Source organism: Desulfovibrio desulfuricans DSM 642 (assembly GCF_000420465.1).
Lineage (GTDB): Bacteria > Desulfobacterota > Desulfovibrionia > Desulfovibrionales > Desulfovibrionaceae > Desulfovibrio > Desulfovibrio desulfuricans.
The window spans coordinates 461,374-519,044 of sequence record NZ_ATUZ01000013.1 but is presented as its reverse complement, the minus strand read 5'-3'; the positions used below and the strand labels follow the sequence as shown (position 1 = coordinate 519,044).

At 57.2% G+C, this 57,671-nt stretch carries 52 protein-coding genes and 1 pseudogene (2 of these 53 only partly in view); 15 read left to right on the top strand and 38 right to left on the bottom strand.

Going from position 1 to position 57,671, the window contains the following annotated elements:
* The 21 genes and pseudogenes from G449_RS0107880 to nikA form a co-directional block, all read right to left on the bottom strand.
* Positions 1 to 18: the beginning of a monovalent cation/H+ antiporter subunit D family protein gene (locus G449_RS0107880; protein WP_022658765.1), read on the bottom strand. The gene continues 1,476 nt to the left of window position 1, outside the view; 18 of the gene's 1,494 nt are visible here — the first part of the coding sequence; the start codon lies at positions 16 to 18; the stop codon falls past the left edge of the window.
* A gap of 11 nt (positions 19 to 29) precedes the next feature.
* Positions 30 to 356: an NADH-quinone oxidoreductase subunit NuoK gene (gene nuoK / locus G449_RS0107875; protein WP_022658764.1), complete on the bottom strand. Its 327-nt coding sequence runs from the start codon at positions 354 to 356 to the stop codon at positions 30 to 32.
* A complete protein-coding gene (locus tag G449_RS0107870; RefSeq protein ID WP_022658763.1) occupies positions 356 to 880 on the bottom strand; it encodes an NADH-quinone oxidoreductase subunit J family protein in 525 nt (174 codons plus the stop codon). Before G449_RS0107870 ends, nuoK begins: the two co-directional genes overlap by 1 nt.
* A complete protein-coding gene (locus tag G449_RS0107865; protein WP_022658762.1) occupies positions 880 to 1,320 on the bottom strand; it encodes a NuoI/complex I 23 kDa subunit family protein in 441 nt (146 codons plus the stop codon). Before G449_RS0107865 ends, G449_RS0107870 begins: the two co-directional genes overlap by 1 nt.
* A 1-nt stretch (position 1,321) precedes the next feature.
* Positions 1,322 to 2,314 carry an NADH-quinone oxidoreductase subunit NuoH gene (gene nuoH / locus G449_RS0107860; RefSeq protein ID WP_022658761.1) on the bottom strand — a complete coding sequence of 331 codons (993 nt, stop codon included), beginning with the start codon at positions 2,312 to 2,314 and terminating at the stop codon, positions 1,322 to 1,324.
* Positions 2,315 to 2,325: 11 nt separating this feature from the next.
* Positions 2,326 to 3,444 carry an NADH-quinone oxidoreductase subunit D gene (locus G449_RS0107855; protein WP_022658760.1) on the bottom strand — a complete coding sequence of 373 codons (1,119 nt, stop codon included), beginning with the start codon at positions 3,442 to 3,444 and terminating at the stop codon, positions 2,326 to 2,328.
* Entirely contained in the window at positions 3,441 to 4,019 is a 579-nt protein-coding gene (locus G449_RS0107850; protein WP_022658759.1) for an NADH-quinone oxidoreductase subunit C, read from the bottom strand. The genes G449_RS0107855 and G449_RS0107850 overlap by 4 nt, the downstream gene beginning before the upstream one ends.
* 158 nt (positions 4,020 to 4,177) lie before the next feature.
* Positions 4,178 to 4,645 (bottom strand): annotated as a pseudogene (locus G449_RS18545) (NADH-quinone oxidoreductase subunit B); the annotation flags it as partial.
* Positions 4,630 to 5,040, bottom strand: a complete 411-nt coding sequence (locus G449_RS0107840; protein WP_022658757.1) for an NADH-quinone oxidoreductase subunit A — start codon at positions 5,038 to 5,040, stop codon at positions 4,630 to 4,632. The gene G449_RS0107840 and the pseudogene G449_RS18545, both read right to left, overlap by 16 nt.
* A gap of 610 nt (positions 5,041 to 5,650) precedes the next feature.
* Complete coding sequence (gene hydG / locus G449_RS0107835) at positions 5,651 to 7,069, bottom strand: [FeFe] hydrogenase H-cluster radical SAM maturase HydG (RefSeq protein WP_022658756.1); 1,419 nt, start codon at positions 7,067 to 7,069, stop codon at positions 5,651 to 5,653.
* 389 nt (positions 7,070 to 7,458) lie between these two features.
* Positions 7,459 to 7,833, bottom strand: coding sequence for an iron hydrogenase small subunit (locus G449_RS0107830; RefSeq protein WP_022658755.1), 375 nt, complete (start codon positions 7,831 to 7,833; stop codon positions 7,459 to 7,461).
* 12 nt (positions 7,834 to 7,845) lie between these two features.
* Positions 7,846 to 9,102, bottom strand: coding sequence for a [FeFe] hydrogenase, group A (locus tag G449_RS0107825; protein WP_022658754.1), 1,257 nt, complete (start codon positions 9,100 to 9,102; stop codon positions 7,846 to 7,848).
* Positions 9,103 to 9,186: 84 nt separating this feature from the next.
* Entirely contained in the window at positions 9,187 to 10,215 is a 1,029-nt protein-coding gene (gene hydE, locus G449_RS16500) for a [FeFe] hydrogenase H-cluster radical SAM maturase HydE (RefSeq protein ID WP_022658753.1), read from the bottom strand.
* Between the two features lie 376 nt (positions 10,216 to 10,591).
* The gene (gene hydF / locus G449_RS0107815; RefSeq protein WP_022658752.1) at positions 10,592 to 11,824 is read right to left on the bottom strand and encodes a [FeFe] hydrogenase H-cluster maturation GTPase HydF; all 1,233 of its coding nucleotides are present in this window, start codon (positions 11,822 to 11,824) and stop codon (positions 10,592 to 10,594) included.
* A gap of 39 nt (positions 11,825 to 11,863) precedes the next feature.
* Complete coding sequence (locus G449_RS0107810; protein WP_022658751.1) at positions 11,864 to 13,321, bottom strand: aspartate ammonia-lyase; 1,458 nt, start codon at positions 13,319 to 13,321, stop codon at positions 11,864 to 11,866.
* A gap of 67 nt (positions 13,322 to 13,388) precedes the next feature.
* Positions 13,389 to 14,153: a class I SAM-dependent methyltransferase gene (locus G449_RS0107805; protein WP_022658750.1), complete on the bottom strand. Its 765-nt coding sequence runs from the start codon at positions 14,151 to 14,153 to the stop codon at positions 13,389 to 13,391.
* Positions 14,154 to 14,188: 35 nt separating this feature from the next.
* Entirely contained in the window at positions 14,189 to 14,947 is a 759-nt protein-coding gene (locus G449_RS0107800) for an ABC transporter ATP-binding protein (RefSeq protein ID WP_022658749.1), read from the bottom strand.
* Positions 14,940 to 15,815 carry an ABC transporter ATP-binding protein gene (locus tag G449_RS0107795; protein ID WP_022658748.1) on the bottom strand — a complete coding sequence of 292 codons (876 nt, stop codon included), beginning with the start codon at positions 15,813 to 15,815 and terminating at the stop codon, positions 14,940 to 14,942. Before G449_RS0107795 ends, G449_RS0107800 begins: the two co-directional genes overlap by 8 nt.
* The gene (gene opp1C, locus G449_RS0107790) at positions 15,812 to 16,657 is read right to left on the bottom strand and encodes a nickel/cobalt ABC transporter permease (protein ID WP_022658747.1); all 846 of its coding nucleotides are present in this window, start codon (positions 16,655 to 16,657) and stop codon (positions 15,812 to 15,814) included. Before opp1C ends, G449_RS0107795 begins: the two co-directional genes overlap by 4 nt.
* Positions 16,654 to 17,589: a nickel/cobalt ABC transporter permease gene (gene opp1B, locus G449_RS0107785; RefSeq protein WP_022658746.1), complete on the bottom strand. Its 936-nt coding sequence runs from the start codon at positions 17,587 to 17,589 to the stop codon at positions 16,654 to 16,656. The genes opp1C and opp1B overlap by 4 nt, the downstream gene beginning before the upstream one ends.
* 66 nt (positions 17,590 to 17,655) lie before the next feature.
* Complete coding sequence (nikA, locus tag G449_RS0107780) at positions 17,656 to 19,251, bottom strand: nickel ABC transporter substrate-binding protein (RefSeq protein ID WP_022658745.1); 1,596 nt, start codon at positions 19,249 to 19,251, stop codon at positions 17,656 to 17,658.
* 147 nt (positions 19,252 to 19,398) lie between these two features.
* Between nikA and G449_RS0107775 the strand changes: the two genes are divergently transcribed.
* The 6 genes from G449_RS0107775 to G449_RS0107750 all read left to right on the top strand — a co-directional run bounded on the left by G449_RS0107775 (position 19,399) and on the right by G449_RS0107750 (position 26,601).
* Entirely contained in the window at positions 19,399 to 20,988 is a 1,590-nt protein-coding gene (locus G449_RS0107775; RefSeq protein ID WP_022658744.1) for an outer membrane homotrimeric porin, read from the top strand.
* A gap of 356 nt (positions 20,989 to 21,344) precedes the next feature.
* Positions 21,345 to 23,441 carry a TonB-dependent receptor gene (locus G449_RS0107770; protein ID WP_022658743.1) on the top strand — a complete coding sequence of 699 codons (2,097 nt, stop codon included), beginning with the start codon at positions 21,345 to 21,347 and terminating at the stop codon, positions 23,439 to 23,441.
* A gap of 50 nt (positions 23,442 to 23,491) precedes the next feature.
* Positions 23,492 to 24,100: a class I SAM-dependent methyltransferase gene (locus G449_RS0107765; protein WP_022658742.1), complete on the top strand. Its 609-nt coding sequence runs from the start codon at positions 23,492 to 23,494 to the stop codon at positions 24,098 to 24,100.
* A 12-nt stretch (positions 24,101 to 24,112) separates the two neighbouring features.
* A complete protein-coding gene (locus G449_RS0107760) occupies positions 24,113 to 24,934 on the top strand; it encodes a metal ABC transporter solute-binding protein, Zn/Mn family (protein WP_022658741.1) in 822 nt (273 codons plus the stop codon).
* Positions 24,931 to 25,707 (top strand): ABC transporter ATP-binding protein, encoded by a 777-nt coding sequence (locus tag G449_RS16495; RefSeq protein WP_022658740.1) that lies wholly within the window; start codon positions 24,931 to 24,933, stop codon positions 25,705 to 25,707. The genes G449_RS0107760 and G449_RS16495 overlap by 4 nt, the downstream gene beginning before the upstream one ends.
* Positions 25,708 to 25,746: 39 nt before the next feature.
* A complete protein-coding gene (locus G449_RS0107750) occupies positions 25,747 to 26,601 on the top strand; it encodes a metal ABC transporter permease (RefSeq protein ID WP_022658739.1) in 855 nt (284 codons plus the stop codon).
* Here G449_RS0107750 and G449_RS0107745 read toward each other — a convergent pair.
* Positions 26,598 to 27,209: an energy transducer TonB gene (locus G449_RS0107745; RefSeq protein WP_159060451.1), complete on the bottom strand. Its 612-nt coding sequence runs from the start codon at positions 27,207 to 27,209 to the stop codon at positions 26,598 to 26,600. The two genes, G449_RS0107750 and G449_RS0107745, sit on opposite strands and share 4 nt — an antisense overlap.
* An 821-nt stretch (positions 27,210 to 28,030) precedes the next feature.
* Here G449_RS0107745 and G449_RS17780 point away from each other — a divergent pair.
* The 6 genes from G449_RS17780 to G449_RS0107715 all read left to right on the top strand — a co-directional run bounded on the left by G449_RS17780 (position 28,031) and on the right by G449_RS0107715 (position 35,276).
* A complete protein-coding gene (locus G449_RS17780) occupies positions 28,031 to 30,148 on the top strand; it encodes a methyl-accepting chemotaxis protein (protein WP_022658737.1) in 2,118 nt (705 codons plus the stop codon).
* A 129-nt stretch (positions 30,149 to 30,277) separates the two neighbouring features.
* Entirely contained in the window at positions 30,278 to 31,378 is a 1,101-nt protein-coding gene (locus G449_RS0107735) for a hydrogenase small subunit (protein ID WP_022658736.1), read from the top strand.
* An 11-nt stretch (positions 31,379 to 31,389) separates the two neighbouring features.
* Complete coding sequence (locus tag G449_RS0107730; protein WP_022658735.1) at positions 31,390 to 33,204, top strand: nickel-dependent hydrogenase large subunit; 1,815 nt, start codon at positions 31,390 to 31,392, stop codon at positions 33,202 to 33,204.
* Positions 33,205 to 33,255: 51 nt separating this feature from the next.
* Positions 33,256 to 33,960 carry a Ni/Fe-hydrogenase, b-type cytochrome subunit gene (gene cybH, locus G449_RS0107725; RefSeq protein WP_022658734.1) on the top strand — a complete coding sequence of 235 codons (705 nt, stop codon included), beginning with the start codon at positions 33,256 to 33,258 and terminating at the stop codon, positions 33,958 to 33,960.
* A gap of 124 nt (positions 33,961 to 34,084) precedes the next feature.
* Positions 34,085 to 34,618 (top strand): HyaD/HybD family hydrogenase maturation endopeptidase, encoded by a 534-nt coding sequence (gene hybD / locus G449_RS16485; protein ID WP_022658733.1) that lies wholly within the window; start codon positions 34,085 to 34,087, stop codon positions 34,616 to 34,618.
* Positions 34,619 to 34,823: 205 nt separating this feature from the next.
* A complete protein-coding gene (locus G449_RS0107715) occupies positions 34,824 to 35,276 on the top strand; it encodes an acyl-CoA thioesterase (RefSeq protein ID WP_022658732.1) in 453 nt (150 codons plus the stop codon).
* A gap of 73 nt (positions 35,277 to 35,349) precedes the next feature.
* On the opposite strand, the gene lolA is transcribed toward G449_RS0107715, so the two are convergent.
* The 3 genes from lolA to efp form a co-directional block, all read right to left on the bottom strand.
* On the bottom strand, positions 35,350 to 36,021 hold the full coding sequence (gene lolA, locus G449_RS0107710; RefSeq protein WP_022658731.1) for an outer membrane lipoprotein periplasmic chaperone LolA: 672 nt from the start codon (positions 36,019 to 36,021) through the stop codon (positions 35,350 to 35,352).
* Between the two features lie 40 nt (positions 36,022 to 36,061).
* Entirely contained in the window at positions 36,062 to 38,509 is a 2,448-nt protein-coding gene (locus G449_RS0107705; RefSeq protein ID WP_022658730.1) for a DNA translocase FtsK, read from the bottom strand.
* An 84-nt stretch (positions 38,510 to 38,593) separates the two neighbouring features.
* Entirely contained in the window at positions 38,594 to 39,151 is a 558-nt protein-coding gene (gene efp, locus G449_RS0107700; protein WP_022658729.1) for an elongation factor P, read from the bottom strand.
* 186 nt (positions 39,152 to 39,337) lie between these two features.
* Between efp and yihA the strand changes: the two genes are divergently transcribed.
* Positions 39,338 to 40,018, top strand: a complete 681-nt coding sequence (gene yihA / locus G449_RS16480; protein WP_022658728.1) for a ribosome biogenesis GTP-binding protein YihA/YsxC — start codon at positions 39,338 to 39,340, stop codon at positions 40,016 to 40,018.
* A 194-nt stretch (positions 40,019 to 40,212) separates the two neighbouring features.
* On the opposite strand, the gene G449_RS0107685 is transcribed toward yihA, so the two are convergent.
* From G449_RS0107685 to G449_RS0107620, 13 genes are all read right to left on the bottom strand, one after another.
* Entirely contained in the window at positions 40,213 to 41,670 is a 1,458-nt protein-coding gene (locus G449_RS0107685; protein WP_022658726.1) for a cation diffusion facilitator family transporter, read from the bottom strand.
* 179 nt (positions 41,671 to 41,849) lie between these two features.
* Positions 41,850 to 42,581, bottom strand: coding sequence for an outer membrane protein assembly factor BamD (locus G449_RS16475; RefSeq protein ID WP_022658725.1), 732 nt, complete (start codon positions 42,579 to 42,581; stop codon positions 41,850 to 41,852).
* Positions 42,574 to 43,500 (bottom strand): thioredoxin-disulfide reductase, encoded by a 927-nt coding sequence (gene trxB, locus G449_RS0107670; protein WP_022658724.1) that lies wholly within the window; start codon positions 43,498 to 43,500, stop codon positions 42,574 to 42,576. Before trxB ends, G449_RS16475 begins: the two co-directional genes overlap by 8 nt.
* Positions 43,497 to 43,820 (bottom strand): thioredoxin, encoded by a 324-nt coding sequence (gene trxA / locus G449_RS0107665; protein ID WP_022658723.1) that lies wholly within the window; start codon positions 43,818 to 43,820, stop codon positions 43,497 to 43,499. Before trxA ends, trxB begins: the two co-directional genes overlap by 4 nt.
* Positions 43,821 to 43,981: 161 nt before the next feature.
* The gene (gene tsaD, locus G449_RS0107660) at positions 43,982 to 45,043 is read right to left on the bottom strand and encodes a tRNA (adenosine(37)-N6)-threonylcarbamoyltransferase complex transferase subunit TsaD (protein ID WP_022658722.1); all 1,062 of its coding nucleotides are present in this window, start codon (positions 45,041 to 45,043) and stop codon (positions 43,982 to 43,984) included.
* Between the two features lie 74 nt (positions 45,044 to 45,117).
* Positions 45,118 to 46,125 carry a class 1 fructose-bisphosphatase gene (gene fbp, locus G449_RS0107655; RefSeq protein WP_022658721.1) on the bottom strand — a complete coding sequence of 336 codons (1,008 nt, stop codon included), beginning with the start codon at positions 46,123 to 46,125 and terminating at the stop codon, positions 45,118 to 45,120.
* 215 nt (positions 46,126 to 46,340) lie between these two features.
* On the bottom strand, positions 46,341 to 47,717 hold the full coding sequence (locus tag G449_RS0107650; RefSeq protein WP_027180805.1) for a hypothetical protein: 1,377 nt from the start codon (positions 47,715 to 47,717) through the stop codon (positions 46,341 to 46,343).
* 14 nt (positions 47,718 to 47,731) lie between these two features.
* Positions 47,732 to 48,856 carry a tetratricopeptide repeat protein gene (locus tag G449_RS0107645; protein ID WP_022658719.1) on the bottom strand — a complete coding sequence of 375 codons (1,125 nt, stop codon included), beginning with the start codon at positions 48,854 to 48,856 and terminating at the stop codon, positions 47,732 to 47,734.
* Positions 48,853 to 49,161, bottom strand: coding sequence for an FtsB family cell division protein (locus G449_RS16470; RefSeq protein ID WP_022658718.1), 309 nt, complete (start codon positions 49,159 to 49,161; stop codon positions 48,853 to 48,855). The genes G449_RS0107645 and G449_RS16470 overlap by 4 nt, the downstream gene beginning before the upstream one ends.
* Entirely contained in the window at positions 49,161 to 49,415 is a 255-nt protein-coding gene (locus tag G449_RS0107635; protein ID WP_022658717.1) for a hypothetical protein, read from the bottom strand. The genes G449_RS16470 and G449_RS0107635 overlap by 1 nt, the downstream gene beginning before the upstream one ends.
* A 12-nt stretch (positions 49,416 to 49,427) precedes the next feature.
* On the bottom strand, positions 49,428 to 49,976 hold the full coding sequence (pgsA, locus tag G449_RS0107630; protein WP_022658716.1) for a CDP-diacylglycerol--glycerol-3-phosphate 3-phosphatidyltransferase: 549 nt from the start codon (positions 49,974 to 49,976) through the stop codon (positions 49,428 to 49,430).
* Between the two features lie 147 nt (positions 49,977 to 50,123).
* Positions 50,124 to 51,038: an Mrp/NBP35 family ATP-binding protein gene (locus G449_RS0107625; RefSeq protein WP_022658715.1), complete on the bottom strand. Its 915-nt coding sequence runs from the start codon at positions 51,036 to 51,038 to the stop codon at positions 50,124 to 50,126.
* Between the two features lie 41 nt (positions 51,039 to 51,079).
* Complete coding sequence (locus G449_RS0107620; protein WP_027180804.1) at positions 51,080 to 51,691, bottom strand: protein-L-isoaspartate(D-aspartate) O-methyltransferase; 612 nt, start codon at positions 51,689 to 51,691, stop codon at positions 51,080 to 51,082.
* A gap of 229 nt (positions 51,692 to 51,920) precedes the next feature.
* On the opposite strand from G449_RS0107620, the gene G449_RS0107615 reads away from it, so the two are divergent.
* Positions 51,921 to 53,249, top strand: coding sequence for a M23 family metallopeptidase (locus G449_RS0107615; protein WP_022658713.1), 1,329 nt, complete (start codon positions 51,921 to 51,923; stop codon positions 53,247 to 53,249).
* Positions 53,250 to 53,511: 262 nt separating this feature from the next.
* Positions 53,512 to 57,671, top strand: partial view of an acyl-CoA dehydratase activase gene (locus tag G449_RS16465; protein ID WP_022658712.1) — the 5' portion only. It continues 187 nt past the right edge of the window; the window shows 4,160 of its 4,347 coding nt (coding positions 1-4,160); the start codon lies at positions 53,512 to 53,514; its stop codon lies off the right edge, out of view.

The following is a 57,671-nucleotide window of genomic DNA, read 5'->3' as shown; positions in this document are numbered from 1 at the left end:
GGATTCAACAATATCCATATGTGTTCCCCTTAACCTTTGAGGTCTGACGGAGCGTCCGTTTCAACAGATCTGTACAGCCGGTACACCGCAATGATGATGGAAAGCACAATTACCGCTTCCGCCGCTGCGATGGCCATGACAAACAGCGCCGCGATCTGCCCGGTTGCCGTGTCTGGCGCGCAAAACCGCCCAAAGGCCATAAAGTTGACCGATGCCCCGCAGAGGATAAGCTCGGACGCAATGAGCATGCCTATGAATGTGCGGCGCATGGCCATGCCGAACAGCCCCAGACCGAACAGAACCGCGCCGATGACCAGATAGGTTTCAAGAGACTGACTCAAGCTTGCGTAGTGCATCACTTGTCCCTCCCGTGGCGGGCCAGTGCGAGCGCCCCCACCATGGCTACCACCAGAACCACGGAAATAAGTTCAAAGCTCATGGAATACGTGCTCAGCAAGGCTTGCCCGATGCGCTCGATGGTTCCCTCAATCTGGGCCGGGGGCGTCTCCGGCCAGGGAGCCACGATGGATTGCACCACAAGCGCCGCCGTGATGGCGCAGCTGGCCGCAGCACCCAGAAAAAGGCTCAGCTTGTTGCGGCGCGGGGCGCGGTTTGCGTCCGATGTTTCGGCCAGCATGATGGCGAATGTAATGGTGACGCACAGCGCGCCCACGTACACAAGCATCTGCATAAAGGCCACAAAGGGGCTGGAAAGGTAGTAATAAATCCCCGCCACGCCAGTGAAGCACAAGGCAAGCCCTGCCACGCGGCGTATGAGAGTGCGCGCCGAGACAGCCAGCACCGCGCCGCTAAACGTCACCAGCACAAAGAACCAGAAAATGCCCTCAGCCAGCGTTTGCATAGTTTCATGACTGGACATCAGGGACGCTCCTTGAGCCGCCGTACAAGGTCAAAGTGATACTCCGCCTCGTCAAACCCGGCCAGATTGTAGTCATGAGAAAACGTCAGCGCGTCTGTGGGGCACGATTCCACGCACATACCGCACAGGCTGCACTTGGTAAAATTCAGTTTGTAGCTCGTGAGGGTCTTCTTCTTGGCCCCATCCAGTTTTTCGCCCGCAAGCTCTATGCAGCCCGAGGGGCAGGCTTTCTGGCACGATCCGCACACAATGCACCTGTCCGTGCCGGTTTCCGGGTCGTATACAAGGTCGATATGGCCTCTGTAGCGCGGTGTTATGGGCAGCACCTCACGCGGGTAGGATGATGTAACCACCGGCTTGAAAAAATAGCGCAGCGTTATGCCCATGCCCACAAAGAGGCTCCACCCGCCTGAAAAGATATTTTTAAAGTATGCGTTCATGCTACAGCACCTTGAGCAACGCGCTGGTAATGATGAGGTTGACGAGCGCAATGGGGATAAGCACCTTCCATGAGAGGTTCAGCAGGCCGTAGAAGGTTGTGCGCGGAAATGTCCAGCGCACCCAGATTACGGTAAAAATGACCGCGTAGAGCTTAATGGCAAACCAGTGCGCTCCCGGCCAAAGCCCCAGCGGGCAATCCCACCCGCCAAGAAACAGCAGGGTCAGCAGACTGGCCCCCACCACAACGTTGGCGTACTCGCCCATAAAATACACGCCAAAACCCATGCCCGAATATTCCGTAAAAGCGCCTGCGATCAGCTCACTTTCGGCCTCGGCCATGTCAAAGGGGGCGCGGTTTGTCTCCGCCAGCATGCAGATGAAAAAGATGATGCACGAAACAGGCATGAGCGGGCTTGCCGAAAGGCGAAACACATTCCAGTGCCAGAATCCGCCCGATTGCGTGCCCACAATTTCGTTGAGGTTGAGCGTGCCCATAACCATAACAAGGCTCACTACAACCAGCAGCATGGGGATTTCGTAGGCCACGTTTTGCGAAACCACACGCGCGGCAGAGATAACGGCGTATTTGTTGCGCGAGCCCCACGCGCCAAGCAGCAGGCCCAGCACGTTTACCGAAGCAAAGGCGTAAATGGCCAGCAGCCCCAGATTAAGGTTACGCGCCACCAGCCCTTCGGTGTAGGGAATGGTCACAAAGCTCATGAAGGCCGGGGTCATGACCAGCACGGGGCCAAGGCAGAACAGTACGCCGTCGGCATCCGTGGGAATAAATACCTGCTTGGTCATGAGCTTGAAGCCGTCCGCCAGCGGCTGCAACAGGCCGTAGGGGCCAACTTCCTTGGGCCCTATGCGCCGCTGTATATGCCCTGCCACCTTGCGCTCAACCCACACCAGATAGGCCGCGTTAAGCGCCACAAAGACAAGGAATCCTACAAGATACCCCAGAAGACGCAGCATTTCGGAATAAAACGTCATAGCTGTGTTCCTTAGCGGTCAATATCCGGAATCACCAGGTCAAGGCTGCCGAGCAGCGCCAGGGCATCGGGCAGCAGCATTCCCTTGCCCGCCTCGCCAAAAACAAGCAGATTTGAAAAACAGGGGGTGCGCCACTTGAGCCGCCAGGGGGTGCCGCTGCCGTCGCTGACGGCGCGAATACCCAGAAGACCGCGCGCCGTTTCAACAGCATGGTAATAGTCGCCCTTGGGCGGTTTGATGGTTTTGGGAACCTTGGCCGCCATAACCGGGCCTTGCGGCAACTGGTCGAGGGCCTGCTCGATGATGCGCAAGCTCTGTTCAATTTCGTCCATGCGCACCTTGTAGCGGGCCATGGAATCGCCCTCGGCATACACAGGCACGTCAAAGGCAAAGCGGTCATAAACGCCGTAGGGCTCGTGCTTGCGCACGTCGTAGGCAATGCCCGCACCACGCGCAACCGGGCCGGTGGCGCCGTATTTGCGGCACATCTCGGCAGACACAACCCCCACATCCACAAGGCGTTGCTGGATAATGAGGTTTTTGGAAACAAGAGAATCATACATGGGCAGACGCTTGCGCATACGCGTAATAAATGCCCGCGTACCTGTTACAAAAGCATCGTCAATATCGTTGTACACGCCGCCAAAGCGAAAGTAACAGTACGTGAGGCGCGACCCGGTAACGGATTCCAGCAGATCCAGAATCTGTTCGCGGTCGTCAAAGGCGTACAAAAGCGGCGAGAACCCGCCAAGATCAAGCACAAAAGCTCCAAACCAGAGCAAATGGCTTGAAACCCGGTTCAGCTCGTTGGTGATGACGCGGATGTACTCGGCGCGTTCCGGCACTTCAATGGAAGCGGCGCGCTCGACCAGGCAGGCATAGCCGTGGTTGTAGGCAAGGGCATGCAGGTAATCCATGCGACCCGTATTGGGCATAAACTGCGCCCAGGTGCGGTTTTCGGCCATTTTTTCGTGCATGCGGTGGATGTAGCCAAGCACAGGCTCGGCCTCCACTATATACTCGCCGTCCATGACCATCTTGACGCGCAAAACGCCGTGCGTAGCCGGGTGCTGCGGGCCAAGGTTCAGAACAAACCGCTCGTCTGTGGGACTTTGGGCAAGATAGTTCATGCGCTGTAGTCCTTGAGCAAGGGGTGGTATTCCGCGTCTTCGGGCAACAACAGGGGGATGAGGTAGGGATGCCCGATAAAGACGATGCCAAAGAACTCGTGAATCTCGCGCTCGTGCCAGTGGGCTATGGGATAAATTTCGGCGATGGTGTGGATCTGCGGGTTGGAGCGCGGCGTGCGCACTCGCAAGCATACCCTGTGGCGGGCGGCATAGAGGTTGAAGTCGTACACAACTTCAAGCTCGTCTTCCTGCGGTATGGATTCCTGCACAGGGGCTTCAGGTGGGGCGGCCTGGCTGGTATCCGGGGCGTCCGCTGCACTGGCAGCGGCGGTTTCGGCAGCCTTTTTTGCTATGGCTTCGGCCTCCTTGCGCAGGGTCTCGCATTCGCCAAGCCAGTCTACCCCTGTCATTCCTTCAAGAAAGTACCCCGCACCGTCCATGATGCCCACGGCGGCAAGCAGGGAGCTTTCCGGCAGCGCCACATCAAGATCATAGCCCACAGCGGCATGATCTGCGGCGCGAACCCTGGCTCCGGGCAGGGCCGCCAACTGTGCGTCAAGGGTGTCTGCTTTCATGACGTATGCCCTCCTGCTTCGTTGCCCGCCTTGGCATCCCCGGAGGCTCCCACAGGGACACCCGCAGCATCCTCGGCAGGGGCCGGGGGCGCTTGCGCCTCCGCCTGCATTCTGGCCGCCTGCGCCGCCGCAGGGCCGGGAAGCCCGGGAGGCGTAACCACGGGCCAGCGCCGGGTGCCTGTGAGCTTTTCTTCCAGCTTCAAGATGCCTTCAATCAGGGCTTCCGGCCTTGGCGGGCACCCAGGAATGAACACATCAACAGGAAAAAGCTTGCCCACCCCTTCCACCACGGCGTACTGCCCTTCATACACAAAAGGCCCGCCGGAAATGGCGCAATTGCCCATGGCGATGACCCACTTTGGCTCGGGCATCTGGTCGTAAAGGATCTGCACAGCCGGGGCCATCTTTTTATTGATGGTTCCGGAAACGATCATCACATCGCTCTGCCGGGGCGATGGCCTGAACACCTCGGCCCCAAAGCGCGCCAGATCAAAGCGGGACGCGCCGGTCGCCATCATTTCAATGGCGCAGCAGGCAAGGCCGAATGTCATGGGCCAGAGCGAATTGGCCCGGCACATGTCCAGCAGCGAATCCAGCCGCGAAAAGTGGACTACCGATCCGAATATATTTTCCGTTGCCACTGGAACACTCCCTTTTTCCACGCGTACAGAATGACGAGGGACAAAATGCCCACGAACAGAAAAACTTCCGCGAACGTCAGGAAATCGCTGATGGGAGAAGCCTTGTTGTAGATAACCGCAACAGGGAAGAGAAAGAGAATATCAACAGCAAATGCGAGGAACAGCAGCGAATACATATAATATACCGCGCCGAATTTGATCCAGGCATCGCCAATGGGGTCAATGCCGCACTCAACAATCTGGCGGGTTTTGCCCACAGTGTTGCGAGTGATGCGAGGGGCAAGAAAAAAAACTATTACAAAAGGCCCCAGAGCAAAGCTCATACCGCCAAGGCAGAATGCCATTATGTAGACAATGTCAACAAGTTCGCTGCTAGACATAAATTTTTCCTTGTAATAGGAATAAAATTTACGAAAAGATATACTTGATCAATCCACAAACAATTAAAACAACAGTTGCTTGTGAATTTATAAATTAATGTAAATACTACTCCGCCAGAAAGTTTGTGTCAATAATTGTTAAAAAAAATACATGCTTCTGTTCAAAAATGTACAATTAAAGGAATTTTTTATTCAATCATATTAGCACATTAATCACTTATCTGAAATTGCGTGCAATCACAAAAAGTGAAAAAAACAATTTTATTTTCATTGCTGGCGGTAAGCAGATCTAATAACTCCCATAAACAAGCTGAAATTATTTACTATTTTTGTTTTGTGCTATTTTATTAATAAAAATAGCACAAAAAATCATAAAAATTGCAGCTTGTCGCACACGGCTGAATGGTGGTCAGGGCGTTGCCGCAGCGAAAAAAGAACTCTGTGGGGGCAGTGGCTTGCGACTGCGGGCAACTGAGAGACCAAGGCTCCAGTGCAAATAAAAAATATCCCCCAGCCCTAGCGGGGCCTACATACAAAAAAGGCGCATTGGGGTAACTCCAATGCGCCGCAGTCCGTTTAGCCTCCTGCAAAACCTTCAGAAAAACTTACCTCAAAATCGAAAGTCCCGCTGACCGCTTTCAATGGCGGCAAGGTATTCCACAGCCTTTTTGCGCACCTTGTCGCTGGGAATTTTGTTCAGTTCCTGCTCTATCATGGCAAGGCCCATCTGCCGGGTTTGCGGCGAGGCGTAGTCCTGCAAATATTCCTTGAGGGTCAGCAGGGCGTTGGGGTGACAGCAGTTCAAAATCTGCTGGCTCTTGCACAGGCTCATAAAACGGTCGCCAGTACGGCCCTCGCGGTAACAGGCCGTGCAAAAACTCGGCACATGCCCCTGCTCCATGAGCCAGCGCACCACCTCGTCCAGCGTGCGGCGATCGCTCACATCAAACTGCGCGGAATTGTCTTCTTCCGGCTCCGGCTCATAGTACCCGCCAACGCTGGTGCGTGAACCGCCGCTGATCTGCGAAATGCCCAGAGGCAACACCTTTTCACGCACGGCCTTGCTCTCACGCGTGGAAACAATCATGCCCGTGTACGGCACAGATACGCGAATACAGGCGCAGATGCGGGCAAACGTATCGTCGCTGATGCCGTTGTCGAACACGTCAGGGTTGATGTCGTCTGCGCGCCGAATGCGCGGCACGCTGATGGTGTGCGGGCCAACGCCCTGCACGGCTTCGAGGTGCTCGGCGTGCATGAGCAGAGCCGCAAATTCATAACGGTAGCCCTCAAGACCGAAAAGCACCCCCAGGCCCACATCGTCAATGCCGCCCTGCATGGCGCGATCCATGGCCTCAGTGTGCCAGGCGTAGTCGTGCTTGGGCCCTGCCGGATGCAGCTTTTCGTAACTCTGCTTGTGGTAGGTTTCCTGAAACAGAATGTACGTGCCGATGCCAGCATCCTTGAGCATTGCGTATTCTTCCACCGTGGTCGCCGCGATGTTCACATTTACCCGGCGGATGGCCCCGTTCTTGCGCTTGATGCTGTAAATGGTCTTGATGCACTCAAGTATGTACTCAATGGGGTTCATGGTGGGGTGTTCGCCCGCCTCAAGCGCAAGACGCTTGTGCCCCATGTCCTGCAAGGCAATGACCTCGCGGGCTACTTCTTCCTGACTGAGTTTTTTGCGGGCGATGTTTTTATTCTGCGAATGATACGGGCAATACACGCAACTGTTGATGCAGTGGTTTGAGAGATACAGCGGCGCAAACATGACAATGCGGTTGCCGTAAAAGTCGTGCTTGATCTGATTGGCAAGCCTGTACACCTGCTCCACTTTCTCCGGCAGCTCGCAGGCAAGCAGCACCGAGGCCTCGCGGTGGGTCAGGCCTTTTTTTTGCGCAGCCTTGGCAATGATGGAGTCAATAAGTTCTGCATCGCGCGCGTGCTCGGTTGCATAGCTCAAGGTATCGAGCACTTCACTGTGGTCAATAAATTCATCTGCGCGCAACGACTGGGGATTGTACATAAAAAACCTCCGGCAAGACCCATATTCTCAGGCGGTGCGGGCGGGTGACCAGCCATATTGGCATAGAGAACTCGACAGGCAGACTGTGAAAAAACATCCCGTGGGAATTGCTTTTTCGCAAAAAGAGAAAATACAGGCTGCAAACTTGACGTTTTTGCTGGCGGCAGGCTCCGCCACTGGATATCTCACCGAAATCAAAAAATTATTTATAGGGCTGTGCACTACGTATGTGAACAGCCCGTGTGCGCTGTTGCGGGCTACCTGATTACCTGAATAAATGGCCAGGGGCAGCCCAGCATTCAAACTGGCCGACACGGGGGGCAAACCGTGTCGGCCGTGGGTCTGGCCTGAGGGGTCTTGGGGTCCCTCAGGTGGAAAAGGCCGTGGCTTTATTCGTACGGATAGGCGGTACCCTCAAACTCCTTGTGGCGAGGGTTGGGGTATTCGCCTGAAGCCGTAAGAGCCTTGAGGCCTTTTGATTTATCAAACCACTTGGTGTGGAGGTTTTCTTCTGATTTATGGCTCAGGGGCTTGCCGAGCCAGGAATCGTAAAGTGCCTTTACCTGCGTATTGTCCTGGCTGGCGCGCTTGGGAAAGGCCGAGTCGGCACTGTACACGGCGGCAGAGCGGTCGCTCATGTAATCTTTGAAATCCTTGGCGGCGGCGTAGGCCTTGTTGGCCATGCGAACCCCAAGCAGCAACCCGCCGGAAAGAATACACGCGCCTTTCAGAAATCCGCGTCTGGTGGTGGCAATGATAGACATGGGCGGCCTCCTCTAGGCTTTGGGCTGGGTGTTGGCAAGACGCTGCTTCAATCCGGCAAACAGGCTTGTGGCCTTGCGTTCCGCGCTTTGCAGCATGTTGGGCATGATGGGCTGCCCGCCGCCGCACACGCACCCGCCGGGGCAGGCCATAAATTCAATGAAATGATACGGCGATTTGCCCGCCCGCACTTCATCGCACACCTGGGCAAAGCGTTTTGCGCCATGCACAACCGCCAGATGCAGTTCAATGCCGTTGACGGTTACCGTATATTCCTTCAGGCCCTTGAGCCCGCGCACCTGCTTGAAATCCCACGATTCCGGCCGCTTGCCGGTTACAGCCTGATAGGCGTAGCGCAAGGCCGCTTCCATAACGCCGCCGGACACGCCGAATATGGTCGCGCCGCCGGTGGATTCGCCCATGAGGCTGTCGCGCTGGCCGTCGGGCAGCTTGTTAAAGTCAATGCCCGCCTGACGGATCATGTAGGCCAGTTCACGCGTGGTCAGGGTGGCGTCGATGTCGCGCAGGTCATTCTGTGCATATTCCTGACGCAGACCTTCGTACTTTTTGGCTACGCAGGGCATGATGGAAACAGTATACAGGCTCTTGGGGTCGTACTTGGCCTTTTCTGCGCCATAGGTTTTGGCAAGGCGGCCATTCATGGCCACAGGCGATTTACAGGATGAAAAATGCGGCAACAGGTCGGGATAGAAGGTTTCCGCATACTTTTGCCAGCCGGGACAGCAGGAGGTAAATTGCGGCAGATCGCGCTTTGCACCGAGGCGCTCCACAAATTCCGAGGCTTCTTCCCAGATGGTCACGTCAGCGGCAAATTCCGTATCCCAGCAGTTGGAGAAACCAAGCTGCTTGAGGGCTGCCAGCATTTTGCCCGTGGTAACGCTGCCGGGGGCGAGGCCAAAGGCTTCGCCAAGAGCGTAGCGCACAGAAGGCGCAGGCATGGCAATGCATTTGACGCTTTTGTCCTGCAATTTCTTTTGCAGCTCCGGCACCCAGGTCTGCACCTCATAGATGGCCATTTCCGGGCAGTGGGTCAGGCACTGGGCGCAGTTGATACATGGTTCTGGGTGGGCAATCTTGTGCGTGAGGCCGGTTTCGCCATAAATGGCGCCGCTGGGGCAGTATTCCTGACAGGAATCGCAGCCGATGCATTTTTCGGGATCAATCTGCACAAAAAACATCTTGTCGCCGTCCGCGCCCTGGGGGGGCACATTGAGCTCGTACGCGATGTGTTCCATTTCAATGCGCGGCATTACAGCCTCCTGGCGGGTAACAGGTTGATTTGTTCACAGCGGCGCGTTTGCGTCCGCCCGGTGATTCTGCAAGTAAATTCGGGCCTAGGCCGATGCGTGAGGCGCGCCAGAAACGGCACAGGACACAAGGCCTGAAACAACATCCTGTGCCGCTGGCTCCTGCCAGCGGGCAAGGGTGTGGCTGCGCCCAGCCCCTTCAATGGCCTTGCGCGCGCCAAGCATGTCCACACGGTTCTTATTGTCGTAAATGCAGTACTGACTGCCGTAAGCTGACGGCGTAAACGAGGGCATGAGCACATTGCCGCCCGCCAGCAGGCCGTTGCGTTGCCCGCCCTGTGCGTCCACCGTTGCCAGTGCCGTAGTGGCGGGAATGTTGGCCCAGGGCATGACAATGCGCATGACGGCCATCACACGCAGGGCGAGCTGCGCGCTGCCCGCAGGATACGCGCCAAGCGGCGTGTCGTGCTGCGGAATGAACGGCCCGGCCCCGCACATGGAAACCCCAAGCCTGCGGGCCAGAATAATGTCGTCTGCCAGCGAGTTCAGGCTCTGACCGGGCAGGCCCACCATAAAACCGGAGCCGATCTCGTAGCCAAGCCGCTGCAAAACACGCAGGCTGGCAATGCGCTCCGCCAGCACATGCCCAGGATGCAGGGCCTCGTAGAGCAATGGATCGGCGGTTTCGTGCTTGAGCAGAAAGCGCACTGCGCCAGCCTCTTTCCACAAGGCATATGCGGCGCGCGGATGCTCGCCCACGCTCAGGGTCACGGGCACGTTGAGCCCGCCGCGCAGGCAGTCAATCACATCGGCCAGCCACATGGGATCAATGGCGTATTCACCCGATTGCAGCACAATGGTGTCTGCACCAAGGGCAACGGCGCGCGTGGCGGCTGCCATGATCTCCGCCTTGGCAAGCGTGTACCGCCGCAGATTGGCGTTCTCGCAGCGCAAACCGCAGTAGCGGCAGTTGCGCCTGCACGAATTTGAAAATTCTATGAGGCCGCGAACATGCACATGCGCGCCTTTTTCTTCTTCCAGCACACGGGCGGCACGTTCGCAAACCGCCTCAAAGGGCTGTGCAAACAGGAGATCAAGTATTTCTTCGCGGCGCATGCTTTACCATCCAATCCTGTGCCATGAACCGCCACTGCCAGCCAAACCAGCACGTGTGCAGCCCGATATGCCCAACGTCCTAAGAAAATGTGTTACAAAATTTAAAAAAGTAACACTAAACAAGCAAGAAACTCCCAAAAAGATCGACCACCACCCGTGTTCGCCCACGCAGGCGTTGTCGCTGTGGGCATGACAGAGCACGGCATGTGCGCACAGTGTTTTGAGCAGATTGCCCCTTGGTAACACTTTTGTCAATTACGTAACAACATTTTATTTAGCAAAAAGGACTCACCTTGCTTTGCCTACAATTTAACATTTGTTAATTAAGATAGTTAGCTTGTTTTGCCCACAACCGGATTTCGGACGCACTGCCCGCTCAGACCTGTGAAACGGCGTCAAAAGCCGTCAGAGCAGCGGGAAAAGGCTCAAGAACCCTGCGCAGCACGCCCTGCACATGCGAGATAGCCAGCCCGTAGTTGGTCATGGGAATCCCCTGCTCATGGGCGCGCCCCAGGCGCGCAAGCATACTTTGCCGATTGAAGGTGCAGGCTCCGCAGTGGATTATGAGCCTGTAGGGGCTGAGATCGTCAGGAAAATCCCGCCCCGCCAGATTATCCACGCGGATGTCGCCCCCGGCGTATTGCCTGAGCCAGCGCGGTATCTTGACCCGCCCGATGTCATCCGCCGAAGGATGATGCCCGCAGGCCTCGGACACCAGCACGGCATCGCCGGGTTGCAACTGGTCGATGGCAGCCGCGCCCCTGGCAAAAGCCGCCAGATCGCCCTTGAAACGGGCCATGAGGATGGAAAACGTGGTCAGCGGGATATCTGGCGGCGTGTCGGCCACAGCCTTGAGCACAATCTGCGAATCGCAGACCACGAGAGCGGGTTTTTTGTTCAGCCGGGCCAGCGCAGGGGCCAGTTCCCGCTCTTTCACCACCATGCAGGAGGCGTCGCTGTCGAGAATATCGCGTATGGCCTGCACCTGCGGCAGTATGAGCCGCCCCTTGGGCGCGCCAAGGTCAATGGGAACCACCAGCACTGCCAGTTCGCCCGCTGGCAGCAGGTCGCCCAGCAGGCGCGGCTCCGCAAACCAGTGTTCCGGCGCAAGGGCCGCCAGAGCTTCACGCACCTGCCCCATGCCCTTGCCTGTCATGGCGGATACGCTCATCCAGCGGATGCCGTCCTTATCCAGCCCGCCAAGCTGCCCGGCAGAAGGGGCTGCCAGATCGCACTTGCCAAAAACCACACCAAAAGGAATTTTGCGCTCACGCAACTGGCCCACAAAAAAATCTTCATACTCGCCCCACTGCCCCGGCTCCACGGCCAGCAGGGCAACATCCGTACGCTCAAGGGCCTTGAGCGTGCGCTCCTTGCGCAGCTCGCCCAGCGCGCCCACATCGTCAATGCCCGCAGTATCAATAAATACCACAGGCCCGAGGGGCGCCAGTTCCAGCGTTTTTTCAACCGGGTCGGTGGTTGTGCCGGGCGTGTCGGAAACAATGGAAACCTGCTGCCCCGCCAGTGCGTTGAGCAGGGACGACTTGCCAACATTGCGCCGACCATAGATGCCTATGTGCAGGCGCAGACTTTTGGGTGTTTCATTCATGCCAGAAGCTCCGGTTGCGTAACTTACCCGCCTGTTGCCCTACCTGTGCCCAAGGGCCGTTGCGGCCTCTGCGCTGAGCAGCTTGTCCACATCCTCCGCCTTAATCAGGCCCCGCTCCAGCACCACCGCGCGCACGCTCTGCCCGTTTTTGTGCGCCTGGGCGGCTATTTCGCCCGCAAGCGCATAGCCAAGCACTGGCACAAGCGCAGTAACCGTGGCAAATGACCTGCCAAGATGCCGGGCGCAGGCGGCTTCGTCAGCCTCAAGGCCCTGCACGCAATTTTCGGCCAGCATGGTATTGGCCTGCGCCAACAGATGCATGCTGCCAAGCAGGCAATCCGCCAGCAGCGGCATGAATGCGTTAAGCTCCAGTTGCCCCATAAATGCGGCCTGGGTCACGGCGCTGTCATCGGCCACGACCCGCAGAGCGGCCTGTGATGCGGCCTCGCAGATTACGGGGTTGACCTTGCCCGGCATGATGCTTGACCCCGCCTGCCTTGCTGGCAGTTTAAGCTCGCCTATTCCCGCCGAGGGGCCGGATGAAAGCAATCGCAAGTCAGCGCAAATTTTGAATAAATTTACTGCATGGGCTTTAAGGATGCCGGAAACTTCAACCAGTGGATCAACATTCTGCGTGGCGTCCACCAGATTTTCTGCCCGCGAGAGGCCCAGCCCCGTGACCTCGCGCAGCTTTTCGATCACCAGAAAAATGTATTTGCGGGGGGCGGTTATGCCCGTGCCCACCGCCGTGCCGCCAAGGTTGACCACGCGCAGCCGCTCCGCGCACTTGAACACGCGCCAGCGGTCGCGCGAGAGGCATTCCGCCCAAGCGGAACACTCCATGCCAAGAGTCACGGGCACGGCATCCTGCAACTGGGTGCGGCCCACCTTGAGAATATGGCGAAAGGCCAGTTCTTTTTCCTGAAAGGCAGATTGCAGGGCTGCAATGGCCAGTTCCAGATCCTTGAGCAGAAACAGGGCGGCAACCCGCACCGCAGTTGGGTACACATCGTTGGTGGACTGGTGAAGGTTCACATGCCGCAGGGGAGCTATGCGGGCGTAAGAGCCAAAGCTGCCCCCAAGCAGTTCTTCGGCCCGGTTGGCAAGTACCTCGTTCATATTCATATTGGTGGAGGTTCCCGCGCCGCCTTGCAGGGCATCCACCACAAAGGCATGAGCCAGACCGCCATGGGCAACCTCGCGGCAGGCATCGGCAATGGCCTGCGCCTCGGGCTGGGGCAGATAGCCAAGCTCCTCGTTGGCGCGGCAGCAGGCCAGCTTGACGAGCGCCATTGCCCGCACAAGCTCCGGCCTCACGGCACGGCCCGAAAGTGGGAAATTTGCCAGCGCACGGGCCGTATGCACGCCCCAGTATGCCGACAGTGGGACATCCACTGCGCCCAGTGCGTCCGATTCCTGCCTGTACGGCTGCGCACTAGGCTGTGCAACGCCCGGCTGCACGCCGGAGTTGACGGAGTGTGCCTTGCCACTACTCATCAGTCACCCCTCCCTGCAACGGGCATTTCCCCCGCCGCAGCTTCAAACAAAGCCCGCCGGCTGGCTGCTACTTGATCGCCCGCAGGGCAAACATGGGCACAGGATTGTAGGTTTCATCGCGGTGGGCGTAGATGCGCGCGCTCAGGCCGTGGTCGCACCAGCAGTCTGAAAAACCGGAGTTGCGCAGGGTCTGCACGTCCCATACCGGGCGGGATTCGGAACTGAGCGGCAACTGGCGGCGAATGTTTTCGCATTCACGCATCATGTCGTCATTTATGCCCACATGCTGATCCGCCAGATCCAGAAAAGAAACCGAGCCGTAGTCAGCGTCAAAATTCAAGAGCACCCCGCCGGGCCGCAGCACGCGGTTCCACTCCCGGTACGCGGCGGCGGCATCCTGAAGCGTCCAGGTGAGGTTGCGCGAAATCACAGCGTCAAAACTTGCGGATTCAAACTCAAGGCAACAGGCATCCATGCGCTGAAAGGCCACATCGCACCCGGCTTGCCGGGCAAGGGCCGAGCCTTCGTCCAGCATGGCCTGGGTCATGTCCACGCCGCAGACGCAATGGCCCTGTTCTGCCAGCAGAATGGCAAAAAATCCGGCCCCGGTGCCCACATCAAGGATGCGCAATGGCCTTGCCTCTGGCAGATGGGGCATGATTTCCGCCAGCCACAGGGATTTTTTCTCACAGGCAAGCTCATGACGCCGTATTTCGCCGTAGCTTTCGGCCCGGCGCGACCAGTAGTTTTCTATGCGGCCCGTGAGCGTCGGGCCGGGGACGGACATGGCATCCGGAGTGGCGCAGGCTGTATCTGTAGCGTATTGGCTCATAAAGACTCCTTGAATTTTTGCCGGATCAATACCGCTCAGCCATTCCAGGCCGAACGAAACAGGATTGCCGAACTCACCAGTTTTTGCGCATAGGGGTGCGAAACGCCAGCCAGCCCTGTGCCCGAGGCCTGTTCCACAATGCGGCCCTGATGCATAAAAAGAATATCATCGCACAGATAGGTCACGGCCTGGAGGTCGTGCGCTATGAAAAAATAGGTCATGTTGCCCTTGAGCTCGCGCAGCAGGTCAAGAATGCGGGTCTGCACCGAAACATCCAGCGAGCTGATGGCCTCGTCAAAGACCACAAAGCGGGGATCCGTGGCGATGGCGCGGGCAATGCACACCCGCTGCAACTGACCGCCGCTGACCTCATGGGGCAAGCGGTCTGCAAGGTTTGCGGCAAGGGCCACGCGGTCCATGAGCGCAAGCACTGCCCTGTCCGACCCAGCACCTCTGCCGCAGGCCAGCAAAGGCTCACGGATGATGCCGCGGATGGTGTAGGCCGGATTGACCGAGGTTGTGTAATCCTGAAAAACCACGCTCATGCGGCCAGGATTGCGCCGCAGCCACTGGCCCACACTCTGCCCTTCTAGCAATACCGTGCCGCTGCTTGGGCGCTCCAGCCCGAGAACAATGCGGCTCAGCGTGCTTTTGCCGCTGCCGCTCTCGCCCACCAGCCCCACGGTCGCGCCCACTGGTATGTGAAAACTCACGTCATGCAGAACAGATTTGGGCTGGGGATTCCACAATCCGCCCTTGCCATAGCTTTTGCAGATATTTCTTACCTCAAGCATGGGCGCGCTCCAGCATGGCTTCAAAACCCCGCGTCAGCGCAAGCCTCGTGCGGATGAGATACTGCGTATATTCGTGCTGCGGCGCGTTAAACACGGTTTCCGCAGAGCCGTATTCCACGCAGCGGCCATCCTTCATCACAAGTACGGCATCTGCCAGACGCTGCACCACGCCCAGATCGTGCGAAACAAAGATCATGGCGGTATTGCACTGTGCCCGCAGTTCCAGAAACCGTTGCACGACCTCAAACTGCGTTTCCGCATCCAGTGCCGTGGTGGGTTCGTCGGCAACGATGATCTGCGGCTCAAGGGCCAATGCCAGAGCAATCATGCAGCGTTGCAGCATGCCGCCTGAAAGCTCGTGCGGGTAGCTGCGCAAAACTTCCTGCGGCGCGTCAAGGCGCACGCGCCCGAACATGGTTACGGCCAGATCATCTGCCTGCCCGGCGGTGTACGCCCCATGCGCAGTCAGGGTTTCCCTAAACTGCGCCCCCATGGTGTACAGGGGGTCAAAGGCTGTCATGGGCTGTTGCAGCACCATGGCAATCTTGCTGCCCCGGAGCTGGCGCATCCGCTCCGCCGGGGCATGCACAAGATCAATACCGTTAAAAACAGCCGTGCCCTCACCCGCAAGCGTGGGCGGCAAAAGGCCCATGATGCTGCGGCAGGTCAGGGTTTTGCCGCTGCCGCTTTCGCCCACAATGCCAAGGCAGGCCCCGGCGGCAAGCGTAAAGTTCACGCCGTGCACAAGCGCCTGCCCGTTTGCGCGCTGCACCACGCGCAGATCGCGCACATCAAGGACATCGGGCACATGGGGTGCTGCGCCGCAGGACGGCTCCTGCTTCTGGCAATCTGTATTGAACGCGCTCACAGGCTCACCCCCTGCAGGGTGGTGTGGGCTGGGTCAAGGGCATCGCGCAGGCTGTCGCCCAAAAAGTTGAAAGCCGCCACAACCAGCAGGATTGTCATCCCTGCGGGCAGCATCTGCTGCGGATACATGGACATGATGTCCTTGGCGTCGCTGAGCATGGCTCCCCACTCCGCCGTGGGCGGCTGCACGCCGAGGCCCAGAAAGGACAAAGCCGAAACCGACAATATCACCGCCCCGGTATCGAGCGTTGCCAGCACAATGATTTCGCCCAGCGCGCCGGGCAGCAGATGCCTGCGGAAGATGTGCCACATGCCGCAGCCCGCCACGCGGGCAAAGCGCACATAGTTGACGTCCGTATACTGCATGACCACAGAGCGAACCATGCGCGTGTACCAGGGCCACTTGGCAATCACGCTGGCAATGACCACATTGCCAAGCCCCGGCCCAAGCATGCCCACAATGGCCAGAATGAGCACCTCGCTGGGAAAGGACATCATCACATCGCAAAAGCGCATGATGGTTTCGTCAACCTTGCCGCGACAGAAACCGGCCACAATGCCCAATCCGCTGCCGATAACAAGGGTTATGCCCATGGTGAGCAGCGAAAAGCCCAGGGTGGCGCGCCCGCCCCAGATGAGCCGGGACAGCACGTCCCTGCCGAGCTGGTCGGTACCAAGGGGATGCGCCAGCGACCATGCTGCAAATTTGTTTCTCACATCAATGGCCGTGGGATCCCACGGAGCCGCCAGGGGCGCGCACAGCGCAAGCGCCGCCACGGCAAGCAGAAAGCACAGGCAGACCATGCCCACAGGGTCGTTGCGCAGCCGCCGCCATACCCTCATGCCTGCCCCCTGGCGCGCAGGCGCGGATCAATGACTGCGCACAAGATGTCCACCAGCAGGTTGCAGCCCACAAACATCACGGCCATCAGCAGCACATAGGCCTGAATGACGGGGAAATCGCGGTTAAAAATGGCGGTGACGCACAGCCAGCCGAGGCCGGGCCAGGCAAAGATGGTTTCTACCACAAAAGTTCCGGCCATGAGCTTTGGCAGCGACATGCCAAGCCCGGTCAGGGTGGATTGCAGGGAATTGCGAAATATATGCCGCCAGATCATGCTCCGCGTGAGGCCCCTCGCCCTAGCATAGAGCACGGAATTCTTCTGCTTGTTCTGCACCATGCTGTTGCGCAAAAGCCGCGCATAGGTGGAAATGTAGGACAAAGAGAGTGTCGCTGCTGGCAGAATGACCGAGCTTGCGCCCTGCATGCCGCTGGTGGGCAACCAGTTGAGCTTGACGGAAAAAAGCCACATGAGCAGCAGTCCGGCCCAGAAACCGGGCGTGGCAGTGCCAAGAAAAATAAACCCGCGCAGCAGGTAATCCACAGTGCGTCCCTCGTACATGGCGCACACAAAAGCCATACCCACGCTGCACACCGCCATAAAGAGCGTTGCCGTCAGCGCCAGCCACACGGTGGGGGGCAAGGCCCGGGCCAGTTCCTGCGCAACGGGCTTGTTGTCCACATAGCGCCTGCCCAGATCACCCTGCGCAACGGCGCACATCCAGTCCGCATAGCGCGTCAGAAAAGGCTTGTTGAGGCCAAGCTGCTCACGCGTGATAGCCAGCACTTCATCCGTGGGCTCGATTTCATTGACGCGGACTGCCACCTCGGCCGGGTCGCTTGGGCTGAGCTGGATGATGACGAATGAAACAAAGGAAATCCCCAGCAAAAGCGGGATTGTCAGCAGGAGGCGGCGGAGAATGTATGCTTTCATATATGTGGAGCATGGGGCGCGCCCTTGCGACTGTGCAAAGACGCGCCCCTGAACTGTGCCTGCTGCCTAGCGGGCGGGTGTGTTCTCGAAATACATTTTTTCAAAAGGAATTTCGTACTGCGAAACAGCGAATCCAACGCCCTGCAATGCTTTGGAATGCACAGCCTTGGTGCGCGAGTACGAAATGGGAATATACACGCCCTCGTCATGTACATAGGTGAGAACTTCCCTGTACATGGCCTTGCGGGTCGCTTCATCCGGTTCAATCATGAGCTGGCTGATGGTTTTATCCAGCCATTCCTTGCGCTCCATGCCCACCTGGGCCTGATAGTCGCCGTGCGCGGGTTTGCGCCACGATGAAAGGTAGGACTGCGGGTCGTAGGGGGTTCCCCACGAAAGCGAGTATTGCAGTTCAAAATCGCCAGTGCGCTGGCGGTCAAGAAATGCCTGCTTTTCTTCACCTATGATCTTCATTTCTATGCCGACCTTTTTCAGGTCGCTCTGCACGTATTCGGCAAGGGTGCGCTCCTGCGCATTCTGCGAATTGTAGTACAGGCGCACTACGGCCTTTTGCCCGTCCTTGGCGCGCAGGCCATCGGGGCCGAGCTTCCAGCCAGCGGCCTCAAGCATGGCTGCGGCTTTGGCCGGATCATAGCCGCGCACGGGCAAACCAAGGTCGCAATAGGGTACCGTGGGCGAAATAAGCGTGTCGGCCACGCTTTCCGTGCCGTTCAGAACGCCGTCCACAATGGCCTGCTTGTTGACCGCATATTGCAGGGCCATGCGCACGGCGCGGTCTTTGGTCACGGGCTGGTGCGCATTGAGCAGGATGGCGCGCGAGGCAATGGGCTTGCTGATAAGGGTGGCGTACTTGCCTTCCTTTTGCAGCGCGTTAAAGGCGTCCATGTTCAGCATGTCGCCGTCTGCACCAAAAACCAAATCAATTTCACCCTTTTGCAGGGCAAGCATAATGGTCTGATGGTCAGGCATGACGCGCCAACGCACGGCCTGCAGCCTGGGCTGAGCGCCCCAGTAATTTTTGTTGGCCGTAAACAGCGCGTACTGCTTTTCCTTGTGTTCAGTCAGCACCCAGGGGCCGGTGCCCACATAGCCGGAAACACCGTCCTTGGTCTGACCGTTAATAAAGCAGTTGGGCGAAATAATACGGAATGGCCGCACAAGCCCCAGTTCCACCAGGGTGGGATAGTACGGATGCGTGAGCACAAGGCGGTACGTGTACGTGTCCACCACTTCGTTGCGCTCAATCTCGTTAACCATTTCAAATCCATGCCGCTGCCTGTTGGCAACAATGGCGTCCATGTTCAGCTTGACGGCGGCGGCATCAAAGGGTGCGCCGTCTGTGAATGTCACGCCCTTGCGCAAATGAAATGTGTACACCCGGCCATCGGGCGAAATTTCCCAGCTTTCGGCAAGGCAGGGCTTCACACCCTCGGGGGTGTTCACCACCAGCGGTTCAAACACCATACTCTGGGCGGCCATTTCCCCGGAGTAGAGATGGGGATTGATGATGCGGATGTCCTTGGTGCTGGCGTAGACCATTTCAGTACGCTGCGCCTGGGCAGTGGATTTTTCATCATTCTGGCAGGCGGATATGTTCAGGCAGCAGATCAGGGCCGCCAGTACAAAACCGATTTTTCGCATATCGCGCTCCATGCGGCGAGGCAGATTTAGGGGTTGACAATAGTAGCACTTTTTCTGCAAAGATAACATCGCCGTTGCAAGCAAATCCAGTAGCACGAACTTATAAAACGTGTCCATATGAAATCTTACGTCACTATCGGGGGAACGATGCGGAAAAAAGTTTTATCGCTTCTGGCTGTCGCAGCCTTGCTGCCTGGCCTTGCCGCCACTGCGCAGGCTGTGGACTTCAAGACCAAGGGCGTCTGGATCATGAATTTTGAATATGGCGGCGGCGGCAATTTTATGGAACGGGGGCGCTCAGTAAACGGCACGCAGGCCAACCGCACCACGGGCTGGGGCCGTTATAATGAAGACCAGTTCGAGGCCAAGTCGCGTGTGCGCCTTCAGCTTGACGCCGTGGCATCAGAAGCGCTTTCCGGCACCGTGTATTTTGAGATTGGCCGCCAGTACTGGGGGCAGGCCGGCAACAAGTCCGGCGCGGCTCTGGGGGCGGACGGCAACAACGTCATCAAGATCAAGCACAGCTACCTTGACTGGACCATGCCGCAAACCGATGTAAAGGTTCGCATGGGCATTCAGCGCATCTTTTTGCCGGACTACGTGACCGAAGCCTCGCAGGCCTTTGACGCCGACACCGCAGGCATAACGGTTTCCGTGCCGGTAAACGAACACCTCTCGCTCACAGGATTCTGGGCGCGCGCCTACAATGACAACTGGGCCGGAACCGGAAATTCCCCGCAGAGCTATCTGGACAACTTTGATCTTTTCGGCCTTACCGCTCCCCTGCGTTTTGAAGGCGTCAACATCACCCCCTGGGGCCTTGTGGGCGCGTTTGGCAGCAATACCTTTCGCAAGAACAATGATTTTTACGGCAAAAACAACGATGGCGCGGGCGCGCTGGGCGTAGCCCCTGCTACGTATGCCCTCAATGACGGCAAGGTCGGGCGGCAGATCGCCAATGCCTACTCCACCATTTTCTGGGCAGGCCTGACAGGCGAAGCCGTGGCCTGGAATCCCTTCCGGCTGGCGTGGAGCTTCAACTACGGGCAGTCGGACACTGGCGTTGAAACCCTGAACCGCAAGGGCTGGTACGGCTCCCTGCTGGCAGAATACAGTATGGATTGGGGTGTTCCCGGTATCTACGGCTGGTATACGAGCGGCGACGACGGCAACGTGAAAAACGGCTCCGAGCGCATGCCCACCATTGAAGCCAACAACGAAAGCACCAACGGGCTGGACAGTTTCGGCACGCTCGGCACCCTCACCCTTGGGCGCGATACCCTGCTTAGCTCCACCTTTGTGGGAACCTGGGGCGTGGGCGCGCGCGTGAAAGACGTGAGCTTTCTGGACAAGCTCAAGCACACCTTCCACGCCAACCTGCTTGGCGGCACCAACAGCCCCACCATGGCCAAGTACATCAAGGGGCAGAAAGATGTGGACGGGCAAACCCTGTTCCGCCCCGATGTAACCCCCGGCAGCATGGGCGATTTCAACACGGCCAACTACTACGGCCTGTACCTGACCTCGCGCGACTACGCTGCGGAATTTGGCGTCACCTCCACCTACCAGATGTACGACAACTTCAAGATTGTGGTGGAAGCCAACTACATTGCCCTGTGGCTTGACCAGTCCAAGGATGTCTGGGGCGGGTACACCACCACAAGCGGCGCGCGTATGGGCGGCGTCACCACCCAGGACGCCTGGAACGTCAACATGAGCTTTATCTACAAATTCTAAACGCCACGCGCCAAGCAAATTCCCCCGAGTCCGGCGGGGAGGCTGATCTAGCAGCTTCCCTGCCGGGTACAATCCCCCCTCTTTTGCCAGCATACCACACGGGCATTCTTGCAGATATTCATGGTATCACCAGCTTGACTGTATCGCAGACAAACTATAGTTTGTGTTACATTTTTTAAAAAAATAACATAAATCAACAAGCTGGGCGGCATCCTTGCGCCCTTTTGCTGTATTTGTCGCCCGCACGGTAACACTTTTTTGTATTACATAACACTCTCAAAAGGTTGTGCAGCAATCCCCTGCGAAAAGCCCACGCGCACCCCGCGCGACAGGTATAAGAAGGAGGAAGACGTGTAATGAACAAGGTTTCAGCAATTGTGGCGGCTGCCGTGCTTGCAGGCCACTGTCTTTGCGTTCAGCCGGGCTGGGCTGCAGAGACTCCACCCGAAACAGGAGGGCAGGAGGCCCCTGCCTCAAAGGCAGACCTCACGCAGGGCAGCCTGACAGCGTATGACCTGCCCGCCGTAACCGCTTTCGGCGTGGCCGATCAGGCTCCAACTGTTCCAGTGCAGACGCGGTTTGGCACCCAGTACAACGTGGTGACTGAAGAGCAGATCCGCCTACAGAACTCTCTTGATTTTTATGACGCCCTGCGCAACGTGCCGGGCGTCATGTATCAGAAAAAGAACATCATCGGCGGGCAAACCAGCGCGAGCCTTTATGTGCGCGGGCGCGGCGCAAGCCATCCAAGCCCTGACATCAATATCTTTTTTGATGACGTGCCGCGCAGCGGCGTGCTGTACGGGCAGGCCTTGGCCGACGGCATCCCGGTTTACGCCCTCGGGGGCATGGAAATTTACAAATACCCCCAGCCGTCGCGCTTTGGCACCGGTTATGCCATGCTGAACTTTATTCCCAAATACATGACCAAGGAAGGTTATGAGCTGCGCATTGGCGCAGAGGGCGGCAGCTTTGGCACCGTAGCCGAAAACGTGGGCATGGGCGCAAAAAAAGACAATGTGGATATTTATGCCGCGCAAAGCCTTGTCAGCACGCTGGGGCACAAGGATCACACAGCGGCCTACCAGGCGAGCTACTACGGCAACATGGGCATAGGCCTGTCTGACAACTGGTCGTTGCGCATGATGGCCAACCGGGTGGATGCACAGACTCAGGTTCCCAACAATCCCATTACCAATACCCGCACCACAGACCGCTACGATACACAGACAAGCCTTGCCACGTTGAGCCTCATCAACAAGTACAACAACGCCAATGGTTACCTCAAAGGCTATTACAACGACACGCTGTTTTATCTGCGCGGCGAAAATTCCAACACAACCACATCGGTGCAAACCAACAATCTGTACGGATTGCGAGGCCGCGAAACCTATTCCATCTGGGAAGGCAGCGAGATCGTCAATGGCTTTGATCTTGATATCAGCGACCTGCGCAACGATCAGCGGACGTATTCCACAGATTCCACAACATCGTGGGAATTTCCGCAGCACAGGATGTTTTCGCCCTACGCTGCCATCAGCCAGATGTTTGGCAGCAAGGAGAGCTTTCACATTACGCCTTCCGCTGGTCTGCGCCTGTACACAAGCAACCTCTTTGAAGACAAAACCGCCCCTCAGGCGGGCCTTGTGCTTGGCTACAACAACACCAATCTTGGCCTCAACTACGCGCGGGGCGTCAACTATCCAAGCCCTGTTATCCTCCAGGGCCTGCTGACCAACAAAACATCATTGCCTTCCGGTCTGGACACCAAGGATATTCGCCCCGAAGTGGTGGACCACTATGAAATGTCGCTCAGCCACACCCAGCCGGGGCTGTTCACGACAAGCGCCACGGTCTTTCACGATGACGGCCGCGACAGGCTGCGCGCCTATATGTACGGGAACGCCAACCCCACCAGCGACTTTTTCACTTCGTCCGCGTCTGAATACAAAATTGACGGGCTTGAACTTGCTGGCAGCGTCACGCCCACAGACAACCTTGAGCTCTTTGTGGGCGCAACATGGCTGAAAACATGGGCCAAGGGCGATGACGGCGAAACTACAAGCAAAATGCCCTACACGCCTGCCTTTGCCCTGCAAACCGGCTTCAAGTGGAAGTTCTTTGATAACTTCCAGCTCAGCGGCGATTACCAGTACCTCAAGGATGTTTACGCAGCCAACTGGATGCGGACGACAAACCCCAAAACGCCTTCCAGCAACGTAACCACACTGAATGAAAGAAATCGTCTGCCCGACATCAACGTGTTTAACGCAAGGCTGGACTATACTTTCAGCTACGATGACATGCACATTGAAGAAGGCAAGGTCTTTGTGGCGGTAAACAACATCTTCAATACGCCATACGCATACAGCATGGAGCTTTCCGGCAACAACCGGGGGCTTTACAACATGCCTGGCACAAGCGTCATGGTTGGCTTTGACCTCAAGTTCTAATCAGTATTGCGCCGCCTTGCGTGCAGGGCGGCGCTTTTTCAGGAGGCAGCATGATCAAGAACTCTGCACAACAGGCTGAAAGAGTGGATTTTTTCAACGCGCACGCCACCGGATGGGAGGCCCGAAACTATCCGCCGGAAAAACTCCGGCAGGTTGACCAGCTGGTTCAGGGTCTGCCCCTGGCGCATGCCCAGGTTATTCTGGATGTGGGCTGCGGCGAAGGTGTGCTGCAGCCTTTTTTGCAAAAATACGCCCAGACCGATGCGTCATTCCTGGCGCTCGACCCTTCCGCAGCAATGCTCAAATGTCTTTCCGCGCGCTTTCCCCATGTGCGTGCATATCAGGCCGAGGCAGAATGCATGCCCTTGCCGGACGCCAGCGTGGACATGGTTATCTGTTTTTCCGCCTTTCCGCACGTGGTGGACAAAAAAACTGCGGCTCTCGAGTTTTATCGCGTTCTGCGTCCCGCAGGACGGGCCTATGTGCTGCACATAGATGGCCGAGAAAAACTCAATCAGCTTCATGACAGCCACCATGCCGTTGAGGGCGATCATCTGCCCTGCCCCACGGGCATGCGCATCATCTTTTCCGAGGCTGGTTTTACGAACATTGAGGCCAGTGAAGGGCCGGATTACGTTCACTTTTGCGCTATAAAATAGCTGGGATACGCCATGAAAAAATTTGCCGCCCTTCTGTGGCTTGCACTGATCCTCATTCCCCTTTCCGCAACAGCGGCGGAACCGCTGCGTGTTGTGGCCGGAACTTCGCTTATTTCAGATATTGTTGCCGACCTGACAGAAGGTAAAAGCGAAACGCTCACCCTGATCCAGGGTTCAAGTTGCCCTGGGCATGAGAATGCAAGCACCGGGGATTATGTTTTTGCCGCCAAGGCAAAACTGCTGCTCGTTCACCCGTTTCAGCGCCATCTGCAGCAGGTCGATGCCATGCTTCAGGCTGTGGGCAATCCTTTGCTTGCTATTGTTGAAGTAAGCCCGCGTGGCAGCTGGCTCATACCCGATATACAAAAGCAGGCCGTGCGGGAAATTGCGGCGGCGCTTGAAGGCGCAGCCCCTGAGCTTGCGCCGGTTATCAGGCAAAGGGCGCTGCAAAGGCTGCAAAAGATTGACGCCATTGCCGCAGAATGCCGCTCCGCGCTTGCTGCCACGCAGGGCTTGCCTGTTATCGCAGCCTACATGCAGGCAGAATTTGTAAAATGGGCGGGCTTTGACGTGATCCGCACCTTTGGCAGGGCTGAAGACGTTAATGCGCGTGGGCTGGCTGAAATTTTGTGCGCAGTCAAAGACAGCCCCGTGGCGGGTGTGGTGGATAATTATCAGAGCGGGCCAGACGCGGGGCTTCCGTTGGCGCTGGAGCTTGGGGTGACGCATGTGGTGCTTTCCAATTTTCCAGGTTCCAGCGACGACGCGCCGGACTATTTCAGCCTGTTGCGCCGTAACGTGGCGCAATTGCAAACCATAAAGGCAAAGCCGTGACCCCGTGCCTGGCCGAACTGCGCAACGTCAGCGTTCACTACGGCAAGCGATGCATCCTGAACGGCATAAACCTGCGCATCGAAAAGGGTGATTTCTGGACGCTCATCGGCCCCAACGGCGCAGGCAAGTCCACTCTGATGGGCCTTTTTAACGGGCTTACGCCACACAATGGCGGCACCGTGTATTTCAAAGGTAAAAGTGTAAGCCCAGACATGCTGGGCGAGGTACGCCGTCAGGTGGCGCATGTTTTTCAGGCTACCGACCTTGATCCCAAAATGCCGCTTTCTGTCTTCGCCTCCGTGCTCAGCGGCACCTATGGGCGGCTGGGGCTGTTTCGCTGGCCGGGAAAAAAAGAAAAAAATCTTGCTATGCAATCACTTGAAGTCGTTGGCCTTGCGCACCTGGCCCAGCGGCCTATCGGGCATCTTTCGGGTGGCGAAAGGCAGCGGGTGGCGCTTGCCCGCGCCCTGGCGCAGGAGCCGGAACTACTGCTGCTTGACGAACCCACAGCCGCGCTTGACTGGCGTGCGCAGCGGGACATCTGCAATGCTGTTGCCACACTGCGTGAAGCATTCAACCTCACTGTCATCATGGTTACACATGACCTCAACGCTGTGTTTGCGCTGGCTCAAAAGGTTGCCATGCTGCGGGCTGGCGGCATGCTCTGGCAGGGCAACGCGCAGAATGCCGTCAATGCCGAGCTTTTGAGCAGACTGTACGATGTGCCCATTCAGATAGCGCACAGCGGCGAGCGCAGGGCGGCCTTGTTTTAAGCAGGGCGGCCCTGCACGACAAATAACTGCGGGTGAAATATGGATGACTTTTTTCAGTACGCCTTTTTGCAAAGGGCCTTGCTTATGGCCTTGCTTGGCGGTTCGGTCTGTGGGGCAATGGGCGTCTTTGTGGTGTTGTGGCGCATGAGTCTGGTGGGGATGTGCGTTTCGCACGCCGCCTTTGCCGGGGCGCTGCTTGCCTTATGGCTTGGCGCTCCACCGCTGGCGGGGGGGCTTGCAGCCAGCCTTGGGGCTGCCTCTGCTGTGGGGCCGCTTGCCGAAAAACCCGGATTCAGCCTTGATACCGCCATGGGTGTTGTCTTTTCGGTGGTGATGAGCCTGGCCATGCTGGCTTTGGGCCTTATGCCCGGCGCGCGGACAGAAGGCCTCAGCCTCATATGGGGAAGCCTGCTCACGGTCACACGCTTTGACCTGCAACTCATGGCCGCAACCGCCTTTCTTCTATTTGGCTTTGTCTTTCTGTTTTTCAAGGAAATCGAGGCAATCATGGGGCAGAGGCATGCGGCGGTCGCTGCGGGTATCCCCGTCAAGGGCATCTACTATGCCTGCCTCATTTTGATGGGGCTGGTGGTGGCTTGTGCCCTCAAGGCCATCGGCGGCTTATTGATCTATGCGCTTATTGTTACACCAGCAGCCACGGCATTGCAGATCACCTATCGCCTGAGCCGCATGTTTCTGCTGGCCGCCCTGTTCGGCGCGGTAGCTTCCGTTGCGGGCCTGTGGCTTTCATTCCATTGGGCTGTGCCGCCGGGGGCCGTTATTGTGCTGGTTTCTTCCGCCATACTTGTTGCAGCCATGATCTTTTCGCCCAAGAAGACATGCCGGAGCGAGCAGACATCTCCTGTCGAGAGAGCAATCAGGCCTGATCGCTAAAGCCCCTTGAGCACAAAGAGCATGGGAATACGCACCACACAGGGGATAGCTTTGCCCTCCCGCTGGGCAGGCTTGAACGATGACGACTGCACACAGGCCAGCGCCGCATCGGCAAAATCTTCATGATCAGCCTGCAACACTCGGGCGCGGAGCAGCTTGCCCTGCATATCAAGATAGGCTTCCACAACCGCCTTTCCTTCAAGGTTACGGCGTTGGGCAGCGCGGGGGTACCGCAATGGAGCCTGCCGTAAAAATCGTGGCCCGCCCTGAGCATTCCAGGGCATAACCTGCGGATGGGGGGAACCATCCCCCTGCACAGCGCCCGTGGCCTGCTCCAAAGGGCCAGAGCCGCTGCTGGCAGAGCCTTGACCGCCATCACCGCCAGATTGAACTGGCAGGCCGGCTTGGGCAGACTGCCCCGCGGCTGTGGTTACCTGCTGGGGCTTTGGCTGGGCCGATTGCTCCTGCCTGTGTTGCGAGGGCTGCGCCTTGTAGTTGCCAGCGGGCCTTTCTGCCTGCTTCGGCTTGACAGAATGCTTTTTTACAGGAACAGCCGCCTCAGACACCGTTTGCTCGGCTTTTGCTGCTGTTTCTGTCATTGGCTGCATAACTGGAACATCCTCAGCCATGCCGCCCGCAGCCTGTGCCTGCAGCCCCACCACTCCTGCCAATGAACTCCCCACACCTGAGAGACTGACCATCACTGCCCCGCCTGACTGAACCGGAAGATACCGGGGCAAGGCGTAGGCCCCTGCAAGCAGGCATGCCGCGAGCACAGCGTGCAGAATGGCGGAATACCCCAACCAGCGGGCAAACAAACGTTTGCTGCGCCGAGGCGGCGGGTAATCAAACGGCAACACGGGAACCTCCGGGACAGTACAGGTCAGGAAGATATAAAATTTGACTGCAATTCTGGCCCAAATTGTGAACACGAACTTCTAAATCATAACACGAAGAGTAGTAGTACAAAAAAAATAAATATGCCACTACCACCCCTTGCGCCATACCTCCCAATCCAAACCAGCTCGGGCTATTCGAAAATTATATTTTTTTATACTTAAAAATAAGAGTGTTAATGTATTAAAAATAAATTGATAGCGATAAACACTATATCTTACTTATTATTACACTACTATCCACTATCACTAACTGACTAAACAAATGCGAAATAAATAATTGTAACTAATTAAAATATAATAATATATTCAATTTACATTAAAATATTTAATACAAACAGCAACTTGATTGATACGCTCTCAACAACGTTATTGTCTTTTGCCTTAATTATGCTACTACAAACGTTAAATCCTTTGTAAAAGTCGCAACACATTTATTACATACAATTATTAGCTTGCTATAGAGATGCCATAGAACGCAAGCGCATCACCCGCAAATTGAGTAAGACAACCGTTTTAAGGAGGAAGCCACCATGCTTGCCGATCTCAAGATTGCCCGAAAACTCAGTCTTCTGCTCGTATTGCCCATGGCGACTTTTCTCTTCGTTGTTTCTGCGGAAAACATTCAACGCTGGAAGACGATAGACCACCTTAAAGCCATAGAACGCTCGCTGGTTGTCAGCCTCTCTGCTGGTGAACTTATCCACGAGCTGCAAAAAGAGCGTGGTTACACGGCTGGATTCCTGGGCAGCAAGGGCAAAAGGTTTTCTTCCGAACTGGCGGAACAGACAGATAAATCCAATTCAGCCTATAAAAACTTTACTGCTGTACTTGCTGGCGCTGATAGTCTGGAAAATGACTCTCTTGCAAGAATATTTGCGACATCTACCCAAAACTTTACAGACCTTTCTACAACCAGAAACGCTGCCAAAGACGCCCGCATTGATGCCCTTCAGGCCATTGCAGCGTACAATACCAGTATCAATGAATTGATCGCTGCGATTTCTGAACTGAACGCCCGCGCCGACCTTGCCTTCACATCAATCATTCAGCTTTTGCACGGCAAGGAGATTGCCGGGCAGGAGCGTGCCACGCTCAACGCCGCCTTTTCTGCCGGAACCTTCAGCAAACAGCTCTACCGCGACTGGCTCTACAGGGTCAGCTCACAAAACACCTATCTGAGTTCGTTTGCGGAACTGGGCGGCAAGGCGGCGCTAAACCTGCTGCAAAGCAAAATGCAATCTGTTGATGAAGAAGTGACGCGATTCCGCGATACTGCCTACGCCAACCTTGAAAAATCCAGCCTGGAGGCTGATCCGCAGCAATGGTTTGCAGCGTCCACGCGCCGCATCGACAAGCTGATGGAAGTGGAAAAAGCTTGGGGAGATCAATTGCTTGGAAACGCTCGCGAAGAAGTGCGTCTGGCCCAGAGGAGCCTCTTGATCGCTGTTTCTGCCGCGCTTCTGGTGGCCTTTTTCACCATTCTGCTGGGTTGGAGAATCTGCATCACTATTGGAAGGCCAGTGCGCAGCACCCTGCGCTACGCCCAAGGCATCACGCACGGGGATTTTGATTCGGTTCTGACAGTCAAACAGAATGACGAGATCGGCGGCCTTGCCGATGTGCTGCGCGAAATGGTCACCCGCCTGAAAGAACAGATTCAGACGGCCCAACAACAGCATGCCCTTGCTGATGAACGCGGCAACCTGGCGGAACAGTGCAGAATAACAGCCGAGCAGGCAGAGAAAGAAGCAAATACAAGAGCCAGCACCCTTGCAACGGCTGTAGACAAAATTCACGGCGTTGTGGAATCGCTTAATCTCGCCCTCAACAACCTTGAGGAACAGGTGCGCATTTCTACGCAAGGCGCAACCAGCCAGTCCAACAGGCTTGATACCACAACCAGCGCCATGCAGGAAATGAGCACCACTGTCATTGAAGTTGCAAAAAATGCTGCTGATGCCGCCCAAACGGCAGATAATTCACACACCAAGGCAAGCGAAGGCTCCACAGTTGTTGAAAATGTCATTTCTGCAATCGCTCAGGTGCAAGAGCAGTCCAACAAGATGAAGGTCGATATGGGCCTGCTCGGTCAGCAGGCCGAGGGCATTGGGCAAGTCCTGGATGTCATCAGTGATATTGCCGACCAGACCAACCTTTTGGCGCTCAATGCTGCCATTGAGGCTGCGCGCGCAGGCGATGCAGGCCGGGGTTTTGCCGTGGTTGCGGACGAAGTGCGCAAGCTGGCCGAAAAAACCATGACAGCGACCAAGGAGGTGGGAGAAGCCATCCACGCGGTTCAGGGCGGAACACGCAAACATATCTCGCACGTGGAGCAGTCCGCTGCAACCATTGAGCAGGTCACGGTTCTGGCCCGGCAGTCTGGCGAAGCATTGCAGGCTCTTGTGCAACTGGCAAACGCCTCTACCATTCAGGCCCAATCCATCGCCACAGCTTCCGAAGAACAGTCCGCCTCCAGCGAAACCATCCACAGCAGCCTTGAAGATATCAATCAGCTTGCCCTTAACACCGCAAACGCCATGGATCAGGCGACCTCAGTTCTCAACGAACTGCGCACGCAGACCGACATTCTGGTCGGCGTTATGGCGGATTTAAAAAGTACCGGCATCAAGAAATCTGTTTTGATGTAAGGAGGTCAGCCAGGGTACATTTGAAATCTTGTACTTTCAACAGTATACAGGCGCAAGGAGTACTGATATCTATTAACTGTGTCGGGTATCCATCAACCACCCTGCAACCATGTTCTTCTCGAGGTACTTATGGCTCATCTCGAAACTACTGAACAAGCCTTGCGTAATCGTGGTGTCAGCCGTCGAGATTTCATGAAATTCTGTGCGCTTACAGCCGTTGCCATGGGCCTTGGCCCTGGGGCGGATCTGGCCATCGCACAGGCATTGTCCACCAAACCGCGCGTCCCAGTGCTATGGATAAATGGTCTTTCCTGTTCGTGTTGTACCGAATCATTTTTGCGTACAGCCCACCCGCTGGCGACCGACATTGTGCTCTCGATGATCACAATGGACTATCAGGACACCATCATGGCCGCCGCTGGCGATCAGGCCAATGCCGCCTACGAGGACGCCATCAAAAAGTACAAGGGCCAGTATATTCTTGCTGTTGAAGGCAACGTGCCGCTCAACGGCCAGGGCATGTACTGCATTGACGGTGGCAAGCCTTTTTATGAAAAGCTCAAGGAAGGTGTGGAGCATGCCAAGGTTCTCGTGGCCTGGGGAACCTGCGCCTCATGGGGCTGCGTGCAGGCTGCCCACCCAAACCCCACGGGCGCTACCCCGCTGCACAAGCTCTTTCCCAACAAGCCGCAGATCAAGGTTCCCGGCTGCCCGGCCATCCCTGAGGTCATGAGTTCAATCCTGACCTATATCATCACATACGACCGTCTTCCCACTCTTGATTCGCAGGGCAGGCCGGAAATGTTTTACGGCAAGCGCGTGCACGACCACTGCTACCGCAGGGCCCATTTTGACGCGGGTGAATATGTGGAATCGTGGGACGATGCGGGCGCTCGCGCTGGCCTGTGCCTGTACAAGATGGGCTGCAAAGGCCCCACCACCTACAACGCCTGCCCTTCCACACGCTGGAACAACGGTGTCTCCTTTCCCATTCAGTCCGGGCATGGCTGCATAGGCTGCTCGGAACAGAACTTCTGGGATCAGGGCTCGTTTTATGACCGCATCACCACCATTCCGCATCTCGGCACCAACGCAACGGCTGAGACCGTGGGCGTTGCCGCTGTGGCGGGCGTGGCCGCGGGTGTTGCCGTACACGGCGTTGCCAGTATGGTGCGCCACGCAGGTAGCAAAAACACCAAGAACTCCTCCGACACCGACTCCAAAAACTGAGGAAATACCCCATGGCATACGAATACACTACTTCTCAGGGTTATGCCGTTAAGGACTCGGGCCGCCGCGTGGTTGTAGACCCCGTTACCCGTATTGAGGGGCACCTGCGTTGCGAGGTGAACCTTGACGACAGCAACGTCATCACCAATGCGGTTTCGTGCGGCACCATTTTCAGAGGTATTGAAATCATCCTCAAAGGCCGCGATCCGCGCGATGCATGGGCCTTTGTTGAACGCATCTGCGGCGTGTGCACGGGTACGCATGCCCTTTCCTCCGTGCATGCGGTGGAAGATGCGCTCGGCATACAAATACCAGACAACGCCAATATCATTCGCAATATCATGCACCTGTGCCTCATGTACCATGACCATCTGGTGCATCTGTACCATCTTGCGGGCCTTGACTGGGTGGACGTTGTGTCTGCCGCCAAGGCTGATCCCAAGGCAACATCGGAGCTTTCGCACAAGCTCACCCCCTGGCCCAATTCCTCGCCGGGCTACTTCAAATCCATCAAGGATCGCCTCAACCGCGTGCTTGAATCCGGGCAGCTGGGCATTTTCACCAACGGCTACTGGGGGCACCCTGCCTACAAGCTGCCGCCCGAAGCCAACCTGCTGGTGGTGGCTCACTATCTGGAAGCCCTGGATTTCCAGAAAGACATGGTGCAGATACACACCATCTTTGGCGGCAAAAATCCGCACCCCAACTGGCTGGTAGGCGGCGTGCCCTGCTCGCTGAACCTCGACGCGCATGGCGCTGCCGACGTTATCAATCAGGAACGTCTGGAACTGGTGTTGCAACTTATTGAGCGTTGCCGTGATTTTGCCCAACAGGTTGTCATACCGGACACCCTTGCGCTGGCCGCCTTCTATAAAGACTGGCTGAACATAGGCGGCGGACTTTCCAAGCTTTCCGTGCTTGCTTACGGCGCAATACCCGACATTGCCAATGACTACTCTGAAAAAAGTCTGCTGCTGCCCCCTGGGGCCATCATCAACGGCAACTTCAACGAAGTGCTGCCTGTTGACCTGCGCAATCCTGAAGAAATTCAGGAAAGCGTGTCCCACTCCTGGTACAAGCCCTACCCCGGCGGCAAAACCGGTCTGCACCCCTTTGACGGCATGACCGAACCCAACTACGCCCCCGGCCCCAATATCAAGGGCACGCCAACAGATCTCAAGCAGGTGGACGAACGCGACAGGTATTCGTGGATCAAAACTCCGCTCTGGCGCGGGCATCAGATGGAAGTGGGCCCGCTGGCGCGCCTGCTGGTGGGCTATGCCAGGAAGGACACCGAGATCAAGGGCCTCATTGATGAATTCCTTGGTCAGGCCAAGGCGCCGGTCTCTGTGCTGCAATCCACCCTTGGCCGCATTGCAGCCCGCTCGCTGGAGCTGGCATGGTCTGCCGACAAGATGCGCTACTTCTACGACAAGCTTGTGACCAACCTTAAAAACGGCAATCTTGCAACAGCCAACACCAAGCTTTGGAAGCCCGAAAGCTGGCCCACCGGCACCCTGCGCGGCATTGGCTTTACGGAAGCTCCGCGCGGCGCTTTGGGGCACTGGGTCACCATCAAGGACAGGAAGATCGAGAACTACCAGTGCGTTGTTCCCACCACCTGGAACGGTGCGCCCCGCAGCCCCGATGGACAGCTCAGCGCCTACGAGGCCTCGCTCATGGGTACCAAGATGGCGGTTCCCAACCAGCCCCTTGAAATCCTGCGCACCCTGCACAGCTTTGACCCCTGCCTGGCCTGCTCCACGCATATCCTCGGGCCGGACGGATCAGAGCTCATCTCGGTGCGGACAGACAACTGCTTCTAGCGTTCGGGCAATCCGAGACGCGGGATACAAGCCTTCCGCCGGGAGAACGTCATGAGCGAACAACATCTTCTGCCGCAACTGCCAATGGGCAAAAGCATATACGTCTATCAACTGCCCATACGCATCTGGCATTGGGTTATGGTTGCCTGTGTCATTGTGCTTATTGTCACTGGCTACATTATCGGCAAACCCTGGCTTTCCGTCACTGGTGAGCCGTACGAAACCTTTTACATGGGCTACACCCGCATGGCCCACTTTATTGCGGGCTTTGTGCTGATTATTTCAACAGTGCTGCGCTACATATACGGCCTTGTGTGGGGCAACCGCTTTTCGCGCGAGCTTATCATCGTGCCGGTGTGGAGCAAGGACTGGTGGAACGACCTGTGGCAGGACGTACGCTGGTATCTGTTCCTGAACAGGGAATGCGCCGCGCATGTGGGGCATAATCCGCTGGCGCAGCTGGGCATGGGCACGGGCATGATCTTCATGCTTGTCATCATGCTCACGGGCCTTGGCATGTACGCGCAGGACAGCCACGTGCCGTTTATCCGCTTTTTCGCCTTTGTGCAGGACTGGATAAACAACTGGTTTGGCGGCAACGGGCAGATGACCCGCAGCCTGCACCGATTGGGCATGCTGCTGCTCATCACCTTTGTAACCGTGCATCTGTACATGGTCATTCGCGAAGAAATCATGGGCAAGACCACCCTGGTTTCGTCCATGTTCAGCGGATTCCGCGAACGCCGCAAGCCATAACCTGAGGTAGCTTTAGAGTTGCGTGAGGCGGCCCAACCGGGCCGCCAAACAGATAACAAAAACACGCCTGCGTGGCTTGCCCGCCAAAGGCGGCACTACTGCCGCAAAGGTGTATGGAAATCTCATGGAACAGATCGTCATTCTTGGTCTTGGCAATATTCTGTACGGCGATGAAGGCTTTGGCGTACTTTTGGCGCAGCGGCTTTACGCCCATTGGGATTTTCCTGAAAACGTGGAGGTTGTGGACGGCGGCACCCAAGGGCAAACCCTGCTGACCTTTGTGGAAAGGGCCGACAAGCTGCTGGTGCTGGATGCGGTCGATTTTGGGCTGGAACCGGGCGAACTGGTGCTGCGCGACAATGTGCCGGCATACCTGACTGCGCAAAAGATCGGCCCGCACCAGAACAGCTTTTCGGAAGTGATGGGCCTTGCCGCCCTGCGCGGCACAGCCCCGGAGCACTGCGCCCTCATCGGCGTGCAACCGGCGGCCATGACGCTGGCAGCTCCCCTGTCCACTCCGGTCAGCGAAAGTTTTGAAGCAGCCCAAAGCATGGCGCTGGATGTACTGCGGCAATGGGGCATTGACCCTCAGTTACGGGCGCAGCCGCGCCACCTTTCCGCAGCTGTGCTCGACAGCCTTGTTCAGGGCTGCGTGTAAGGCGCACAAGGCAGCAAGGCCGAGGGTATGGCAAACGCGTACAAACGGCTTGTCTGACTGCTTGGCAAAACGTGCCCTGACAAATCTGTAACAACCTTTTCTTATCAACCAGAAGACACGCGGGCAAAATTAACGCAAGCCCGCGTGTCTTTTATTTTTTACCTGCAAGGGGTATGGTCTGCGCCATCACAAATGCGGAGGACATATGGCCCGGATCAACATATACACGCAGCAGATCACGGTTGGGCAGGATGATATCGACATGCAGCACCGCGTCAGCAACCTGCGCTATATGGCCTGGATGCAGGATGTGGCTGTTGCGCATTCCGCCGTTTGCGGCTGGCCTATGGAGCGATACGACAGCATTGGTCAGGGCTGGGTGGTGCGCCAGCACACCATCACTTACAAACGCCCGGCCTTTCTGGGTGATGTGATTACAGCCGCCACATGGATTGCATCCTACGCTTCGCGTCGCAGCCTGCGCCGCTATGCCTTCTGGAATGCAAAAGAAAAAGCTCTGCTTGCAGAGGCGGAAACCCAGTGGGTCTTCATTGATATGACCAGCGGTAAACCTGTCAGTGTGCCGGGCGAGCTACAGGAGTCTTTTCCCATAGTAGACGAAGATGCGCCGGGCGTATTCCGGCGCTTGTGCGTGTAGCCTTAGCCCATAAGCACAGCAAAAGGCCGTGGAGTTTGCGAACCCCACGGCCTTTTGCTGTGCTGTAATCAGTTTATTTAAAGAGTTCCTTTTCCTGCACCTTGCGGTCAATGCGGTCTTCAACCTCCACGCCCTTGGGCGCGGTAAAGGTGAAGTCTGATTCTTTCAGCGAGGTATCGGGCTTGAACTGCGTAAAGCGCACGTCGTTGGAATTGCCGTAAAAGTCAATGATGCTGGCCCGGCGGATATAGCCGGTGGAAGGCTCGACCCACAGAAGCGCCTCAACCATCTGCGGGGCTGGTTCCTTGGGGTAAAGGTGCAGCTTGGCGAAGCCGTTTTCCTGCCCGGCTTCCTTGACGTCAAAATCTTTGGTCAGCGCGGCCTGCCCGGTTATGACCTGAATGATGGTGCGCGAATCGCGCACCAGTTCCAGGGGGTAGCGGTAGGCAATTTCTTCATCCGCAAGATAATCCCAAATTTCCTTATGAGTTACCACAAGGGTTTCTTCATGGGGTTTATCTGTCTGCCAGCGAATGAGCAGGGGCTTCTGGAACAGCAGGCTGCCCTGCCGTTTCTCCACCGAGCCGCTTTCCTTATGGGTCAGCGTTTGCTCAAACGTGGCAGAAAACGTGCGCAGCTTTTCATACCGCGCCTGGATGGTCGCCGCTATATCCGCAGCCTGCGCGGCTGAAGCCACAAGAAGAACAAGCCCGGCTGCCAAGGCCAGCATGCCATTTATGCGCATAACACCTCCACGGCATAAGCCGCCAGTTGTGCTGTTTGATTTATTTGACCACAGCGCGCGGCTTGCTGCCGTCTGCCGGGCCGATGATGCCATCGTGCTCAAGCTGTTCAACCAGACGCGCGGCACGGTTAAAACCTATTTTGAAGCGGCGCTGCACCAGCGATATGGATGCGCGCCCCTGCTCGCTCACAAAGGCCTGCACCTCGCCGTACAGGGGATCCTGCGCGGCATCGCCGCCACTGCCGCTACCACCGCCGCTCACAGAGTCCAGCCCCCACTGTGCAAAGTCCACCTTGTAGGAGGGGCTGAGCTGCCGCTTCCAGTAGCTCACCACGGCCTGCACATCTTCATCGCTGAGGAAGGGGCCGTGCAGACGCTGCAAGCGCCCACCGCTGGGCTTGAAGAGCATATCGCCCCGGCCAAGCAGGTGCTCAGCGCCCACCTGATCAAGGATGGTGCGCGAATCGTGCTTGGATGTGACCTGAAAGGATATGCGGCACGGAAAGTTCGCCTTGATAAGCCCTGTCACCACGTCCACACTGGGGCGCTGGGTAGCAAGAATCATGTGGATACCGGCGGCGCGGGCCAACTGAGCAAGGCGCACAATACTGGTTTCCACCTCGCGGGCAGCGGTCATCATGAGGTCTGCCAGTTCGTCAATAACAACAACAAGATATGGCAAAGGCTCAAGGTCGGCAAAATCCGGGGGCAGATCATTCTTGCAGGCGGCCAGCTTCTGGTTGAATCCGGCCACATTGCGCACCCCAAGGCGCGCCATTGCTTCGTAACGGCGATCCATCTCGTGCACGGCCCAGTCAAGGGCGTTCTTGGCCTCGTTCATTTCCGTGACCACAGGATGCACAAGGTGCGGTTCATCCGCATACACGGCCATTTCAATGCGCTTGGGGTCAACCAGCAGCAACTGCATATCCTTGGGCTGGGTGCGGTACAGCAGGCTGATAAGAATGCCGTTAAGGCAGACGCTCTTGCCCGCGCCCGTAGCGCCAGCCACAAGCAGATGCGGCATGCGCGCGAGGTCGGCCATTACGGGCTTGCCCGCGATGTCCTTGCCCAGAATCATGGTCAGGGGGCCGCACCCTTTGCGGAAAGGCTCAGAGGCAGCAAGCTCCCTGAAATTGACGGTTTCGCGGTTGTCGTTGGGTATTTCAATACCCACCGTATCCGTACCGGGAATGGGCGCCTGAATACGCACGGCAACGGCCTTGAGGGCCAGCGCCAGGTCATCGCTGAGGTTGGCGATACGGCTCACGCGGATGCCGGGGGCAGGGCGCACCTCGTACATGGTGACCACAGGCCCAGGCGTGACATGCACAAGCTCGCTCTGGATGTCAAAATCCCTGAGGCAGGCAATAAGGGCCTTGCCCCGCGCCTCGCGGTCTTCCTTATTGTTGTTGCCCGGCACTTTGACAGGCGGGGCCAACAGCTCAAGCCCCGGCAGCGGAATGGCGGCCTTGCGGCCTGTCATGCCAGCAAGCAGCCCGGTCAGGCCGCCCTGCTTTTTGGGGGCTTCGGCAGCAGGGGCGGCAGCACTTGCTGCCTTGCCGCCAGTATTCGGGGCAGAAGCGGCAGGCGAGGCAGCATGCGCCGCGTCATCCTGAGCCAGATCATGCGCACCATCGTGCACAGGATCGTGGGCCGGGGCATTGCCCTCCTGTTCGTCAGCATAGGCCGCGCCTGCAGAAACAGCAGGCGAAATGGGCATGCCGTTGATGTCTACCGCCACGGCAAAGGGATCGTCAGCATCCACTTGTGCTGCCGGGCGTTGTGCCCCTGGCTCATTTGCCTGCGCTCGGGCCGCTTTGGTCTTTTGTTCTTCAAAGACATCAGGCAGCGAGTCAGCCGTGGGCTGAATGTTGCCAAGGCGGTCGCGCCAGCGCTTCCAGAATTCCATGGAAGGCAGGCGCAGATCAAGCAGCGACCAACGCCGCTTGCCGTCTTCGCCTTCCGGTTGGCTTTCTGCAACAACAGGCCCGGTTGCGTTGCCCGCACGGGCGGCAAGCCTCGCCTGCGCCCAGTGCAGCACACGCGCCGCCACATTGAACCATGAGATATTGCCCGCAAGCTGCATGCCCACAAGCGCCACAAATATCCATACCAGGGCAGAACCGCCCGGGCTCAGATATCGGCTGGCATTGAGGTGCAGGGCATTGCCCACCATGCCGCCGCCCCACATGTCGCCAAGGGTGATATCCGAGGCGGAGCCTATGACAAGAAGGCAGACGGTGAGCAAAAAGAAGCCAAGCCAACGCGACCAGTGCAGGCTGTACGAAGGAGAAACGTAGGCCGCCCCCAGCGCACCGAAAACCAGTGGGCAGAGATAGGCGGCCACGCCAAACACATCGTTAAGAAAACCCGCAGTGTACGCGCCGAAAAGGCCAGCCTTGTTCTTTACCTTGACAACACCGCTGACCACATGGTTAAGGCTGGGGTCGTTGGCGTCAAAACTGAGCAGGCTGAGCAAAAGCAACAGCGCCCAGAAGATAAGAAAAAGGCCAAGAAGCTCACGGCTGAATTTATGGGCGTCCGTAGGGCTACCCTCCCGAACCGGTCATCATTCCCGGCCCAGGTATTCCTTGGTGCGCGTGTCAACCTTGATGCGATCGCCTTCGTTGACAAAAATGGGCACCTGAACCGAAATACCGGTTTCAAGCTTGGCAGCCTTGGTGACGTTGCTGACAGTGTCGCCCTTGGCGCCGGGCTCGGTTTCAACAACCGCAAGCACAAGGCTCAGCGGGATGTCGATATCAAGGGGGCTGCCCTTGTACAGCAGCACGCGGCATTCCTGGCCGTCCTTGAGAAAGCCTTCCTTGCCATCCGTGGTGGTGATGTGCATCTGGAGCTGTTCGTAGGTGGTCATATCCATGAAGATGAGATCATCGTCCTGACGATAGAGAAACTGCATGTCGCGGGTTTCCAGATCGGGCTTGTTGACCTTTTCACCGGAACGGAACGTTATATCCTGCATGCGGCCAGTAAGGATATTGCGCAGCTTGGTACGAACCATAGCGCCACCCTTGCCGGGCTTGAAATGCTGAAAATCAACGATTTCGTAAGGGGTGCCTTCGACTTCGATCTTCAGACCCTTGCGAAAGTCTGTGGTAGAATACATTTGTCCTCCTAACATGTCGCCGCAAAATGGCGCAAACGGGCGTAAGGCCGATCATTTGCCAACTGCGGCAAGAGCGGCTACCTTAATACGGAAGTTGGCTGAAAATGTCAGCCCTGAATTGAAAATATTTGCTGAAAGATGCTTGCTTGTCAAGACACAAAGTTAAAGTATTACATGAGGTTTATCATGAATCCTGTTCTTACCCTTGAAACTACAGCCTATACTCTTGAGCAGCTCATATCACTGCCCGAGGCGCAGATAGCCCTTGCGGGGCGCTCCAATGTGGGTAAATCATCGCTTATCAACGCGTTGGCTGGCCGCAAAAAACTGGCAAAAGTCAGCTCCACGCCCGGCAAAACCCGCTCGGTGAATTATTACCGCGTGACACCCCACGACTTTTATCTTGTTGACCTGCCGGGTTACGGCTATGCCCGCGCAAGCCATACGGAACGCGAAAAATGGGCGCGCCTGCTTGAACGGTATCTGGTGGAATGCGCTGGCCTCAAGGCCCTGGCCCTGCTGCTCGACAGCCGCCTTGAACCCCAGAAGCTCGACAAGAATCTGGCGTCCTTTGCCCGCACCAACGGCCTGAATATTGTGCCGGTGCTGACCAAGGCAGACAAGTGCAGCCAGCGGGAGCGCGCCAACCGCCAGAATGAATGGCAGGAGCTGCTCGGCACCCGCCCCATTGTCACGTCTTCCAGCAACCGTTACGGCATTGATAACCTCTGGCGCGCGCTCGTTGAAACAGCGGTTCCCCAGCGCCTGGCCCCCGGCACACTCAATGCCGCAGACGCGGAAGCTGAGCCGCATGATGGCGCTATTGCTGAGCAGGAGCCGCAGGAACAGGCTGAAAACCAGAATTGATTCACAGCAAGAAATCTGCCTGCTCCACTTTTGTCAAAGCCCGCTACAGAGTGGAATCTCCCCAAAAACAGGATTATGGCGCTGATTACAACAGCGCCGTAGTCAAGGCTGAAATCAGCAGACAGTTGCGCTGAAAGGGAGCGGCGGCGCGGTGATTTTATTAAGCCACATGCCCGCCAGATGCACTTGGACTGTTATGCCGCAGGGGTATTTGACACAACCGCCGGTTCCATGTGGATGCTCAGACGCCCCAGTTGAGGCACTGCGGCACGAATGCGCTTTTCAAGGCGCGTGCAGACGTTGTGCGCCTCTTCCACAGACAGCCCCACACTCACATTGCAGTGGAATGAAATGCAGACACCCTGCTCTGGCAGCACATAGGTAGAAAACTTGTGCGGCATGGCCGCCAGAGGCTCATTTTCCACTGCTGCCTTGATTTCACGCCAGGCCATCTCGGAAAAAGGAACGGAAACCGAAGCGCCCGGTTCCAGCGCAGCGCTTGGGGCCTTGGGCTCCATGTGGCTGACGATTTCAACACCCGGCAATGCCTCCCGCAGTGTATCCTCAAAAGCCTTGACCCGCGCGTACGCCCGGTCAAAGGGCATCTGGCCCGGCAGTTCAACGTGCAGCTCAATATGGCAGGCGCTGTCTGCGCTCAAAACATGCACATCATGAACCGCAAGGCCGTGCTCAGATGCGGCAACCTGCACCAGGGCAAAGGGGTTGTTTTCATCAATGCGGCACGATTTGCGAGGCTCCACGTGCACGGTCACATCCGCACCGGGTAGAACGCCGGACACAGCTTCTTCAGCCTCATGCGCGAGGCGGTGCCCATCGCTTACCTTCAGGCCCGGTGCAACGCCAACAGTCAAATCCACAAAACTCTGGGGCCCACTGGTGCGCACACGCACCCGCCTGACCTCGGAAATGCCCGCGATCTTTCGCACGGCTACCACAATGGCTTCGCTCGCCTGTGATGAAGCAGAATCCATCAGCATATTCACGGCATCCGAGGCCATATGCATGCTTGCCCGAAAAATAATCGCAGCTACAAGCAGGGCCGCCACCGTATCTGCCTGCGAAAGCACACGGCTTATGGGCGCAGGCAGTTGCAGGGCCTGCGCAAGCCATACAGCCAGCACCCCCACAAGCACTACGGCAGAAGAAAGAATATCTGTGGAAAAATGCAGGGCATCAGCTTCAAGAGCCTGACTGTTAAAATTTTTGGCAACCCGTCGCAAAACGCGTACCCGGTTGATGTCAACAGCCATGGAAATCGCCATAACGCCAACACCCCAGAGGGAAGGCACAACAGGGCTTGAGCCTGAAGCGAGGCGCTGAACGCCCTCGTACACCACCCACGCGCAGGTGGCGAACAAAAGCACCGTTTGCGCAAGAGCCGAGAGGTTCTCGGCCTTGCCATGCCCGTAAGGATGCCGTGAATCAGCAGGCTTGGCTGAAATTCTCACCGCAGCAAGGGTAAGGGCAGCCGCCAGCAGATCAAGCCCGCTGTGCAAGGCTTCAGACAATATGCCTAGGCTGTTGGTATACAAGCCGACCGCAAGCTTGATGCTGGTAAGCCCCAGTGCCGCGAGCAGCGAAAACATGGCTGCGCGGCTTTTTTCGCTGGCGCCGTTATCCATAACGTTCATGGCGAGTTTCCTACAGAAAGATTACTATGCAGAATTTGCGAGGTTGACGCGCAACACGCGCCAACTGCTAGCGTATTCAGAATATTGTAAAGGGGCAATGAGAGACAAACCGGCTGTTTTTTGCAAAACAGCCGGTTTGTAATAATCTGATAACCTTCAGGAAAAAACGTTACGGATTGTTACAGCCAGGTAAACCACCGCTTCCAGCTGCCTTCACGCTTTTCGCGAACTTCCTGCGACTGAGCCTCACGGTAATTGTGATAGGCAGCGAGGCTCTTTTCCTTGGCATGATCGGCAACTTCAGGCACATCCTTGAAGTTATTCATAATGTATTCATAACGATGCCAGGCCGGACCGTACTTTTTCATGTGCCAGAACACATCGGCAATATACAGTTCGTGTTCTGCCATGAGCTGACGGCACGTGCGCATATGTTCTTCCGCGCTCTTGGAATAGGGCGAGTCGGGGAAGGTCTGGCGCAAGCGGTCAAAGTAGTCGTAAGCTTCCTTGAGTTCTGTGGTGGCCCTGTCGATGGAGCGGAACTGCTTCATGAGCGACATGCCAGTCTGGTACAGAACATAGGGAATGGCTTCGTGACGAGGATGCAGCGACTCGAAATCCTTGTAGGTTTCGGCAGCAAGCTCATATTCCTCGTCAAGGAAGTAGGCATCTGCAAGCGACAGTTCCGCATCAACCGTGTACGGGCTGAAGGGATATGTATCGCGAAGTTTGTTGTACAGCTCCACGGCGCGCACGTAGTTTTTCTCACTCATGGCGTCATTGGCGGCTTCAAAAACCTCCTGGGCGGTGTCTTCCGCCGGCGGCAGGTAGATCATATCAATGATGCCGCAACCGGAAACCGCAAACATGCTTATGACAAGCAAAATGGAGCGAAGCAGTTTTTTATGCATGGAGCTGTTCCAAAAATACAAACGCCGCCTGCGCGGCAGTTGCGCCGTCACCGGCGGCAGTGATTACCTGACGACAAAGCTTGGAGCGAATATCACCGGCTGCAAAAACGCCCGGAATGCTGGTACGCATTTCCGTATCGGTGATAATGAAACCTTGTGCGTCACGTACGACCTCTGCGGGCAAAAAGCCGGTGGAGGGTTCATATCCCACGTAGACGAAAAGCCCGTCTACGGGCAAATGGCGTTCCTCTCCGGTCTTCAGTTCCTTAACCGTCAGACCTGTCAGCTCGTTTTCGCCGTGCAAACGGCTCACAACGCTGCTGCGCAGGATCTCGATCTTGTCGCCATAGGCGTCAAGCTTATCCTGATAAATCTTGTGCCCGCGGAATTCATCGCGGCGATGGATAAGATAGAGCTTTCCCACAATCTTTGCAAGATAAAGCGACTCTTCCAACGCCGAATTACCACCGCCTACAACCGCCACGGTCTGATTGCGAAAGAAATTGCCGTCGCAAATGGCGCAATAGGAAACGCCATGGCCGCGCAGCCGGTCTTCGCCCTCAAGCCCAAGCGGCTTGTGGTGCGCTCCGGAACAAACAATGACCGTCTTGCCGATGTAATCCACGCCGCCAGCGCGAACAGCAAAACGCCCAGCCGAACCGGTTACGGATTCAACAGATGCAGCTTTGCGGTCAACATCAAGGCCGGTCAGGTGCGCTTCAAAAAGATCCGCCAGCTCGTAACCCTTGATGCCCTTGGGAAAACCGGGATAGTTTTCCATGGCCTCAGTTTGCAGAATCTGACCCCCCGCTGCCAGTTGCTCGGGCATAAGCACCGAGCAACCAGAGCGGGCCAGATACATTGCTGCCGTAATGCCAGCGGGGCCGCTGCCTATGACTACGGCATCATATTCTTTCATGCCAGAGCCTTTGTATCGATAAGGTCTTTCAGGGCAGCCTTGGTCACAGCACCTGTGATCTGCTCTACCGTTTCACCCTTTTTGAAAAGGACAAGAGTCGGGATAGCGCGGATGCCAAACTTGGTGGGCGTGGCCGGATTTTCGTCCACGTTCATTTTTACGACATGCACCTTGCCGTCATACTCAGTGGCCAGTTCGTCAATGATGGGGCCAACAGCGCGGCAAGGACCGCACCAGGGAGCCCAAAAATCGAGCAGAACCGGAAGATCGGACTTGAGCACAACGCTTTCAAAGGTGGCGTCAGTGACCTGTTCAGCCATAACTATCTCCTTACGTTGCTTTGTATCGCTCCACGGCCACTATTGGCCTGTGACGCGAACAGAAGCGCATTTAAAGTGTATGCTTCTGTATTGACTAAGAGTAGATACCAATGTGCTCTCTGTCAAGACAATCTCTTGTTTTGCAAGGTCTCTTGACACTTTCAGCACAAGCTGCACAACATGTCATCGGGAATGATTTTGCCGCGGGGTATGGTCTCCATACGCAGATCATGGCTGAAACCCCTTGCGCCCAAGAGCCAGCCAGCATGGGCAATCATTGCAGCATTATCGGTACATAACAGAGGGCCGGGAATATAAGCCTGGCCTCCCCTGCCTTGCATGAGCAGTTCAATTCGTTCACGCAGCAGTGAATTGCAGGCAACCCCACCCGCCATCAGCAGTGTTGTAACACCGGGGTTGCGGTCAAGCGCCCGAGCCATCTTGGCGCACAAGGTATCCACAACAGCCAGATTGAATGAAGCGCAATAATCTTTAAGCGCTTGCGGCGCATGGGCAATGTCTGTCAGGGGACGAGGCCATTCCTGCCCCGCCAACTGATGCGCGGCAAGCCCGGTGGCGGCTGTCTTGAGGCCGCTGAAGCTGAAATCAAGATTGTCATTATCAAGATAAGGCCGGGGAAACATGGCTGGCGTGGCGTGCCCTGCCCTGGCCAGAGCATCCATAAGCTTGCCGCCAGGATAAGCCAGACCCAGGAATTTGCCAACCTTGTCAAAAGCTTCACCAGCTGCGTCATCAAGGGTGCGCCCAAGGAGGCGGCAATCCCAGGACGATTCAAGCCTGTAGATGTGCGTATGCCCGCCCGACACCAGCAGACCAAGGGCCGGAAAGTGCAATTCCTGCTCCAGCCCTACTGCCAGAAGGTGCGCATGCAGGTGGTTAACCCCAAGAAAGGGTTTGCCAAGACCAAGGGCCAAGCCTTTGGCAAAGGCAACGCCCACCAGCAGGCTGCCAAGCAGACCTGGGCCACGCGCCGCTGCCACAAGATCAATATCAGAATTGACCTTGCCGCTACGCCGCATCAGCTCGTCAAACAGCGCGCCCACAAAGCGGTAATGCTCGCGCGAAGCCAGTTCCGGCACCACACCGCCAAACAGGGCATGCACATCGGCCTGGCTTGCAAGCACGGCATCCACGAGCCGCCCGTCTTCAACCAGCGCCAATGCGGTTTCGTCGCAAGAACTTTCAATTCCCAAACACAACATGCGGTTCGCCATTTACGGTCAGAGGCCGGTACAACAAGGCAGCCGCCGCAAACACGCGGGGGTTGCCGCAAAAGTTATCTGCCCGCGTGACGGGCGTATATTTTTTCCACAGCCTCAACATCCAGCGTCGAGCCGATGTACAGGGGTGTGCGCGCATGGAGTTTGTCCGGCACCCTTTCAAGTATGCGGCCATGCCCGTCGCTCGCCTTGCCGCCAGCCTGTTCTGCAAGAAAAGCCAGGGGGTTGGCCTCGCACATCAGGCGCAACTTGCCATTGGGCTTGTTGGCATCGGGCGGATACATGTAGATCCCACCGTTGATGAGCGTGCGGTGAAAGTCGGCCACCAGCGCGCCCACATAACGCGAAGAATAGGGCTTGCCATCCGAAGTTTCGCAACCGTGGAACCAGTTGACGGCATCGCGGGCTGGCGCATCCCATTTCTTCCAGTTGCCTTCGTTGACCGAATAAATATGCCCCTGTTCGGGAATGCGCATATCTGGGTGAGACAGCAAAAATTCGCCCACACCAGGATCAAGGGTAAAACCGTGCACGCCCTGCCCAGTGCTGAGAACCAGCATGGTGGACGGGCCGTACAGAATATACCCAGCTGCTACCTGCTTGATGCCGGGTTGCAGCACTTCATCCAGCGTTACCTCGCCGGTATGGCCTTCGGGCCTGCGCAAAATAGAGAATATGGTGCCGACATTGATGTTCACATCAATATTGGTCGACCCGTCAAGAGGATCAAAAATGAGAATATAGTCTCCGCGCGGAAAATCCTTGCTCACGCGTACAAGTTCAGCTTCTTCTTCCGACCCCATTGCGCAGAGAGCGCCGCAACGCTCCATGCGATAAAGCAGGATGCGATTGGCGATGGAATCCATCTTCTGCACATCTTCACCCTGCACATTCACTTCGCCCGTGCCGCCGAGGATATCAAGCAGGCCAGCTTTGGCGATACGACGGGAAATGCTTTTTCCCGAAAGGATCAGGTCGTACAGAAGACCAGTAAACTGGCCCGTTGCCTGGGGGCTACGCTTCTGATGCAGCAGCAGGTGTTCCGTAACCGTGATGTCAGCCATTGGGGGCTCCTTACACATCCAGAAAATTGAGAGGAACAATTGAGCCTTTACCCCTGAAAAGGAAAACCCGCCAAGTCAGCAAAAAACTTTACGAATCTTCCGCCGCAAAAAAATTGCATGACAAGACGGCTTGCCAGCATGCGGACTTTTCAGGATGCACATCTTCCAAAATACTTGCGCCGCCTCGGGGCGGCGCAAGTTTAATCCAGAATGCGTCAGTTCCGTGGCCCGAAGGGGCTTGGCCGCCCGCCCGGCAGTGCCGCTGGCTCTTCGCCAGCCGGAGCAGCGGAATCAGGCTTGGCGGTTGCCGGGGCAGCAGATGGCGCCTCAGCGGGGGCGTCGGTCTTGCCGCTGCCTGCGCTGCCGGAGTCGGCAGGCTTTGCAGCATCATCGCCATCCTTGGGGCCAAAGGGGCTGGGACGACCGCCCGGCAAGGTTGCGGCATCTTCATCAGGCGCTATGCCAAGGCCGACAGGCGGCTTTTCCTTGCTCTTGGGTGCAGAAGCGCGGGGTGCGCGGTCAACAGAGGCATTTTCACCTGCAAGCTGACGTTCCTGCACCTTGCGGCGCTCGGCATTTTTACGCTTGAGCAGTATGCTGTCCTTGCTACCGGGTTGAATGTCCGCCCCGCCAGCAGGCTTGGCAGAGGGCTGATCAGCAGTGGCTGTGGCCTGTTCAGGCGTAACGTCCACGTTCAGGCCTTCTTCAAAGCGGTTCTTGTTCTTGCGCACTTCGTGAGGCGGCGGGGTAAGCTTGGGACGATCCTTGGGGAAGAATGCGAGCCCCTGCTCCACACTGCCATTGCCCTGCGGGAAATTGCCCGACTCGGCCACAGCAAAGACCAGAGGCACATTACCCAGGAAGCGCACGTTATAGTAGAAGGTGCCGTTCACGTTGGTGCAGATGCCGGAAGTGCTCTTTGCGGTAACTTCGTCCCAGTTCACGCCAGCAAGCGGGGTCGAGGCGAAATCATACTTTCCGGGCCAGAGCAATGCCTGCGGGGAAAGAATGACCACATCCTGCGGAGTGTGGGAGTATTGCATGAGCGAACGCATATCGAAGTTGGTAACAACAACACCGAGGAATTCCGTCCCGTCATAGAGCGGCGAGGCAAGCAGAATTTCAGGCCCAAAGGACGAGTTCTGCACATCGGCGCGCAGGGCGCGTGTGCTCTGCTTTTTGTCCTCGTAAAGCAACGGAATGAAATCCAGCGGCTTCATGGGATTGGCAGGTTCCTGACCCAAAATGGTGCCATCGTACTTCACCCCTGCAAAACCACTGACCCAGGGGAAGGAGGTAAGGAAGGAAGCAAGCCACTCGCGCGTTGGCGGCTTATCGGCATTGAGCATCGTCCGTTCAAGGCGGCTCAGCTCAACGTCAATACCCATCATGCTGTGCGTGAGGGAAAGCGCCTGGGGCGAAAGAGTGCCCTTTTCTTCAAAATCCACGGTGGCCGGGGGGCTCACATAGGTGTTCCACAATGACTTTGTGGATTTCCAGACGTTCTTGGTGGGCTGGTATGAACTGCAACCCGTTACAAGAGATGCAGCAAATGCCAGCAAAAAGAAATAACGCACATATGATTTCAACACAGTGTTCTCCCTCATTAACTGTGCGCCCTGGCTTCGACACGTTCAGCCAAAGCTTCAAGCATGCTTATCAGCTTGTCCTTGCCGCTGGCATGTTCTGCCGTTGCAGCGGGTTGGACAGGATCTACCGTCTGGGCGTTGCCCAGTCGCGCAGTCAACGTAGTAATGCGCTGACGCAAATCAGCGCTTTCTTCCGGATGTACCGCTGCGGCAGCAAGCTCATGGTAAATATCAAGTGCCCCCTTGATGTCACCCTGTTCTGCCAGCACTTCGGCCATAGAGCGGGTACGCAGCGAAAAACGCTCCTCCCCTTCATCTGCATCGTCTACAACAACAGCTTCGGACTGGGTAACCGGGGCAGCATATGCGGCATACGCATCTGCTCCGCGAGCCAGCATGGAAGGGGTGCCGTCTTCCAATTCTGCTGGCAGGGCCTCATCGTCCGCCATGGCAAGATCAGGATCAAAATCAATGGGATCGTGAGCGTCAACGTCATCAATGTGAACATCAGCATCAAGCTGGGCATCCGCGTCATGCATGGCTGTTGCCAGAACGGGAGCGGCAACGAGTTGCTCAGCTGCTTCTGCCACAGGCGCAGCGGCCTCAGTTACTGCCTGGTGTGCAGACGTTGAAGCTGTTGCAAATGCCGCCTCATGTGCGGATGGGCCAGCAGCAGGGATGGCGGCCTCGGAACGCGCTTGCAAACTGGACCTAGCGCCAGCAGCGGCTCCAGCTCCAGACAGGGAGGCCAGCCCCTGGTTGATGACCTCGTGCAATGATACCGGGCCCTTTGAAAAATTGAGGGCCAGAAAACGCAGCACGGCAGCAGTATCAGGCGCATCGCCAGCAGCATTGATGCATGCGGCCCATGCCTGCCAAAAGCCTGCATAGGTAGAAAACATTTTTGTCAGCCTGCCCACCTGCTTTTCGCAGGCTTCGAGCCGATTGGCGGTGTGCAGCAGCTCTATGAGAAAAAGCCTGGCTTCAAGAAATTCCTCGTGCCGGGCAAGCCCCTGCTCCAGAATTTCAACGGCTTCATCTGCACGACCAGCTTCGGAAAGCAGACGCGCCAGAGGGAAAAAGACCTTGGAATTGGGCTCAAGCTCCAGGACTTCTTTATACCATTCAATTTTTTCCGTCATGGTTTCTGCTCCCGCCCCGTTTTCGCCATATCGCCAAAAAGATAGAGCACCTCATTATCGCGAATATAGTGGAGGCGCTGACGAATGACTTTTTCCATATACTGGCTGTCGGACTGCAAAAGGCGAATTTCACGGCTCAGAGAGAGGTTTTCCGCATCAAGGCTTGCAATCTGCTTTTCAAGCTCGGCGTACTGGTGCTTGAGTTCACGGTATTCAATAAGGCCAGTGGGGCCCCAGACCATGCGGGCAAAAAACACCACATTGACCAGGCCCAGCACAACCAGAATAAAGGTACGCCAAAACATTATTGCAGCAGCCGTTGAGGTTGAGAACCGTTACCCGCTGAAAGGCGCAGTTCGGCCAAAAAGGTGGCCGTGGCTTTTTCAAGCCGCGTAACGTCTTCTTCCGCAAGGTTCATCTGGTCTACCTGATGCAGATAATCCTTGAGGGTGTTCAGCTCCTGATCAAAGTGACGGCCCCAGACCCCGGCGCGCATGTCGGGCTCCAGCTCCAGAATGGTCTGGATGCAGTTTTTCAGGCGGATCTGCAACGTACTCATGCGTTGTTCCCGTTAGCCTGCCTGTTTACGCGTATGGCGGTAAAAATCATAGCAATAGTTGGCCCCTGAAACAACGGCCAGCACCAGTGCCGTGTAGAGCAGCCCAAGGCCAAGCAGCCGCAGATCCATACCCCACAAGGGATAATGCAGGGCAAGAGGCACAATGGCAAAAATCTGGAGCACTGTCTTGGCCTTGCCGAACTTGTCGGCGGCAAGCACGATGCCCTCGTCAATGGCAATGGCACGCAGACCGGTTACCACCAGCTCGCGGCATACAATAATGATAACCACCCAGGCGGGCGCCCAGTCCAGCTTCACAAACATGATCAGCACCGAGCATATCAGCACTTTGTCGGCCAGCGGGTCCAAAAACTTGCCCATACTGGTAACCATGTTGGAGCGGCGGGCAATATAACCGTCAGCCCAGTCGGTAAGCGACGCAAAAATAAAGGCCAGAGTAGCCAAAATGCAGGTCATCGGGCCTTCAAAATAGAGCAGCAAAACAACCAGAGGGGTCATTAAAATGCGTAACAGTGTAATTTTATTAGCAAGATTAAGCATTTTTCCTCTCAGGCGCTCCGTGCGAATTTTTTAAAGCGTTACCACAAAAGAACACGGGAGAAAAGGAGAAAAAAAGCTCCCCCGGCGACCGTGCACCAGCCGCCAGGGAAGCCTGCATTCTATCGGGACAAGCCCGCAGCGGCGCAACTAGCTGCGCGAACCGGCAAGGGCTTCCAGGCTGCCATCGGCAGCAGTGGCAATAGAATCTGCCAAGGTAAGAAAGGCTTTCTTGGCTGCGCTTTCCGCATCAAGGTACACCACAGGAATGCCTTTGTCAGCCGCAACCACCGTTGTGGGATCCAGCGGCACAGCGCCGAGGAATTTGAGCCCGTAGCGCTTGGCCAGATCCTCGCCGCCGCCCTTCTTGAACAGATCAATTTCCTGATGGCAGTGCGGGCACACAAGGCCGCTCATGTTTTCCACCACGCCAAGCACGTTGGAGTTGGTGTACTGCAAAAAGTTGATGGCCTTGCGCACGTCTGCCAGCGAAATTTCCTGCGGGGTGGTCACAACCACGCACAGGGCATCTGGAATGGACTGCATGACGGTCATGTGCTCATCGCCCGTTCCTGGAGGGGAGTCAATGAGCAGAAAATCCAGGTCGCCCCACTTCACGTCCGCAATAAACTGCCGGATAGCCGAAGTTTTTTTGGGGCCGCGCCACAGAATGGCCTGATCCTTGTCTTGCAGGAACGTATCCATTGAAATGACGGAGAGGTTCTCGTCATAGGCGGCAGGAATCATGAGCTGGGTGGCTTCGTCAATCTCAACCGTGCTGGTAAGGCCAAGCAGGTTGGGCACGCTCGGGCCGTGCATGTCCACATCAAGAATTCCGACTTTGAATCCGCGCCGCGCCAGCGCCGCTGCGGTGTTGACGGTCACGGAGCTTTTGCCCACGCCGCCCTTGCCGCTCATGACAAATATTTTGTGGCGGATATGGCCCAAGCGGTCAGCGATTACGCGGTCCTGCTTGGCCATAGGGTCATTGCACTCTCCGTTGCCACCATTGCTCTTTGCACTGGAGCAAGAGGACGCAGAAGAACAGGATGAACAGGATCCCATGACATCTCCTTCAATTGTAGCGGACGCTTACGGCGGCGTATCTACCAGCCGTGATCGCCCACCAGATCTACAAAAACTACCGGCCCCAGGTCTTCGGAGCTGACGCGCCCCTGTTCTTTGCACACGCGCACAAGGCGCTGCGTGCGGGGCTTTGACCCTACAGGAATAAGCATGATGCCGCCCTCGTCAAGCTGATCAACAAGGGGACGCGGCACTTCCGGCCCGCCGGCAGTAACGATGATGCGGTCAAATGGCGCGGCTTCGGGCATGCCAAGCGTGCCGTCACGCCGCTGCATGTGGATACCCCTAAGTCCCAGTTGCCGCAAGAGGCCTGAAGTAATTTGATACAGCTCGCGCATGCGCTCAACGGTAAAGACCGTGCAGCCCATGGTGGCAAGCACTGCGGCCTGATAGCCGGAGCCGGTGCCGACCTCAAGCACGCGCATCCCCCGCTGCACTTCAAGCAGCTGGGTCATCAGGGCAACGATGTAGGGCTGGGAAATGGTCTGCCCGTAGCCGATGGGCAAGGGCGTGTCTTCATAGGCCTGGGCGCGCAGCGCTTCCTGCACAAAAAGATGGCGCGGCACAGCAAACATGGCCCCCAGCACTGCCGGATCGCTGATTCCGCGCGCTTCAAGCTGCTCGCGCACCATCCTGCGCCGCAGACGTTTTGGGTCCACGGACGGAGAAGGCTCACGGGGCGTGCCCCCAGCCGCAGAATATTTGCTGTACTGCATACTGCGGAAGTGAAAACAGATTTTTCCTGCCAAGTCAATGCGCCATCGGGGGGCTTGAAGATATATCAAGACAAGTTCCAGACTTTTCCTTGAAACTTGCCATTCTTTATGCAACCCTTCGGGAAGCGAGAATGAGGAGTCGGCAATGCGTAAAAGAAGTTTGTTTTCATCGGTACTAGGTATTATAGTGGTCGCCATTCTGGTTTTGGGCGGCTACACTTTTTTTAAAGATCTTGACGGCCCTACCGTTGACGTCACGCCAAATACCGGCAGGATATCACCTGCCAGCGTACTCAAAGTACGCATGAAGGATCCTTCGGGCATCCGCTCCATTTCTGTAGGCGTGCGCAAGAACAACGTCCTCAACGTCATCTACAGCAAGCACTTTGACCAGTACATTCCTGAACGCGAGGTGGAAGTCCCCATGAAGGACGCCAACCTGCGCGAAGGTGCTTTTGAGCTTGAAATCCGGGCTACGGACGGCTCGCTTGCCGGATTCGGCCAGGGCAACACCCGCACGGTTCAGCTGCCCATGCGCCTCGATACGCAGCCCCCGCGCATTTCTGTCAAAACCCTGCCCCCCAATGTGCGCAGGGGCGGCACCGCTGTAGTGCGTTACACCATTGATGAAGATGTGAGCAGCAGCGGCGTTCTGGTGGCGGGCTACTTTGTGCCCGGCTACATGCAAAAAGACGGCAGCTATCTCTGCTTTTTCCCTTTCCCGTACACAATGACCGCCAGAGACTACAAGAACAGCGTTGAGATAACGGCCACAGACCTTGCGGGCAATGTCACCAAGAGCCACCTCACAGTCATGTCCTTTGAAAGAACGTTCAAGAGCGACAGCATTGAAGTGACAGACAACTTCCTGATGGCGGTTGAAAGCAAGCTGCGCGATCTGGCCCCCGATGCCGCAAACCCGCTGGAGTGTTACCTGTATATCAACAATCAGGTGCGCGCCGCCAATGTGCAGACCTTGCGCGAAATTGGGCGGGACACTGCCGCGGCCATGCTGTGGAGCGGCGTTTTTGAGCGTTTGCCGCGCTCTGCCCCGCGCGCCGGATTTGGCGACCACCGTTTCTTCAACTATCAGGGCAAGCCCGTGGGCGAATCCTATCATCTGGGATTTGACCTTGCTTCGGTGCGCAATGCCGAGGTGCCCGCCGCCAATAGCGGCCGCGTGGTCTTCTGCGGCAACCTTGGCATCTACGGCAACCTCATTGTCATTGACCATGGCCTTGGCCTCATGTCCATATACTCCCACCTCAACGATCAGGTTGTAAAAGTGGGTGATGTGGTGCAGCGAGGCCAGCTCATTGGCCATACCGGCAGCACAGGCCTTGCCTTTGGCGATCACCTGCACTTTGGCATTCTGGTGGGCGGCGTGGAAGTGACCCCCCTTGAGTGGCTTGACCCCAAGTGGATCAAGGACAACGTCACTGGTCGCATTGATGCTTCCATGACGCAACAGTAGTTGTCGCAGCAAAGTATAGTTTAGCGTTTCAATATCCCTTTTTACTCCCGCTGATAAAATTACGGCCTGTAGATTTTGAACCGTTCCAAGAGTGGATGGTTTAAAATCAGCAGGCCGCAATTTTTTTATGCAAAGGGGCTTGAATTCTTTTGACGTTCAAGTGTAGCCTGAATTCATGAAAGAAAGTAAATAATTTCTGCTTCAGCTTTATGAAGACATCAGGCCCAAATCACATAAACCTGTTTCATGTGAGGACTTGTACGTGTCTCCACCACTCTTTTATCTCGGCCTTGATATTGGCTCCACCACAGTAAAACTGGCGCTGCTGAACGGCGACGGCTCTGTTGCCGAAACCCGCTACAGCCGTCACGGCACGGCAGTTCGCGCCACCATGGCAGCCCTGCTTGCCGAAGTCTCCCGTCTCTACCCTTCCGCCACCGTGCGCTGCGCCATGACAGGCTCCGGCGCTCTTGATCTCAGCAATCAGCTCTCCATCCCCTTTGTTCAGGAACTGCTGGCAACAGCCCGCGCCATTTCCTATGCTGCGCCGGATACTTCCGTGGCTGTGGAACTGGGCGGCGAAGACGCCAAGCTGCTCTATCTGGGGCAGGATGTGGAACTGCGCATGAATGAATCGTGCGCAGGCGGCACCGGAGCCTTCATCGACCAGATGGCCCGTCTGCTCAGCACGGATGCGGGCGGCCTCAATGATCTGGCGGCAAGGCATTCCACGCTCTACCCCATCGCCTCGCGCTGCGGCGTGTTCGCCAAAACGGATATTATTCCCCTGCTCAACGGCGGCGTCCCGCGTGAAGATATCGCCGCCTCCATCTTTCAGGCGGTGGTGGAGCAAACCATCGGCGGGCTGGCCTGCGGCAGGCCCATTGCCGGCAAGGTTGCCTTTTTGGGCGGGCCTTTGCACTTTCTGCCCGAGCTCAAAAATCTGTTCATCAGGAATCTTGATCTTGCGGAGGCGCACATTGCGCACCTGCCCTATGCCCAGTGCACAGCCGCCATTGGCGCTGCGCGTTGCGCCGTGTCGCTTGAAGAACACGAAACAGAGGCCGAACCGCTTGATCTGGCCGATCTTGCCAGGCGCACCAGCAGCCTTTCGCACGCGCCCAAGGTCGCCGCAGAAAAAATCCTTCCTGCCATGTTTGCCGACAGCGCGGAATACGCGCGCTTCTGCCAACGCCACGCCACAGCCAACGTGCTGCCCTCAGCAGATATCCGGCAGGCCCGTGGACCACTGTTTCTAGGGCTGGATCTGGGGTCAACCACGGTCAAGGCCGTGCTGGTAGACAGCGAACAGCGCATTCTTGATTCCTGCTACGCCTCTAACGGCGGCAATCCCTTACAGACCCTGCTGCCCCCGCTGGCAGACATGCTTGAACGCATTCCTGACGGCGCATGGCTTGCCGCATCCGGGGCCACGGGCTACGGCGCGCATCTGGCGGAATCCGCCCTTGGCGTGGACACAGTGCTGGTGGAAACCCTGGCCCATTTCAAGGCGGCCACGCGATTAGTGCCTGAGGTCAGCTATGTCATAGACATCGGCGGCCAGGACATGAAATGCCTCAAGGTGGATAATGGCGTTATCAGCGACGTGAGCCTCAACGAGGCCTGTTCCGCAGGCTGCGGGGCTTTTCTTGAGAGCTTTGCCCGTGGCCTTGGCCTGTGCATGCAGGAATTTGTGGATATTTCCCTGTACGCCGCGCATCCGGCAGACCTTGGCTCGCGCTGCACTGTTTTTATGAATTCGCGCGTCACGCAGGCCCAGAAAGACGGCTTGCAGATTGCCGACATAGCGGCGGGGCTTTGCTATTCTGTTGTGCGCAATGCGCTGGACAAGGTGCTGCGCATCAAGAATGTCGCAGAACTGGGTGAGCATGTGGTTGTGCAGGGCGGTTCCTTCCTCAATGACGCCCTGCTCTGCGCCATGGAGCGCACGTTGGGACGGCATGTGCACCGCCCTGCGGCTTCCGGCCTTATGGGCGCATACGGGGCGGCCCTTGAATCACTGGAAAAGGCGGAATGCGTCAGCGTGCGCTCTTCCATCACTGCCCCGCTTATCCGTGGTTTGGCCATGCGGACGCGCAGCTTTCGCTGCCGCGACTGCGGCAACAACTGTCTGCTCACAGAAACGCGCTTTTCGCACGGTTCACGCCACATCGCGGGCAACAGGTGCGACAGGTTCAGCGAGGCGCGCCGTGGCGCAACCGTCACGGCTCCCAACCTTGTGGCATGGAAAAACCAGCGCCTGTTCCGCTACGAACCGCTGCCCCTTGAATCCGCGCCGCGCGGCAGGCTGGGTATCCCCAGAGTTCTGAACGTCTACGCGCACTACCCTTTCTGGTTCACCCTCTTTACCTCGCTGGGGTTCCGGGTTGAAGTGTCGCCGCCTACCAGCCGCGCCCTGTTTGCGGCTGGCCTGTCGTCCGTGCCCTCCCAGAGCGTATGCTACCCGGCCAAGCTGGCGCACGGTCATGTGCTGGCCCTGCTTGAAAGCGGCATCAAGAGCATTTTCTTCCCCTGCATACCGCGCGAGGCGCAGGAATTTGCCGAAATGTGCGATTCCTTCTCCTGCCCGGTGGCCTGCGGCTACCCGCAGGTGGTGCGCGAGAATCTGCCGGAACTCAAGGATGCCGGGGCCGTCATGCACTCGCCCTTTGTAAACCTCACGCACACGGCATCGCTTGTGCGCAACCTCTGCCGCGAATTCAACCTGCCGAGGGGCGAGGTACGCTCCGCAGTGCGGGCGGCGCGGCACGAGCAGGCGCACTACCTGCGAGAACTGTGCGCCGAGGCGGAACACATCTATGCCGAAACCCTGCGCAACAAGGGCGTTCTGGTGGTTCTGGCTGGCCGCCCCTACCATGCTGACCCGCAGGTGCACCACGGCCTGCCCGACTTCATCGCCTCGCTTGGGGCTGCGGTCATCAGCGAGGACGCCATGCCCCGCAGCTGGACAGGCCACCGCATGTCCTTTCCCCTGCGGGCGCGCAACCAATGGACATACGCCGCCCGTCTCTACCGGGCGGGATTGTGGGCCTGCGAGGCAGACCACGGCAACGCGCGGGTGGAACTCGTACAACTGACTTCCTTTAGCTGCGGCATAGACGCCATCACCGCCGACCAGATGCGGGAGCTTATGCGCGCCCACGGCAAGCTGTATACCCTCATTAAGATGGACGAGGGCAATGCCCTGGCCTCTGCGCGTATTCGTATCCGCTCGCTGCTGGCAGTGAGCCGCAACAAGGCTGGAGGCAGCACCGCAACCGCCGTTTCCCACGCGCCGCCGGTATTCAGCAAACGTGATGCGGCCACGCATACCATTCTTGTGCCGCAAATGGCCCCGCTGCATTTGCCGTTCATGACCCAGGCCATCGCGGGCAGCGGGCACACCATCCAGTTGCTGCCCACGGTGAGCACAGAAGCCGTGAGTCTTGGGCAGGCCTATGTAAACAACGATGCCTGCTACCCGGCCATCGTGGCTATCGGTCAGCTATTGCAGGCTCTGCGCGATGGCGGTCTTGATCCACGCCGCACGGCACTGCTGCTTTCGCAGACCTGCGGCCCCTGCCGGGCCAGCAACTATCCGGCCCTGCTGCGCAAGGCGCTTATGGAATACGGCTACGACCCGGTGCCCGTGCTCACGCTCAATGCCTCGGGGTCAGAGAGCCAGCCCGGCCTGCGGCCAGACCGCGCCCTGCTCTGGCGCATGCTGCTTGGCATGCTTGCCGGCGACATGCTGCAAAGGCTTTCGCTGTTTACGGGCACCTACGAATGCCATGTAGGGCAAACCGAAGACAGGGTGCAGCACTGGCTGCAAACCCTGATTCCGGTAGTGCGTAAAGGCGATGAAACCGCCCTGCGGCAACTGCTGCCCCGCCTGGTGCAGGATTTTGCCTCCATCCGCACGGCTCTGGCCCCCAAGCCGAGGGTGGCTGTTGTGGGCGAAATTCTGCTGACCTACCATGCAGACGCCAACAATCACATTGTCGAACAGATCAGACAGGAAGGCGGCGAACCGCTCTTGCCGGACTTTGCCAACTTCATGCTCTACTGCCTGCGGGATGCCGTGTACGACTGGCGCTATCAGGGCGGCAGCGCCTGGGCTGCGCTGGGCAATGCCCTTGTGATGCGCCGCATTGAAGGTGTGCGCCGCTACATGCGCGGCGCGCTCAACACCTCGCCCCTGAGCGCCCACGTCATGCCTGTGGCGCATATTGACGATCTGGCCCGGCTGGGCGAAAGCGTCATGTCCCTTGGCAACAGCGCCGGCGAGGGCTGGCTGCTGCCCGCAGAGATGCTGGAGTTTCTCGAACACGGCACAAACAACATACTCTGCCTGCAACCCTTTGGCTGCCTGCCGAACCACGTGGTGGGGCGCGGCGCGTTCAAGGCCGTGCGCCGTCAGCG

Bases quoted from the DNA above. Each gene is read 5' to 3' on its own strand.
- pgsA (WP_022658716.1), bottom strand. From the start codon at position 49,976: ATGCTTAATCTTGCTAATAAAATTACACTGTTACGCATTTTAATGACC.
- G449_RS0107800 (WP_022658749.1), bottom strand. From the start codon at position 14,947: ATGCTTGAGGTAAGAAATATCTGCAAAAGCTATGGCAAGGGCGGATTG.
- G449_RS0107870 (WP_022658763.1), bottom strand. From the start codon at position 880: ATGTCCAGTCATGAAACTATGCAAACGCTGGCTGAGGGCATTTTCTGG.
- nuoH (WP_022658761.1), bottom strand. From the start codon at position 2,314: ATGACGTTTTATTCCGAAATGCTGCGTCTTCTGGGGTATCTTGTAGGA.
- G449_RS0107840 (WP_022658757.1), bottom strand. From the start codon at position 5,040: ATGTCTAGCAGCGAACTTGTTGACATTGTCTACATAATGGCATTCTGC.
- G449_RS0107735 (WP_022658736.1), top strand. From the start codon at position 30,278: ATGGCTCATCTCGAAACTACTGAACAAGCCTTGCGTAATCGTGGTGTC.
- hydF (WP_022658752.1), bottom strand. From the start codon at position 11,824: ATGAATGAAACACCCAAAAGTCTGCGCCTGCACATAGGCATCTATGGT.
- G449_RS0107745 (WP_159060451.1), bottom strand. From the start codon at position 27,209: ATGCAGCCAATGACAGAAACAGCAGCAAAAGCCGAGCAAACGGTGTCT.
- G449_RS0107855 (WP_022658760.1), bottom strand. From the start codon at position 3,444: ATGAACTATCTTGCCCAAAGTCCCACAGACGAGCGGTTTGTTCTGAAC.
- hydE (WP_022658753.1), bottom strand. From the start codon at position 10,215: ATGCGCCGCGAAGAAATACTTGATCTCCTGTTTGCACAGCCCTTTGAG.
- opp1C (WP_022658747.1), bottom strand. From the start codon at position 16,657: ATGAGGGTATGGCGGCGGCTGCGCAACGACCCTGTGGGCATGGTCTGC.
- G449_RS0107810 (WP_022658751.1), bottom strand. From the start codon at position 13,321: ATGAGTAGTGGCAAGGCACACTCCGTCAACTCCGGCGTGCAGCCGGGC.
- G449_RS0107775 (WP_022658744.1), top strand. From the start codon at position 19,399: ATGCGGAAAAAAGTTTTATCGCTTCTGGCTGTCGCAGCCTTGCTGCCT.
- nuoK (WP_022658764.1), bottom strand. From the start codon at position 356: ATGCACTACGCAAGCTTGAGTCAGTCTCTTGAAACCTATCTGGTCATC.
- G449_RS0107830 (WP_022658755.1), bottom strand. From the start codon at position 7,833: ATGTCTATCATTGCCACCACCAGACGCGGATTTCTGAAAGGCGCGTGT.
- opp1B (WP_022658746.1), bottom strand. From the start codon at position 17,589: ATGAAAGCATACATTCTCCGCCGCCTCCTGCTGACAATCCCGCTTTTG.
- lolA (WP_022658731.1), bottom strand. From the start codon at position 36,021: ATGCGCATAAATGGCATGCTGGCCTTGGCAGCCGGGCTTGTTCTTCTT.
- G449_RS0107760 (WP_022658741.1), top strand. From the start codon at position 24,113: ATGAAAAAATTTGCCGCCCTTCTGTGGCTTGCACTGATCCTCATTCCC.
- nikA (WP_022658745.1), bottom strand. From the start codon at position 19,251: ATGCGAAAAATCGGTTTTGTACTGGCGGCCCTGATCTGCTGCCTGAAC.
- G449_RS16470 (WP_022658718.1), bottom strand. From the start codon at position 49,161: ATGTTTTGGCGTACCTTTATTCTGGTTGTGCTGGGCCTGGTCAATGTG.
- G449_RS0107685 (WP_022658726.1), bottom strand. From the start codon at position 41,670: ATGAACGTTATGGATAACGGCGCCAGCGAAAAAAGCCGCGCAGCCATG.
- fbp (WP_022658721.1), bottom strand. From the start codon at position 46,125: ATGGCTGACATCACGGTTACGGAACACCTGCTGCTGCATCAGAAGCGT.
- G449_RS0107615 (WP_022658713.1), top strand. From the start codon at position 51,921: ATGCGTAAAAGAAGTTTGTTTTCATCGGTACTAGGTATTATAGTGGTC.
- tsaD (WP_022658722.1), bottom strand. From the start codon at position 45,043: ATGTTGTGTTTGGGAATTGAAAGTTCTTGCGACGAAACCGCATTGGCG.
- G449_RS0107625 (WP_022658715.1), bottom strand. From the start codon at position 51,038: ATGGGATCCTGTTCATCCTGTTCTTCTGCGTCCTCTTGCTCCAGTGCA.
- G449_RS0107805 (WP_022658750.1), bottom strand. From the start codon at position 14,153: ATGAGCCAATACGCTACAGATACAGCCTGCGCCACTCCGGATGCCATG.
- G449_RS16475 (WP_022658725.1), bottom strand. From the start codon at position 42,581: ATGCATAAAAAACTGCTTCGCTCCATTTTGCTTGTCATAAGCATGTTT.
- G449_RS0107635 (WP_022658717.1), bottom strand. From the start codon at position 49,415: ATGAGTACGTTGCAGATCCGCCTGAAAAACTGCATCCAGACCATTCTG.
- hybD (WP_022658733.1), top strand. From the start codon at position 34,085: ATGGAACAGATCGTCATTCTTGGTCTTGGCAATATTCTGTACGGCGAT.
- trxB (WP_022658724.1), bottom strand. From the start codon at position 43,500: ATGAAAGAATATGATGCCGTAGTCATAGGCAGCGGCCCCGCTGGCATT.
- G449_RS17780 (WP_022658737.1), top strand. From the start codon at position 28,031: ATGCTTGCCGATCTCAAGATTGCCCGAAAACTCAGTCTTCTGCTCGTA.
- cybH (WP_022658734.1), top strand. From the start codon at position 33,256: ATGAGCGAACAACATCTTCTGCCGCAACTGCCAATGGGCAAAAGCATA.
- G449_RS0107750 (WP_022658739.1), top strand. From the start codon at position 25,747: ATGGATGACTTTTTTCAGTACGCCTTTTTGCAAAGGGCCTTGCTTATG.
- efp (WP_022658729.1), bottom strand. From the start codon at position 39,151: ATGTATTCTACCACAGACTTTCGCAAGGGTCTGAAGATCGAAGTCGAA.
- G449_RS0107825 (WP_022658754.1), bottom strand. From the start codon at position 9,102: ATGCCGCGCATTGAAATGGAACACATCGCGTACGAGCTCAATGTGCCC.
- G449_RS0107620 (WP_027180804.1), bottom strand. From the start codon at position 51,691: ATGGTGCGCGAGCAGCTTGAAGCGCGCGGAATCAGCGATCCGGCAGTG.
- G449_RS0107730 (WP_022658735.1), top strand. From the start codon at position 31,390: ATGGCATACGAATACACTACTTCTCAGGGTTATGCCGTTAAGGACTCG.
- G449_RS0107770 (WP_022658743.1), top strand. From the start codon at position 21,345: ATGAACAAGGTTTCAGCAATTGTGGCGGCTGCCGTGCTTGCAGGCCAC.
- yihA (WP_022658728.1), top strand. From the start codon at position 39,338: ATGAATCCTGTTCTTACCCTTGAAACTACAGCCTATACTCTTGAGCAG.
- hydG (WP_022658756.1), bottom strand. From the start codon at position 7,069: ATGTACAATCCCCAGTCGTTGCGCGCAGATGAATTTATTGACCACAGT.
- trxA (WP_022658723.1), bottom strand. From the start codon at position 43,820: ATGGCTGAACAGGTCACTGACGCCACCTTTGAAAGCGTTGTGCTCAAG.
- G449_RS0107645 (WP_022658719.1), bottom strand. From the start codon at position 48,856: ATGACGGAAAAAATTGAATGGTATAAAGAAGTCCTGGAGCTTGAGCCC.
- G449_RS0107850 (WP_022658759.1), bottom strand. From the start codon at position 4,019: ATGAAAGCAGACACCCTTGACGCACAGTTGGCGGCCCTGCCCGGAGCC.
- G449_RS0107715 (WP_022658732.1), top strand. From the start codon at position 34,824: ATGGCCCGGATCAACATATACACGCAGCAGATCACGGTTGGGCAGGAT.
- G449_RS0107765 (WP_022658742.1), top strand. From the start codon at position 23,492: ATGATCAAGAACTCTGCACAACAGGCTGAAAGAGTGGATTTTTTCAAC.
- G449_RS0107865 (WP_022658762.1), bottom strand. From the start codon at position 1,320: ATGAACGCATACTTTAAAAATATCTTTTCAGGCGGGTGGAGCCTCTTT.